This window comes from Phocaeicola coprocola (assembly GCF_041333015.1).
Classification (GTDB): Bacteria; Bacteroidota; Bacteroidia; order Bacteroidales; family Bacteroidaceae; genus Phocaeicola; species Phocaeicola coprocola.
Window position 1 is genome coordinate 1 of sequence record NZ_JBGKGM010000002.1, and the last position, 57671, is coordinate 57671.

The 57671-nt window shown below is 44.5% G+C and carries 62 protein-coding genes (1 of these 62 running past the window's edge); 31 read left to right on the top strand and 31 right to left on the bottom strand.

From position 1 onward, the window contains the following. Positions 1–229: 229 nt before the first annotated feature. Positions 230–523: a helix-turn-helix domain-containing protein gene (locus ACDG22_RS09070; protein WP_009127019.1), complete on the bottom strand. Its 294-nt coding sequence runs from the start codon at positions 521–523 to the stop codon at positions 230–232. Beyond that, positions 520–801, bottom strand: a complete 282-nt coding sequence (locus tag ACDG22_RS09075) for a helix-turn-helix domain-containing protein (protein WP_009127020.1) — start codon at positions 799–801, stop codon at positions 520–522. Before ACDG22_RS09075 ends, ACDG22_RS09070 begins: the two co-directional genes overlap by 4 nt. A gap of 318 nt (positions 802–1119) precedes the next feature. Between ACDG22_RS09075 and ACDG22_RS09080 the strand changes: the two genes are divergently transcribed. Then, positions 1120–1413, top strand: coding sequence for a helix-turn-helix domain-containing protein (locus ACDG22_RS09080; protein ID WP_009127021.1), 294 nt, complete (start codon positions 1120–1122; stop codon positions 1411–1413). 91 nt (positions 1414–1504) lie between these two features. Here the strand turns inward: ACDG22_RS09080 and ACDG22_RS09085 are convergent, their stop codons facing one another. The 20 genes from ACDG22_RS09085 to ACDG22_RS09180 form a co-directional block, all read right to left on the bottom strand. Beyond that, entirely contained in the window at positions 1505–2290 is a 786-nt protein-coding gene (locus tag ACDG22_RS09085; protein WP_009127022.1) for a PRTRC system ThiF family protein, read from the bottom strand. After that, a complete protein-coding gene (locus ACDG22_RS09090; RefSeq protein WP_009127023.1) occupies positions 2287–2988 on the bottom strand; it encodes a prokaryotic E2 ligase family D protein in 702 nt (233 codons plus the stop codon). Before ACDG22_RS09090 ends, ACDG22_RS09085 begins: the two co-directional genes overlap by 4 nt. Before the next feature lie 3 nt (positions 2989–2991). Then, entirely contained in the window at positions 2992–4104 is a 1113-nt protein-coding gene (locus tag ACDG22_RS09095; RefSeq protein WP_009127024.1) for a hypothetical protein, read from the bottom strand. A 35-nt stretch (positions 4105–4139) separates the two neighbouring features. Next, the gene (locus ACDG22_RS09100) at positions 4140–4361 is read right to left on the bottom strand and encodes a PRTRC system protein C (protein WP_009127025.1); all 222 of its coding nucleotides are present in this window, start codon (positions 4359–4361) and stop codon (positions 4140–4142) included. Positions 4362–4391: 30 nt separating this feature from the next. Further along, the gene (locus ACDG22_RS09105) at positions 4392–5408 is read right to left on the bottom strand and encodes a PRTRC system protein E (protein WP_009127026.1); all 1017 of its coding nucleotides are present in this window, start codon (positions 5406–5408) and stop codon (positions 4392–4394) included. Between the two features lie 20 nt (positions 5409–5428). Next, positions 5429–5638 (bottom strand): hypothetical protein, encoded by a 210-nt coding sequence (locus tag ACDG22_RS09110; RefSeq protein WP_009127027.1) that lies wholly within the window; start codon positions 5636–5638, stop codon positions 5429–5431. An 18-nt stretch (positions 5639–5656) separates the two neighbouring features. Then, complete coding sequence (locus ACDG22_RS09115; protein ID WP_039969919.1) at positions 5657–5872, bottom strand: hypothetical protein; 216 nt, start codon at positions 5870–5872, stop codon at positions 5657–5659. 280 nt (positions 5873–6152) lie between these two features. Next, positions 6153–7919: a DNA topoisomerase gene (locus tag ACDG22_RS09120; RefSeq protein ID WP_039969953.1), complete on the bottom strand. Its 1767-nt coding sequence runs from the start codon at positions 7917–7919 to the stop codon at positions 6153–6155. Positions 7920–7992: 73 nt separating this feature from the next. Further along, positions 7993–8259 (bottom strand): DUF4099 domain-containing protein, encoded by a 267-nt coding sequence (locus tag ACDG22_RS09125; RefSeq protein WP_117747435.1) that lies wholly within the window; start codon positions 8257–8259, stop codon positions 7993–7995. 45 nt (positions 8260–8304) lie between these two features. Further along, the gene (locus tag ACDG22_RS09130) at positions 8305–10116 is read right to left on the bottom strand and encodes a DUF3945 domain-containing protein (RefSeq protein ID WP_009127031.1); all 1812 of its coding nucleotides are present in this window, start codon (positions 10114–10116) and stop codon (positions 8305–8307) included. Between the two features lie 760 nt (positions 10117–10876). Then, entirely contained in the window at positions 10877–11602 is a 726-nt protein-coding gene (locus tag ACDG22_RS09135) for a hypothetical protein (protein WP_009127034.1), read from the bottom strand. Positions 11603–11633: 31 nt separating this feature from the next. Next, on the bottom strand, positions 11634–14117 hold the full coding sequence (tssR, locus tag ACDG22_RS09140; protein ID WP_009127035.1) for a type VI secretion system protein TssR domain-containing protein: 2484 nt from the start codon (positions 14115–14117) through the stop codon (positions 11634–11636). An 8-nt stretch (positions 14118–14125) separates the two neighbouring features. Continuing rightward, positions 14126–15025 carry a PKD domain-containing protein gene (locus ACDG22_RS09145; protein ID WP_009127036.1) on the bottom strand — a complete coding sequence of 300 codons (900 nt, stop codon included), beginning with the start codon at positions 15023–15025 and terminating at the stop codon, positions 14126–14128. A gap of 6 nt (positions 15026–15031) precedes the next feature. Continuing rightward, positions 15032–15559, bottom strand: a complete 528-nt coding sequence (locus tag ACDG22_RS09150; protein WP_009127037.1) for a type VI secretion system transmembrane protein TssO — start codon at positions 15557–15559, stop codon at positions 15032–15034. Continuing rightward, positions 15546–16052: a type VI secretion system TssO gene (gene tssO / locus ACDG22_RS09155; RefSeq protein WP_039969920.1), complete on the bottom strand. Its 507-nt coding sequence runs from the start codon at positions 16050–16052 to the stop codon at positions 15546–15548. Before tssO ends, ACDG22_RS09150 begins: the two co-directional genes overlap by 14 nt. 29 nt (positions 16053–16081) lie before the next feature. After that, positions 16082–17233: a hypothetical protein gene (locus ACDG22_RS09160; protein WP_009127039.1), complete on the bottom strand. Its 1152-nt coding sequence runs from the start codon at positions 17231–17233 to the stop codon at positions 16082–16084. A gap of 23 nt (positions 17234–17256) precedes the next feature. Then, entirely contained in the window at positions 17257–18123 is an 867-nt protein-coding gene (locus ACDG22_RS09165) for a TssN family type VI secretion system protein (protein WP_009127040.1), read from the bottom strand. Between the two features lie 21 nt (positions 18124–18144). After that, positions 18145–18582, bottom strand: a complete 438-nt coding sequence (locus tag ACDG22_RS09170) for a GPW/gp25 family protein (RefSeq protein ID WP_009127041.1) — start codon at positions 18580–18582, stop codon at positions 18145–18147. 171 nt (positions 18583–18753) lie between these two features. Beyond that, positions 18754–18927 (bottom strand): hypothetical protein, encoded by a 174-nt coding sequence (locus ACDG22_RS09175; RefSeq protein WP_158639696.1) that lies wholly within the window; start codon positions 18925–18927, stop codon positions 18754–18756. A gap of 5 nt (positions 18928–18932) precedes the next feature. Beyond that, a complete protein-coding gene (locus tag ACDG22_RS09180) occupies positions 18933–21425 on the bottom strand; it encodes an ATP-dependent Clp protease ATP-binding subunit (protein WP_009127042.1) in 2493 nt (830 codons plus the stop codon). Between the two features lie 317 nt (positions 21426–21742). Here ACDG22_RS09180 and tssD point away from each other — a divergent pair, with 317 nt between their 5' ends. The 16 genes from tssD to ACDG22_RS09260 all read left to right on the top strand — a co-directional run bounded on the left by tssD (position 21743) and on the right by ACDG22_RS09260 (position 39333). Beyond that, a complete protein-coding gene (gene tssD, locus ACDG22_RS09185) occupies positions 21743–22135 on the top strand; it encodes a type VI secretion system tube protein TssD (protein ID WP_009127043.1) in 393 nt (130 codons plus the stop codon). A gap of 138 nt (positions 22136–22273) precedes the next feature. Beyond that, positions 22274–22726: a hypothetical protein gene (locus ACDG22_RS09190; protein ID WP_009127044.1), complete on the top strand. Its 453-nt coding sequence runs from the start codon at positions 22274–22276 to the stop codon at positions 22724–22726. 28 nt (positions 22727–22754) lie between these two features. Continuing rightward, positions 22755–24140 carry a DUF5458 family protein gene (locus ACDG22_RS09195; protein WP_009127045.1) on the top strand — a complete coding sequence of 462 codons (1386 nt, stop codon included), beginning with the start codon at positions 22755–22757 and terminating at the stop codon, positions 24138–24140. Between the two features lie 23 nt (positions 24141–24163). Beyond that, positions 24164–25957 (top strand): phage baseplate assembly protein V, encoded by a 1794-nt coding sequence (locus tag ACDG22_RS09200; RefSeq protein WP_143722911.1) that lies wholly within the window; start codon positions 24164–24166, stop codon positions 25955–25957. Between the two features lie 5 nt (positions 25958–25962). Then, the gene (locus ACDG22_RS09205) at positions 25963–26889 is read left to right on the top strand and encodes a hypothetical protein (protein ID WP_009127048.1); all 927 of its coding nucleotides are present in this window, start codon (positions 25963–25965) and stop codon (positions 26887–26889) included. A gap of 5 nt (positions 26890–26894) precedes the next feature. Continuing rightward, positions 26895–27380, top strand: coding sequence for a PAAR-like protein (locus tag ACDG22_RS09210; protein WP_087943599.1), 486 nt, complete (start codon positions 26895–26897; stop codon positions 27378–27380). An 11-nt stretch (positions 27381–27391) separates the two neighbouring features. After that, entirely contained in the window at positions 27392–29659 is a 2268-nt protein-coding gene (locus ACDG22_RS09215) for a hypothetical protein (protein ID WP_009127050.1), read from the top strand. A gap of 92 nt (positions 29660–29751) precedes the next feature. Continuing rightward, a complete protein-coding gene (locus ACDG22_RS09220) occupies positions 29752–30600 on the top strand; it encodes a hypothetical protein (RefSeq protein ID WP_009127051.1) in 849 nt (282 codons plus the stop codon). 1 nt (position 30601) lies between these two features. Beyond that, positions 30602–32437 (top strand): type VI secretion system baseplate subunit TssF, encoded by a 1836-nt coding sequence (locus ACDG22_RS09225; protein WP_009127052.1) that lies wholly within the window; start codon positions 30602–30604, stop codon positions 32435–32437. Between the two features lie 2 nt (positions 32438–32439). Next, positions 32440–33390: a hypothetical protein gene (locus ACDG22_RS09230; protein ID WP_009127053.1), complete on the top strand. Its 951-nt coding sequence runs from the start codon at positions 32440–32442 to the stop codon at positions 33388–33390. 24 nt (positions 33391–33414) lie between these two features. Beyond that, positions 33415–33879 (top strand): hypothetical protein, encoded by a 465-nt coding sequence (locus ACDG22_RS09235; protein ID WP_143722912.1) that lies wholly within the window; start codon positions 33415–33417, stop codon positions 33877–33879. Then, complete coding sequence (locus ACDG22_RS09240) at positions 33880–34530, top strand: hypothetical protein (protein WP_370858857.1); 651 nt, start codon at positions 33880–33882, stop codon at positions 34528–34530. It begins immediately after the preceding gene. Continuing rightward, positions 34508–35236, top strand: coding sequence for a phage baseplate assembly protein V (locus ACDG22_RS09245; RefSeq protein WP_370858858.1), 729 nt, complete (start codon positions 34508–34510; stop codon positions 35234–35236). The genes ACDG22_RS09240 and ACDG22_RS09245 overlap by 23 nt, the downstream gene beginning before the upstream one ends. A gap of 19 nt (positions 35237–35255) precedes the next feature. Continuing rightward, positions 35256–35702 carry a hypothetical protein gene (locus tag ACDG22_RS09250; RefSeq protein ID WP_039969925.1) on the top strand — a complete coding sequence of 149 codons (447 nt, stop codon included), beginning with the start codon at positions 35256–35258 and terminating at the stop codon, positions 35700–35702. 36 nt (positions 35703–35738) lie between these two features. Beyond that, on the top strand, positions 35739–38072 hold the full coding sequence (locus ACDG22_RS09255) for a hybrid sensor histidine kinase/response regulator (RefSeq protein WP_009127058.1): 2334 nt from the start codon (positions 35739–35741) through the stop codon (positions 38070–38072). Beyond that, on the top strand, positions 38047–39333 hold the full coding sequence (locus ACDG22_RS09260; protein WP_009127059.1) for a sigma-54-dependent transcriptional regulator: 1287 nt from the start codon (positions 38047–38049) through the stop codon (positions 39331–39333). The genes ACDG22_RS09255 and ACDG22_RS09260 overlap by 26 nt, the downstream gene beginning before the upstream one ends. Positions 39334–39352: 19 nt before the next feature. On the opposite strand, the gene ACDG22_RS09265 is transcribed toward ACDG22_RS09260, so the two are convergent. The 4 genes from ACDG22_RS09265 to ACDG22_RS09280 form a co-directional block, all read right to left on the bottom strand. Next, positions 39353–39643, bottom strand: coding sequence for a hypothetical protein (locus ACDG22_RS09265; protein WP_370858859.1), 291 nt, complete (start codon positions 39641–39643; stop codon positions 39353–39355). 53 nt (positions 39644–39696) lie between these two features. Continuing rightward, on the bottom strand, positions 39697–40428 hold the full coding sequence (gene istB, locus ACDG22_RS09270) for an IS21-like element helper ATPase IstB (protein ID WP_370858860.1): 732 nt from the start codon (positions 40426–40428) through the stop codon (positions 39697–39699). 12 nt (positions 40429–40440) lie between these two features. Next, positions 40441–42006 carry an IS21 family transposase gene (gene istA, locus ACDG22_RS09275; protein ID WP_370858861.1) on the bottom strand — a complete coding sequence of 522 codons (1566 nt, stop codon included), beginning with the start codon at positions 42004–42006 and terminating at the stop codon, positions 40441–40443. Positions 42007–42174: 168 nt separating this feature from the next. After that, positions 42175–42393 carry a hypothetical protein gene (locus ACDG22_RS09280; RefSeq protein ID WP_370858862.1) on the bottom strand — a complete coding sequence of 73 codons (219 nt, stop codon included), beginning with the start codon at positions 42391–42393 and terminating at the stop codon, positions 42175–42177. A gap of 401 nt (positions 42394–42794) precedes the next feature. Here ACDG22_RS09280 and ACDG22_RS09285 point away from each other — a divergent pair, with 401 nt between their 5' ends. Further along, complete coding sequence (locus ACDG22_RS09285) at positions 42795–43793, top strand: IS110 family RNA-guided transposase (protein WP_368332155.1); 999 nt, start codon at positions 42795–42797, stop codon at positions 43791–43793. Positions 43794–43917: 124 nt separating this feature from the next. Here ACDG22_RS09285 and mobC read toward each other — a convergent pair whose 3' ends face one another. From mobC to ACDG22_RS09310, 5 genes are read right to left on the bottom strand one after another with little or no spacing between them, the layout of a single operon-like run. After that, on the bottom strand, positions 43918–45957 hold the full coding sequence (gene mobC, locus ACDG22_RS09290) for a conjugal transfer protein MobC (protein WP_009127061.1): 2040 nt from the start codon (positions 45955–45957) through the stop codon (positions 43918–43920). A 52-nt stretch (positions 45958–46009) separates the two neighbouring features. Next, a complete protein-coding gene (gene mobB / locus ACDG22_RS09295; protein WP_279165957.1) occupies positions 46010–47272 on the bottom strand; it encodes a conjugal transfer protein MobB in 1263 nt (420 codons plus the stop codon). Further along, positions 47257–47679 carry a conjugal transfer protein MobA gene (gene mobA / locus ACDG22_RS09300; protein WP_039969959.1) on the bottom strand — a complete coding sequence of 141 codons (423 nt, stop codon included), beginning with the start codon at positions 47677–47679 and terminating at the stop codon, positions 47257–47259. Before mobA ends, mobB begins: the two co-directional genes overlap by 16 nt. 34 nt (positions 47680–47713) lie before the next feature. After that, complete coding sequence (locus tag ACDG22_RS09305; protein WP_270244628.1) at positions 47714–48004, bottom strand: hypothetical protein; 291 nt, start codon at positions 48002–48004, stop codon at positions 47714–47716. A gap of 53 nt (positions 48005–48057) precedes the next feature. Beyond that, positions 48058–48288: a hypothetical protein gene (locus ACDG22_RS09310; protein ID WP_370858863.1), complete on the bottom strand. Its 231-nt coding sequence runs from the start codon at positions 48286–48288 to the stop codon at positions 48058–48060. Positions 48289–48486: 198 nt separating this feature from the next. Between ACDG22_RS09310 and ACDG22_RS09315 the strand changes: the two genes are divergently transcribed. The 13 genes from ACDG22_RS09315 to traM all read left to right on the top strand — a co-directional run. Next, positions 48487–49239 (top strand): ParA family protein, encoded by a 753-nt coding sequence (locus ACDG22_RS09315; protein WP_009127066.1) that lies wholly within the window; start codon positions 48487–48489, stop codon positions 49237–49239. A gap of 5 nt (positions 49240–49244) precedes the next feature. Then, entirely contained in the window at positions 49245–49679 is a 435-nt protein-coding gene (locus ACDG22_RS09320) for a DUF3408 domain-containing protein (protein WP_009127067.1), read from the top strand. Between the two features lies 1 nt (position 49680). Further along, on the top strand, positions 49681–50340 hold the full coding sequence (locus ACDG22_RS09325; protein WP_009127068.1) for a DUF4122 family protein: 660 nt from the start codon (positions 49681–49683) through the stop codon (positions 50338–50340). A gap of 93 nt (positions 50341–50433) precedes the next feature. Next, a complete protein-coding gene (locus ACDG22_RS09330; protein ID WP_229089538.1) occupies positions 50434–50757 on the top strand; it encodes a DUF4134 domain-containing protein in 324 nt (107 codons plus the stop codon). Between the two features lie 3 nt (positions 50758–50760). Next, positions 50761–51087 carry a DUF4133 domain-containing protein gene (locus ACDG22_RS09335; protein ID WP_009127070.1) on the top strand — a complete coding sequence of 109 codons (327 nt, stop codon included), beginning with the start codon at positions 50761–50763 and terminating at the stop codon, positions 51085–51087. After that, on the top strand, positions 51084–53618 hold the full coding sequence (locus ACDG22_RS09340) for a TraG family conjugative transposon ATPase (RefSeq protein ID WP_039969931.1): 2535 nt from the start codon (positions 51084–51086) through the stop codon (positions 53616–53618). The genes ACDG22_RS09335 and ACDG22_RS09340 overlap by 4 nt, the downstream gene beginning before the upstream one ends. Further along, on the top strand, positions 53611–54207 hold the full coding sequence (locus ACDG22_RS09345) for a hypothetical protein (RefSeq protein ID WP_370858864.1): 597 nt from the start codon (positions 53611–53613) through the stop codon (positions 54205–54207). The genes ACDG22_RS09340 and ACDG22_RS09345 overlap by 8 nt, the downstream gene beginning before the upstream one ends. 41 nt (positions 54208–54248) lie before the next feature. Continuing rightward, the gene (locus tag ACDG22_RS09350) at positions 54249–54602 is read left to right on the top strand and encodes a DUF3876 domain-containing protein (protein ID WP_039969960.1); all 354 of its coding nucleotides are present in this window, start codon (positions 54249–54251) and stop codon (positions 54600–54602) included. Then, on the top strand, positions 54599–55228 hold the full coding sequence (locus tag ACDG22_RS09355; RefSeq protein ID WP_009127076.1) for a DUF4141 domain-containing protein: 630 nt from the start codon (positions 54599–54601) through the stop codon (positions 55226–55228). The genes ACDG22_RS09350 and ACDG22_RS09355 overlap by 4 nt, the downstream gene beginning before the upstream one ends. Positions 55229–55231: 3 nt before the next feature. Beyond that, positions 55232–56245: a conjugative transposon protein TraJ gene (gene traJ / locus ACDG22_RS09360; protein ID WP_370858865.1), complete on the top strand. Its 1014-nt coding sequence runs from the start codon at positions 55232–55234 to the stop codon at positions 56243–56245. 21 nt (positions 56246–56266) lie between these two features. Further along, positions 56267–56890, top strand: coding sequence for a conjugative transposon protein TraK (gene traK / locus ACDG22_RS09365; protein ID WP_009127078.1), 624 nt, complete (start codon positions 56267–56269; stop codon positions 56888–56890). Further along, entirely contained in the window at positions 56887–57204 is a 318-nt protein-coding gene (locus ACDG22_RS09370; RefSeq protein WP_143722933.1) for a hypothetical protein, read from the top strand. The genes traK and ACDG22_RS09370 overlap by 4 nt, the downstream gene beginning before the upstream one ends. Beyond that, positions 57116–57671, top strand: the 5' end (the start) of a protein-coding gene (traM, locus tag ACDG22_RS09375; protein WP_346970852.1) for a conjugative transposon protein TraM. Its footprint extends 764 nt past the window's final position; the window shows 556 of its 1320 coding nt (coding positions 1–556); it begins with the start codon at positions 57116–57118; its stop codon lies off the right edge, out of view. Before ACDG22_RS09370 ends, traM begins: the two co-directional genes overlap by 89 nt.

A 57671-nucleotide genomic window follows, 5' to 3' on the forward strand; every position in this document is an offset into this window, starting at 1 on the left:
CCGCCTGGGCTCGAACTATAAGTTTTATCCAGCTAATAATCAATCATTTATCAAATAGTCCTAATCTTAGTCCACCTATTTCGTCTGAATTTGGCTTCTATGTTTTACACAAATAGAACTCTTGTTTTTATATGCCAAAGATACGATTTTTCTTTGGAACTTCAACCATGATGAACCGGAAAAATCGTATCCTTGAATCTTTCTTTCACTTCGTATTGCAACGGATTTTCTATTTAAAAGCTTCTTGTCTGTTTCTTTCCAGAAGCTCCTCTATATCGGATTCCCGGTACAGAATCTTGCCTCCTATCTGATAGTAAGGCACAAGTCCATTGTTCCTGTACTCCTGTAAGGTTCTTCTTGACAGTTTCAGATATTGGCTTAATTCTGCATCAGTCATATACCGTTGTCCGTTCAACAGGGGGCGTTTCTCTTTAAGGGCTGATTCCAGTGCAATTAAAGTTTCCTTTAGCCTTTGGTAGAACTGAACGATGCGTTCATTGTCTCCGGTAATTAACTTGCTCATCTTTTTACGCTGTGTTTATTTATATACTTTTGGATATCTTCTCGCTTGTAATAGACTTTCCGTTCCAGCTGGGTATATGCGATTTGTCCGGTGTCTCTCAGATTTTGCAGTGTCCGGAGAGATACGTTCAATATCAGACATGCCTCTTGGTTGTCAATCCATTCACCGATGGCTTTTGGGGACGTACTTTCCAGCAGACGGTCAATCCTGTCCAGAAATTGATTCAATTCCCGGATACTCTTCTCGTAAGCATTTGCTTCCATACCTATGATTTCCATATAAATCGATTTTTGGGGTTTGATACAAATGTAACAATTCATTGCAGCTGATTCAAACCTGCGTCGTCAGATGGCATCAGGTGTCTTCAGATGTCAGGCAGGCTGTAAACCGGTTTACAGAAAGGGTTTACAAGGTTTACACTTTTCCTTTACACCCGGATTCCTGTTCTAAATTATATTTCATTGATTTTCAGTAATATGGTTTTAAAAGCGGATAATATCGTCCGTATTGGCACGAGATTTTCACATATAAGGGTATATACTCTTCAAGTGCGCACAACGAGGGTATCGATTTATTCACTTTAAAACGCATGGATTATGTCATACATTGATAATGAGATACTCGAAAGACTGATCGGGACAATGGTGGAAGGCTTTGCCCGTATTGAGAAAAAACTGGATCAGATGAACCGTCTGAAGGAATGCATGAACGGTGACAGACTGCTGGACAACGTGGATCTGGCTGAACTGCTGGGTGTGTCGCAGCGTACACTGGCCCGTTACCGGAAGGAGGGCAAGATCAAATATTATTCCGTGGAGAAGAACGGAAAATCCTTCTATCTGGCCTCTGAAATACAGGAATTCCTGCTCCTTCGCGGCAAGAGGACATAACTGAAGCAGCCGAAACTTTCAGACAGTTGCCCCGGACCAGGATGACTGACCATTCAACTTTTTCAAGGGAAAGCCAGTCCGGTATGGGGCTTCATACCGGAATTCCTGTTGTCTTCATCGAGTCCAGGTTCACATAGGCACCCCGATAGGCAGTTTTCCCTTCCTTGAACATTTTCCATAACAGATTGCAGCCGATGTGTGCCAGTGTAGAATTGATGAACAGGTCCTGCTTGCCGAGTGCTTCCGCCAGAGAACAGCTTGGACCGGAATCCACCTCACGTACCTGTGAATAGTCCACCTCTTCCGTAATGACATTCATTCTGGGAACGGGTATGTATTCCTGTGAAGAAGGCTGGACAATCTTCTCCCGCAGTGTGCCTACAAGCACCTGTCCCTTTGTCTGGCTGTTTCCGAAGTCCATCCAGTACAGGGGAGTCCGGTGATCAACAGGTCCCTTTCCGCTGAGGCCTTTCAGGAACTTCCACAGGGCCAGCCGGGAGCGTACATTGTCGGTGCAGGTGATGAACAGGTTGGCCGTTTCCATTTCCTCCTTCTGCCGGACATCCGGATAGCGTTTTGCTTCTGCCGACCAGCTATAGCCGAAGAAATGGTTGATGCGGGTGACCAGGGCCGTTGCCTTGTTCAGTCCCAGTTCCGTCTCGCTGAAAAGCTGGCGCCCGATGTTGGCTGTACTCACTGTATCCGGATCGAATACAGTCACATGCAGTCCCGGATGCCCCAATGCCCGGAGCGCCATGCTCATGCGTGCCAGGTTGGTGATGACCTGCGAGCCGGTCCCTCCCGCTCCGATGACGAAGACGGTGACCGGATGGTGGGGATTCAGCAGGTAGTTTTCGGTAAAATGTACTTTTTTCATGGCAGGATATCTTTTAGCTGTTTGTTGAACGGTCTCAGCTCGTTCATGTCAAAAGGTTGGTTTCTCGCATTTTCTGTCACCGTGACCAGATTCAACACGGTAGGATTTTGTCTGCCGCCCAGATGGACGAATTCCGTCAGCCAGAATCGCTTCTCCCAATATTCCATCAGGGAAAGAAAGGACGGGTTCTGCGGCTTTTCCAACGAACAGGAACCCAGACATACGCTGGAACCCGTCACATTGAAGAAAGGGGCCAGGTACAGAGGTGTCTTTCCGGTCGGCTTCTTTCCCTTGAAGGCATAGACGTCCATCCGCTCGCTGCGGATGTGGTAGATGATGCCCGGCACATGGAACACACCGTCCGGGATGTTCAGCTGCTTGTGGAAGAACATCTGTCTTTTGCCCGGCGGGTTGTACCAGATATATTCCTCCTGTCCTTTTCTCGGATTGCAGGCCAGCAGGTTCTCGGGAAGGACGCCTGCCGGTATTCCGCTCATTTCTTCCGTATAGGATTCCATCAGGGCGTTCATGAACTCATAGGTCACCGGCATCCCGGCCCCCATCTGTCCGTTTTTGTGGATGGGGCGGAGTTCCAGGAAATATTCCGTACTGTTTGTTCTACATTCGTCACACCGATAGGCAATGAGAGCCGCTTTCGGTGTGAGGATGCGCTGTATCTTTTGAGTCAGTTCATTCATGATTCAGTCATTTAGTCGGTTGGCAATATAATCCATGAAACGGGAAAGCCACTTTGCGAAGCGTTCCGGAAAATCGTCCGGTGGAAGCGGCTTTTCAGTTTGGGGTGTGATCAGCAGACCGGATACCGGAGTGAGACAGTAGGTCTCCTGGCTGTCCGAGGTGAAATGGCTTTCCAGCTCATCTATCAGTTCGTCCTCATTGGAATAGGTCAGCAGAATCTGGTATTCCATCGGAATCGGCATGAAGTCCGGCTCTTCCTCGCTGTGCCAGTCGTATTCATAGTCCATGATGCACGGACTGGAAGCTGCGATGAAAGGCAGGCCTTCCCGGATCAGTTCCAGCAACCCGCCCTCTGCTTTCGTGGCCGGGACATACTGCCGTACCTGTTCTTCGAGGTTGCGGCAGAAAGCACGGGACCGCATCCGCTTCAGGCACCGGCTGATCTTCCCTTCGCTGTAGGAACGGAAAATCCGGCTCTTTTCCCGCTGTCGTTTCAGTTCGTCCCGGTCCATTATCTCTTCCAGGTAGCAGTCCAGACCGCATTCGGCCATTTCAAAATAGGGTGTATCCGTAATGTCCTGCATCCGGTGGTGACGGATGAAGCGTCTGATGAATTCCAGCACAATCCTTTTCAATGTCCCGTGCAGCTTTTCCGTAAAGTTCACCGGCAGCCAGAACAGGGTATAGTCCGGCCAGGAATGGTACCGGTAGATGCAGAACTGAAGCTGTCCCTTCCGTACCTCCAGATTGACATGGTCGGTCAGGGAAGCATCCAGCACCTGGTACAGCCGGCAGATTTTTTCCCTCGGGGAAGCTTTCGACGGCGGAGTGTATGGCAGCTCCATTTCCAGGAGCTGCACATAGTTCAATGCTGAACGGTAGAGATAGTCAAAGCTCTCTTCCGTGGTCAGGTTTACTCTTCCGCGATAGGTTTCCGTATACAGGTCCGGAGCGATGGGCTGCAGTGTCCTGTTCAGAAAACCGTAAGGCTTCCGGCGGGCGGGAGCTTTCTGCGTCCGGACTGTCTGATGCCCCGGCTTATGTCCGCCTTTCCCAGTTCCGACAGGATAAGGGAAGCGAGATTCTGCATGGCCTGCGCTGTAGGTGGTGTACATGGTCGTCTGTTTTTGGATGGTTTCGTTTTCATGGCTTATCCCTTTACTCCGATGGTGGTCTTGAATTCATAGACCGCCCGGTCGTCCTCAATTTCCGGTCCGTGTACCGATGCGGTGGTCAGTTCCGGATAGTTCATGGAATAGAAATCCATCACTTCTGCCGGTGACAGGTTGCTGTCCGGGTCATCCAGCAGCAGTTCGTTGCCATTCTTTTTCATCTTGAATACTCTGTTCATTCCTTTAATTTCAAGTGCCATATCCTTTATCGTTTTATGTTAGACATTTGTTCAGCAATACACCATTTCAGCCTGCTGCGCCTGGTCTCTCATCCTGTATTCTTCCGGAAAATCCAGGTATTCCGCATAGGGGTCTTCCCTGAGCAGTTCCCGGTCATCCTCCTCTTCGGGGTCAAAACCGAAACTGTCAAAAGACTGCTGCCCGTTGGGATACGGGTAATTCTCTCCGGCGAAACCCGTTTCAGGCGTAACCGGTTGCAGACCGTTTGTACGGGGCTGGCCGGTCATGCCCGGCTGCCGGTTCACGCCATGCTGTCCCGCTGCCGGATGATGCTGTTGGGGAGGAAAGATTGCGGGCTGAACCGTCGGTTGTCTGAAACCGCTTCTGTCTGTTGTCCGTACAGCCGGCTGGGATGGTTCCGGCTGGTTATAGACTGTAGAGGAAACAGCCTGTTGGGGAGCCGACTGTGGAACAGATTGTGGAGCAGCTGGTTGTATTCCATTTTCCGGCTGGCTAGTCCGGGTTGCCGTCGGTTGCGCTTCCGGTGACATTCCCGCAAACAGGCTGCCTTCATCCGCCTTTTTCTGTACTTCTTTCATCCGGCTGTCGATTTCGCCCTGCTTCTCACCGGGAGCCAATGCCCGGGCCTGCCGGAGCCAGGTAAGCGTTTCCTGGTATTTGGCGTTCTTGAAGGCATCGTCCGCCTTGGTCAGCAGCTTCTCCATCTTCTCCCGCTTTTCACGGGCTTCCTTGCTTTCCGCAGGCGCACTGCCCTTGCCGTTTTTACCGCTTGCCGCAGCCTGGGTTGCTTGCTTCTCAAAATTCTCTGCATTGACCAGCAGCCCCTGCACCTTCTGCAAGGGCTGCATGATGGCCTGCAGGAAAGCGCTGTCCAGCTCGTACGGATTCCCGCTCAGCACCAGCGGTACCATTTTCTGCTGGACCTCTTCTTTCAGGCTGTTCCGTCTCGGCATGACTGCCACACTCAGTTTATCCTCCACTTTGCGGATGTGGATGCTCAGGTCTATACCCGGAGTCATCATCTGGTAAATCGTTTGAAAAAACATACTGTGAAATTGTTTAGAAATTATACATAGGTTTCCTTGAAGAACTCTCTCAGAACGGCTTCCCGGTCCGGACGGCTGGCGATGCCGCGCAGTCCTTCCAGGTAATAGCCGATGCTTTTGGGTTCATCCACTGAACGTGGAACACGTCTTTTGACCGGTCTGCTGCTGTCATTTTGGGGCCAGAGAGCCGGAGCGGCCGGAGCCTGCGGGGTGAATCGGATCGTTTCCATACTTGCATAGATTGAATGTTAATGAAAAAGCAGCCCGAGCACAGCCAGGACTGCCATGATTTTAACCACCAGGAACAGGAGGCTGAACAGCAGGTCCATGAGACCTCCCGTCAGCAATAGCAGGGCGATCAGTCCGATAGGGACAATCCCCTTGTTGGCCAGCAGGCAGATTCCGGTTATCAGGAACAGCGTCACGGCCTGTTTGCCTGTCTTTTCGATACGTGCTACTTTCATCGTTTTTCTTTTTAAATGAATAATCCCATCGGGATGTGTTTTCCCGATTTTATAGGCCCCTGCCTTTTGGATTGCCGTTTTGCGCAAGGCCCGGACGGAAAAAATACCGGAGCAGAGCGAGGATGATTTTTTCCGTCCGGCCAGCCCGCAGGGCCGCCTTGCAGCAAAAGATCCGGCAATCCAATACCTTTGCCGCCTAAAAGCGGAAAAACAGCGCTGCTTTCAGACACAAAAAAATGCAGACCCTTTCAGGCCTGCATTCCCGTTCCTTTTCGGAGCTTTATTCTCCGGAAGGCGCATAGGTTTGGAAGATGTCGTCCACCAGCAGGGTGGCCAGGCTTCTTACCCGTTCCAGGAAGCCGGATTTTTCCTCCTGCCCCGTTTCCACTCCTGCCAGCAGGGCTTCCCAGTCCCTTGTCAGTTCCGTATCCGCAATCTTCTTGCCGCGGATGGTCTCGTAGGTGAACATGCCCTTTGGGGTCGGTACAATGTATTTCCCCGCATAGCGGATGTAGTTGCGGTTCAGCAAGGTCCGGATGATGGAAGTACGGGATGCCACCGTGCCCAGTCCCTTGTTTTCCATGTACTCCACCAGTTCGGCATCGGTGAACGGATGGACCGGAAGGTCTCTTTTCCGGATCAGGTTGCAGCTGCAGACATCCGGTGTCTCACCTTCTTCCAGCATCGGCAGTCCATCGGGGGTTTCCGGTACGGGCAGGACACCGGGGCGCTGGAATAGGGCATGCCAGCCTTCTTCCAGGATACGGACACCGGTGGTCTGGAAGACCTGTGCGGCACATACTGCCTTGACAAAGGTTGTCTCTGTCCGGCAGGAAGGCAGGAAAGCCTCCAGCATTCGGCCTGCAATCAGCCGGTACACCTCCTGTTCCTTGGGAGTGAGACCTTCCGGACGGATGCCGGTAACGGTGATGGCCGGATGGATGTGGACCTGCTTCTCATCGACCACGCTTCGTGACAGACCGGAAAGCATCCCTTCCGACAGGTCGGTTTCCAGTTCGAACAGGTTCCACGAAACCAGTCTCCGGAGGATGGCAGGAAGCGTGCGGTACACATCCTCCGTAAGGTATCTGCTGGACGTGCGCGGATAGGAAATCAGCTTTTTTTCATAGAGCGTCTGCGCGATGTCGTACACTTCCGACAGGGTAAGCCCCAGGTACCGGCTTGCTTCTTTCTGCAGCTGTGTCAGGTTGAACAGGGCGGGCGGCTGGATTTCCTGCACGCTGCGGCTCACTTCCGTAATCTGTGCCTTGGAAGCCAGCTTGCAGTCCTGGTAGAACAGTTCGGCCGATTCCGAGTCGGTGAGCGTATCCCTGCGTTTCAGCTTGAAGATCTGTCCGTTCTTGTGCAGGCTGATGTAGATCGGCCATGAATCCGTCGGGATATGGTTCTCCTTCTCGCGGTACCGTCTGGCGATGGCCGCCAGGATGGGTGTCTGCACCCTGCCCAGGGAATTGTTGCCGAGCCCCATGGCCATGCACATGGCATAGCTGGCATTGATGCCCAGAATCCAGTCCGCCTTGTTCCGGCAATCCGCCGAAGCGAAGAGACTGTCGTAGCAGCTGTCCGGTTTCAGGTTTTCCATCCCTTTGCGGATGGCTTCATCCGTCAGGGAGGCTGTCCAGAGGCGGAGGCAGGGCTGTGTACATTTCAGGTAGGCGTACACATAGCGGAAGGTCATTTCCCCCTCACGGCTGGCATCCGTGGCCGCAATGATGGTGTCACAGCTGCGGAGCACCTTTTCCACGACCTTCAGCTGCAGGACCGCCTGGATGTCCGGAATCCATCCGTTTTCGGTGCGGACATGCTGTACCGTCAGCTGGAAGTCCGAAGGGATGAAGGGAAAGTCCTCGCGGCTCAGCTTCCGGACTCCGTAATCCTTGGGCATGGCCAGCGAAAGCATGTTACCGAATGTCCAGGTGACGAGATATCCGTTTCCTTCCAGGTATCCGTTTCTTGTTCGGGTGGCACCTACCACTTTTCCTATTACTTTTCCTACGTTGGGTTTGTCTGTCAATATGGCAATCATGATCTGTTGAGTTTTATAGCTGTCCATACGGCTTTTTAGCGTATGGACAGCCGGTGATACATTGTAATAAAGGTTATTCTTCCGTCGGTCGGATGCCGTTGATGCCGATGACCGGTCGGCCGTCCGGTTCCACCTCCAGCTTGAGGGTGGCATCCATGGTGAGTGAGAAGACCGGGGTCTTCAGGTTCAGCGTGGTCACTCCGGTCTCTGCCCCTTGGAGAAGCAGGTCCAGGTTGCCGTCCTTTTCGAGTTCCTTCCGGCGGATGCCGACAGCTTCCAGCTTTTCCCAGTCAAGCTGTTCGGCCTTGAAAATGATGGGTTTGTTCGGATTCATATACATATCGGTTGAGGTGAGTAAGATTTCTTTGTACATTCACGGACAGTCTCAGACAGCCTGGCGGGCATTTCTTTTCTGCTCCTGCTGCTGGCCGTTGTCCGTCTGTGCGGCTTGGCGGGCCGTGTTTCTCCGGATATCGGGATTCTCCTGGAAATACTGGAGCTGGCCGGTATTGGCGTTCACTTTCAGGTAGGAATCGAATGGTTTGCCGTTCGGACCCTTCATGCCGGTGACCAGAATGGCTTTTCCGTCCTGCAGGTTGGCCCTTTCCTGTGCCGAAAGCAGGTGTCCGTATACTTCAGCCGGAATGGCCGGGGCCTGCCGTTCGTTGAAGCCGTCCGGTGTCCGCGAGTATAGCGGTCTTCCGCTGGCCATGTCCAGCCTGACGAAGGAGGAGAATTCCTCCCCTTTGCGGTTGATCATGTTTTCCAGAAAGACAGGCTGTCCCTTGCGGAGCGCCTCCTTGTCTTCCGGTGTCAGCTGGACCGAGCAGATTTCCTTCGGAATGTAGATTTCGCCCGTTTCCGGGTTGTGGCGGGTGTACTGCAGGCCGCCCGTCACCTTGTCCATGGTGACAAAGGAAGAGAACACCTCACCGTTCTTGCGTTTCATGTCCTCCACCAGGATGGTATGCCCTTCGTTCAGTGCCTTGAGCTGCATGGGGGAAAGCGGCACGCCGCCCAGCGTCTGCTGGTTGAAGGCCTGGTCCTTGGAAAAGATGAACTCGATGCCCCTTCTTTCCGCGCTGTACTGCAGATGGGCGTTGAATTCCTTTCCCTGGTTGGACTTCATGCCATCCACGAAAATCTGTTCGCCGTTTTTCAGCTTCTGGATTTCATCCGGAGTCAGGGTCACTCCCTTGATTTCATTCGGGATGTAGACATGTTCCTGTCGGACGGCCACCAGTTCGTTGGTGTTCTTGTCGATGGAAATGAGGCACGGCTCGATCGAGTTGCCGCGCAGGTTCAGATCTGCCACCCGACCCATGTTTCCGCTTTCGCGCAGGTTCTTCTTGTCCTCTTCGGTAAAGATGTGCCCGAAGTACGGACGGTCCAGTTCCGGCTCCTTTCTTACTCCGTGGATGCCCAGCATCACCTGTCCGCCGTTGGACATGAACGACAGCCTTGCATCCAGTTTGGCGGTCAGTACGCCGGGAATGTTGAGCGTCAGCGGGATGGTCTTGTTGGTCTTGTAGCCTTTCAGCATACTGTCCAGCTGTCCGGACTGCTCCAGCATTTCCTTGGATACTCCGAACTTGCCCAGTTCTTCCCAGTTGATCATGTTCTCGTTGTACCGGTAGGTTGGAGTCTGCTGCTGGGGAACCTGCTGTTCTCGTCCCTGCGCAGCCGCTTCCACCTGTGTCACCTGTTCCGGTTGCACCTGAGGTGCCTGTTCTTGTTTTTTTGCCATTGCTTTTTCCTCCTCTTTGGTTTGGACATTGCTTTGTTGGTTGTTCTTCGGCACGATTTCGTACCGTTTCAGGAACTCTTTCACCGCATCGGTTTCTTTTCCCGAAGCCAGGTCCTTGAGAGCCTGCCTGTTCTGCTTGTAGTCATGGAAAGTCATGCGGATCAGCCGGAAATGGGTAGGTTCCTTCAGCTGGCTCCAGAAGTTTTTGATGAAGTTTTCGAGGATGCTCGAATTCTTGTCGAACTTCAGAAACGAGTTTTCGTTCTTTTCCTCCGGTGGAACTGTCCGATAGTTGCCTTTCTCGTCCGCCTGGCTGACCACACCGATTCCCTCTTTCGGGTCGTTCTTGTTGTGGACCAGCAGCAGCTCGTCAATCTGTTCCACATAAGGCTTTTCCGGTTTCTTGTTCCGGCTTTGCTTTCCTTTGTCTGGACGGTTGTTCTGTGCCATAATTTTCTGTTTTGAGTGACTGTTTGATTGGTTTCACAGTCCAAATGTAAGGGCTTTCTGTTTACAATCCGCTGATTTTCAAAAAGCTGGCATCAGATGTCGTCAGATGGCATCAGATGGCAATCTATAGATGGTCTGGCACGAAGAAAAGAGGAATTGGAAGTATAATGTGTGAGAGAGGTGAAGGGGAAAATAGAGAAGGCAAAGACGCAGACAGCAGGATGTGCAGAACACATGAAGCAGCGGAACTATGCAGAACAGAGGGAGCTGAAATCCCTGTCTTATCTCGGGATAGGATGAAATAGGCACAGCTTACTGGTGGGGAACGGATGCTTTCACGGTTCTTTTGAGGTATCGGGAAATATAAGGACAGCCGCCTGTACTGAAACGGCTATGCGTCACGTCGGTCGCAGTTTATCCCTGTAATCAGACAACAATCCCTCCGGACGTTTGACGCCGCATTCTTTTTCGGAAGAATTTTCATGGCGAAGCCATAAGAGAAAAATCTCCCGAAAAAAAGTACAAATGCGGCTGGCAAACGAGGGAGGGATTACCTTTGATAAAGGGAAAACTGTAAAAAAACTTTTCTCTTCTCTTTATACGATGTTTATCGCATAAAGAGAAGTGTCATTATTAATAATAATGATTTTTAGTCACTAGTATCTTTAATTTTAATGACATCTGTTCCATTTTTTTATTTACAGTTTGAAAAATCAGCTATATGTTGTGTCACAAAAGTATATTTTTATTTAACCTATGGCTATTGCTTACCATTATAAATTTTATTAGCCTTATTAAGAGAAGTGTGTAAAATCTGACTTATACCTGTTCCTTCATTCATTTGTTCCATCAATATGTCAAAACCTGTCAGTATTTCTTCTTTGCCTATTGTTAGATTGAATTTAATTTTCTTATCTTTCATCACGCCTGAAAAGATAGCTCTTCTGGCATCGGCTTCACTTGGACAATAGATGATGCTATGCCGTTCAAAAAATCTACCATCTGTAATATTGGTGGCTATGGTAAAATATCCGGTAGTTGCATCATATTGCACATCAGAAAAAATACTGTTATTTATAGCATCTGCCGCTATACTTGCCATTTTCTTTCTTTTTTTAATCAGACTTATTTTTATATCATTACCTACAATTTTTATGCGAAAAACTCCGTTCATCCGGCTTTCCAGAAATGAAGCATACATATTGATATTATCAATGAACTGCCATAGATAAATATCCTGATTCTGTTTGCACTTACTTTCCAGACAATTTTTGTATAAGAAAATAGGCTTACTGACAGCATATTGGAAATTTAGAATATCCCTACTTAGTTTACCAATCATTTTCTCCAGATTGGATTTGCATTCTTTTATTATTTGCTGTTCCTGTGTTATATTATGCAGAATATCTTGATAAGCTTTTTGTATAACTACTTTATCTTCAATTCCATATTTCTGCATAATGGAGATAAAAAAGTCTTCTTTCATATCGTTTTGTATTAGGTTTATATATCTATATTTATGGCAGCATATCTTTGCTGATCCAGTAATATGTTTGTCCGTTGGAAGTGAATCCCTTTCCGGCAGCCTCTTCCCATGCAGACTTTTTAGATTTAAAATATTCCACAAGCATATCTAGTGTTTCATCCACCAAGTGCTTCTTTCTTTTCAGGTCGTTTACCGTAAAGGCTTTTAAAAATGGGTTGTCCGTTGGACAAGTAGTAATAAGCCTTTGCGCTTCGGCCATACTCATATTCTTTAGTTTCTTATACTTGATTCTACACAGTTTACCATTGTTTATATACGTATAATAAAGAGCAAAGAGATTGGCTCTTACTTTTTTTGTAGAAGCATACTCGTGACTATCTTTCATCTCGGTAACAGATAACCTTGTATCTTTAAGCACTACCTCGTCTTCCAAACAGTCGCAAATTTTTCTCTTTTTCTCTTTTTCTTTTTTCTGTGCTTCATATTTATAATCCACTTCATATTGAGAGAGGGCATTTATAAAATTGCGTATTCTCTTAAATTCAGCTTCCGTCACAAGTAATCGGTATTCCAGCAAGTGTGATACTGAATCATGTAACACGACCGGTTGTGCGGGCAGATACCATTCCGGTTCAGCGTTTCTTAATGCTTCTGGCAAAGATTTAATCCCTGATGGTTGCATTTGGAAATAGTCAACTAATGTCGAATCCTCTCTGTTGCGGAAGTTGCCTATTTCGTTAAATGCCTTATACAAACTTTGCGTTAGCAATCTGTTATCTTCCTTTACTTGTTGTAACAGGGTATCTACTGATGACGCCAGCCCTTCAAGAGGTAAATTCTCCTGTTTTTGAGGAAAGACCACCCATCCTTGTGTCATGCTTCTGTTGGGAAAGTCCAAACAATAAACATTTTTATTGACTTCTCTGTATTCATGATATTTACGCAGTTGATCTGCATATACGATGATTTCTCTTTTCTGGCGACTGATTTTAACCGCATAGTTATCAATCATATTTTCTACTTGCAGAACGAAGTTATTGAATTTGTCCGGATTTCCACCAAAAAGTTGAAATCCCAATATTCTGCAATTATATTCGGCCATACGGTTAACCAGAGTTGAATCAGCCCATTCACTATTGTTTCCGGTTTCACCGATAAGGATAATTAGGTTACTTTCTTTTTTGTGGTCTTTAAATAGATTGACAGCAGTTCTCAGAGTACTCCAGCTTCTCCCGCCAGTGGCAACCAGTTGTTTTGCATTATTGCTTTTGGCAGACAAAAAGTTCAGCACTTGCATATAGTCTTTTGTCAGATGTACTTTCGGATTTTCATTATTCCCTTTCTCGTTGAAAGCCAGTACGGAACCGAATTTATAATCGAAACCGTCATCAGGGTTGGCAAATAAGGGTTGTAATCCCTGAATAATATTGACTACTTCCGGGAATTGTTTTACAGCCAATTCATTACCCTCTACAACAAATACGATATTGATTTTTTGCAGATCTTTTTCTATTTCCTTGAACTGATTGTAATAGATACGATTACCGTTTACGTTCACTACAAAATTCTCTTGTTTGTCTATCACCGGCATGAATGCTCCTGTTTTAAAACGGATAACAGTATCCATTTGGCAATAGGATGTTACCGGACTATATGCCAGTGGACGTGCTATCCGTGCCAGCTCTCGGCTAGGGACCAGTTGTGCTCGTCTGAAATTTAACGTATCTGTTTCGGCCTTATTCTTGAACCATAACGTACTGTCCGGCAGACTTCGTACATCAATATGCAGTTGTTGTCCAATATTCTTTATTACAGCATTACTTACCCAGCCACATATCTCAGTATCCAGACTATCTGGCGAAATAAAAGACTTTTTGGCAACCAGTGTTTTGCTTCTATCTTCTGATTGTTTTAGTGGGAAAACAAGCTGGTGCATGGGTATTTGAGTATATGGCTTGCTGAGATCCGTATTCTTAAATGTCAGTAGGGAATCATTTATCAAGTATTTCTCTGGAACTTTCAGCGGAACAGTATCGGAGAATACGGTAATTTGTTTATTTTTCAATCCCGTAGCAAGATCCGTTACGGAACTTCTGGTTAGCAGCAGGTCTGATTTATGAACCCATCCATAATAGATTGCTGATTTATGGTTGCCCAGCCTTCGCCCGTGGCTTTTTATTTGTGTCGGGTCGTATTTGATGACTTTCAACCAGTTTCCCTTTTTCCCCACCACTAAAAAGGCATCCATAAATTGTAGTTCTTTCATTTCATTTTTCCCTGTGGCGGTTTGGTAGCTCATATTTCCCAACTGGTCGGAAAAAACAATCCACGGGTTATTTTTTATCTGTAGGGAACTTGGAGCTTTTATTTCACCGCCACAGTAGTTCATGATATATTCACGGGGCACTTGCTTTATTCTTGTGAATCGGTTTATCGGAGCACAGGAAGTCATGATAGCCATTCCGGTGCAAAGTAGTGTAAATGTTCCGTTCCACATCCTTTTAGTTGTCTTCATGATACAGGTTATTTTGAAATATATTTTTCAGATTGCGTGACTAGCAGTTTTTTGATACATTCATCTGTATTGCTGTTCCCGATATCCACAACAACCTCTTCAATAATCAGTTTTTTTCTTCCAATAATTTTTAAGCCTTGGCAATAGGAGTAAAAATCATTATGTTTGTCACCATTGACCGTTACGACAACATCCGGGTTGTCGCACAGATAAGTATTGAGTACATAATTATAGTTAAGGTTAAATGGTTTCCCATCTACGATAGCCTGTAATCTTTCCCTGATATCGTTTCCTACGAGAGTAAGTACATCGGTAGAATCATTCTTTTGATAATTCGGCTCGATTTGTATGGTATGTCGTATCGGGTAATGGGTCTCTTCTGTTGTCAGCAGAATTTCATAAACACCGGGTTCCATATAGGCATATAGTGGGTTTTTCTCCCGTGAATCCACCATTCCTGTTTCTCCGAACTGCCATCTCCATTCCTTAGAATCACCGATACCGTGAAAGGAGATAATTTCATCCTGCAAGGCAAAGTCCGGAGCTTCGATTTTAATCAATTCCTCGTCTGTCTTATCATTGTTTTTCTCCCGTACATTGACTATGAATTTCTTTTCATATTTTCTGTCTACAGTCAACCGTACTTGATATTTCCCGCTTTGAGTGAACCGGTAGCTGCCAGTTCGTTCTTCCGAAGCATCTCCGTTTCCAAATTCCCATAGCCACATATCCGCCCGCTTGGTACTGTCGGTATATTGAATCGCATCTCCCACCTCTATATCTGAGGGAGTGATATAGGCAATTACCGTCTTTTCTCTCAGAGAAAGGCTGATTAAGTATGCTATGACAATACATAGTACGACGGCTCCTATTATAATAAAGGATTTCCTGTTATTAATTTTTCCCATGACAAATTATTTTTTTAATACTGAACGCCAATCTTGTTTTTTGCTTTCCAGACCGATTTCACACTCTTCCAGATTTTTTTTGAAAGTACTGATATTCTCTCGTTTACTCCACAACTCCTTTCTGTCCGTCAGCCACATTTGATAAAAATCGGCTACGTGCATGAACACTTTATACCGGTTGTCCCAGCCATTGTTTTGGTATGTGTTCTTCAGATCGTTTAGCAGATACTTGATATCTTCCTCTTCATATTGTGCGTTGATACCTGGTGTGAGCTTGGATATTCTATTGTATAGGGAATCCACTATAGGTTTGTTTTCCTTTTGCAACTCCTGGAATTTCCTGATTTTCTCAACTTTTACCAGTACCATATCTTTTTGCCGGGTAGTGTCAAAATCTGAATTTGTCCAGAAGATAATCATACAGCAGCAGATGGACACAGCAAGGAATAATAGCAGAACATACGCAAATCCGATTGTTTTTTCACGTTGGTTTATTGTAGCCCTGTTCTGTGAAAGTTGTTCATTTTCTCTCATAAGTAATTCCTCCAACTTTTAGTTTTCTTGATATCTCCCTGTTCTCTTTTACGCATCTCATCAAATCCTCCCGTACTATACTTTCCTCTTTTTCTGCCAGCCGGATAGAATCCTTCACGCCTAGAAAAACATTGATATTTCCTGCCAGCTTTTTGTATAGCAGAAAATCCTTTTCGTCTAACGCATTGATTTGGTTCTGCAACTGCATCTTCCGGTTGCTGACCACACTTTGCAGCAGAAGGTCATTGATTTTCGGAGAACTGTTCATGAGTGACATGTATTGGTAGATAGAATCCACTGCTACAACCATATTTAGTTCGGCGGAATAAATATTGTCGTATTCTACTGTTTTGGCCATAATCATTTTGACCTCCGTTGAAGCGGTTTTCATATAGGAATAGAAACAGAATACCGAGACAGCCACACAGATAATCAGAAAACCGGAGAATCTCAAGTATCCTTTCCTTACTGTATTATTATTTAGAGGTTTCATACTATTTCGTTTAAATGATTATTATATGGTCAGTCTAATAAATTCCAGTCTGACCGGGTCGCACTCTCATGGCGTTGTATTCGTTCACCGACTACAATATTTTCTTTATGCTTACCGATATATTCCAAAGAACTTAGCATCATCCACAATTCAGAGAAATTGCTTAGGAATCCCTCAATTATAAGCATCATACTGCGTATTTCATCATGTTCATATTTGATTTCAATCGCTTCGGAAAGTATGCTTTCAAATTGGGCAGGAGTAGTGTCGCTCCATTCGTAAAAATATTTGAGCACATCCTCTTTTTCAGTTTTCTCCATGAAATTAAGTGTATTGAAGCACAGGTGTGCAAGGTTTGAGAAACATCCGATTACCTGTATGGGAGCCCAATATGCCCCCGTATTTCTATAACCGAAATACGAAGTCGCTGAATATTGCAAGATATTCTTACAGATTTCAGCTATATTGAGGGCCATTGTCGATGAGTCGGAACGGTTTACAACCTTTGCTACAATGTCCTTAGAAGCTTTTTCTATATTGTTGAAGAAGACACCAAAGCGCCCGTAGTAGCGTGTCAGATCAGGGTCGCTTAACATTGTCATACATGGTGGAATATAGTTGTAATCTATTTCATAGCGGTCACCATCCTTACGTATGCGTCCCACTATCAGACTATAAGGATCAATTCCATTCTGCATTTGTTCTACTGGAAGTGTATACAATTTATATTCCGGGCGAACTTCCGGATATCGTGGGGGAAGAACTTCATTGTCCAGTTCACCTGTCGGAATACGGTTATAAGGATTTACCGAGAAAATGACATTCAAATAAGAAGTGCGGGATAAAGAACCATTTGTCAGTTCTCCAGCCGGAACCTTGTAGCTTAGGTATTCCATCGGGTTAGGTTCATAATTGATGATAAATCCGCCTGTTGTTATCCCGTGACAGCGTACCAGTCTGACTTCTATCGTATCTGTAACAGAATGACTTACTTCTATCTCACACATAGAATGATGATTGTTTCTCGATGGTTTGAGAAGACCATAATTAAAGTTTGTGATGTGTATCTCTTGTCCGAGGCACTGTCCGTTGATGAAATAATTCTCAGTCATTTTGAAAGAATTGGGAGTAAGACTCATGCCTTCTTCCCAGTTAACCAGGTTGAATGTTTTATTTTCCATAATATTATAATGTTTTTTTCTTTTTAGCTAAATACCTTTTCTTTTCTTACTCGTTTGGCAATTATGGTGTATCCTCCTCTTATTTTATTGTCTGTGAATGACAGGTCAGGATCAATATATTTTCTTGGCATGAAGAAAGATGGTTTGGTATAAAATATCCATCCGTATGGTATCTCATTATCATTATAATGAATTCTACTCATAGGATATTTCCGGCTGTGATCCTTTATGCATCGTTGGAACCAGTTTCCGAATATCATTGTATCGGAAGCCTGTACCGACAAATGGAACGGGATAGGGTCACCAATCTGCTTGAACAATTCGATATTCACCAATATTAGTTCCGATGCATCTATACTGCTATAATCTGCAACATTCCTGTCATCTGAGTATTCCCATATCTTATAAATTTCCAATGGTATATCCAGGTACGTACGGTATGTTTTCCTGAACAGGGAAATGAAGATGAATGGCACTACACAGGTCGAAGCCCACCAACCGTATTGAAGTTCACTGCATAAGTTGAATACCAAAGAGAAAAATGCCATTCCCATAATACAGAGCACTACAGTAAATATAATCTCATATTTGAAAGGTTTCTGCATAAAATCAGGCAAAAACAGGTCTATCGCTTTCAGATGATAATAACCCAGCAATAAATACAATAGCTGTAGGGCTATGTAGATGTACGGAATAAAATACTGTTGTAAAAATCCGGTCAAAGCCGGAAGGATAAGAATCAGGATAGTTACCAGAACATAAGTGATCAGCTTTCTGTTTCCCATCAGCTTATTCTTTTTTGCAATAAGGAATACTACGCCTCCGAGCAGGAAAGCGATAATAGGAAATAACAGATATGAAGTTAAGAATCTTCCAAAGATATTTTCCATAATATTAGTTTGAGTAGTTATTTATTCACTTGATAATGGGCCTAAAAATAGTCTGAACCGAAAACGACAATTCTCATGGGTACTGTTCAGTACAGCCTTGATTAGTACATCCGCCTTTTTCTTGATAGTCGTTGTGTCTGTTACATCGTCCGTATAGGTTATATCACTGACTGTTACCTGTACTTCTACTTCGCTTAATCTAGGTTCGTAGGTTGTGATTGATTCTGTCAGACAGGTCGTGAAATGGTCTTGCCAGCTTTTTTGTGAGGCCACTTTTTCAAAGTCCATGTCCCAGATACGGCAACCGAACCGGGGATCATACCGATGTTCGCCGGGACAGGTCGTGAACAGCAGTTCCAGGTGCTGGTCGATAGATTCTTTCTCACTGCATTTGGGCAGCGACTTGCTTCCGTCTTGCAGTAACAGACCTATCTTGAGTGGAAATTTGTAGTATTCCATAATTTCTTCATTTTTTAAGTTCCGTCAATTGGTTTCAAATTCTTCATCACTGACTTTCAGGTAACGGGAAGTTCACTTCAGTTATATTTTCGGAAGTCAGGCTTACCAGATGCTTGCGATAGCCTGTGCAACACGTATCTTTAAAGATTATATTGTGAATCTTTGACTGGCTTACCTTCCCATTCTGTTCACTGAATATGCGTACACTTCCCTGAAGTCGTATCCGTGTTTGTGCCAGCCTTCACATTCCAGTGATTCGTACAAATCCCTTCCATCTGCATAATAGAGGTATATCATAGTAGAATAATATACCATTGACAGATAATTGTGTCTGGCATCCATCATAGAATTTATTGGTTTGTATTTTCTATATCCCATATCAATTCCTCGCTTTCTCCTATACCCACTTTCAGTACATCGCCTTTGGATAATTTTCCACTGATAATCAACCGGGATATAGGTCTTCGGAGGTAATTGCGTATCACTCCCGCTACCTGCCTTGCACCATATTTAGGGTCAAATCCCTTATGTGCAAGATATTTCTTCACTTCTTCTGTCAGAAGAATGCTTATTCCCTGTTTTTCCAGCAGGTTTGAAACATTTCTGAACTGTATATCGAATATCATCAGTAATATATCTTCTCCGATAGGTGAGAACGGAACTATCTCTGACAGACGTGCTAGAAATTCCGGTCTGAAATACCTTCCCATTACTTCCATTAATTGTGTCGTAGTAGGATTTTTCCCCTCTGCCAGTTGATTGGCTAACCATTCGCTGCCCACATTGGAGGTGAACAGTACGATAGAATTTGAGAAATCACCTTCCTTGCCTAATCTGTCGTGTAATTTACCTTCATCCATGATTTGCAGGAAGATATCATAGACAGAAGGATGCGCTTTTTCAATTTCATCAAACAATACAACTGAATAGGGCTGTCTTCTTATTTTATTGACCAACAATCCGCCTTCTTCATAACCTACGTATCCCGGAGGGGCACCGTATAACAATGCAGCCGAATGCTCTTCCTTGAATTCCGACATATCAAACCGTATCATAGCTTTCTCGTCATTAAACAATGCTTCGGCAAGTGCCTTTGCTAGTTCGGTCTTTCCGGTTCCTGTAGGACCGAGGAAAAAGAAAGAGCCGATGGGCTGTCCGGCTTTGTTCAATCCGGATCTGGATTCCAAAATCGCATCCGTCAATGCTTTCAGGGCATTATCCTGTCCGACTACTCTTTTTCTGAGAATATTTTCCATATTGAGCAACCGCTCTTTCTCTTCTGATTGGAGTTTACCCAATGGTATGCCGGTTTTGTAGGATACTACTGCCGCAACCTCTTGAGATCCGACTTTCTCGATAGGTGCAGATAAAAAGGAGCGAAGTGTTTCTATCTTCTGTTTAAGATAGTCGGATAGTTCTTCCGATGTATCGTAATTTTCCGGTTGCGTATCTTCGGTTATCATTCCGAGTAGAACCGGACTTAGTCGGTTCTGCATGGAGCGATAAATACCTTTTAGTTCTTTCAGCTTGGTATCATCGTCTTCGCCTGCCTTCTTTTCCTGTTCGTTTAGCGCAGTCGACAGTTCTTCTATACATTCTTTGGATGTTTCGTTAATAAGTTTCACAGCGGACAGTGTACGGTCGAGTAGGTCTATAGCGGAGTCTGGTAATCTTCTGTCCTTGACATAACGTTTGGCCAGACGCACACATTCCGGTATCGCCTCTTCTGTTACTTCCAGTCCGTGGAAGTCTGTGTAAGTACTCAATACGGATTCAATCATTAAAACAGCCGATGGAATATCCGGTTCATTAATTTTTAGTTCTTCAAAACAACGGTTGAATGCATGATCCGGTTCTATAATTTTCCGATACTCTTCGGCAGTGGTTATACCGATAACGGTTAGTTCTCCTCTGTCCAGCTCCGGTTTTAGAATACTTGCTATTCCACTGTTCCCTTGTTTGGGATCGAGCAGGGTGTGGATTTCATCAATGAACAGGATAGCCTTATCTACTTTCCGCAGTTCCCTTATCAGATTTTTTAGTCTGTCTTCCGCTTCGCCTTTGTAACTTGCTCCGGCTATCAAAGCGCCCGTATCCAATTCCAGTACAACGGATCCTTTCAAATATGAAGGAACTTTGTCATTTACAATTGCTCTTGCCAGTCCCTCCACTATAGCAGTTTTTCCTACACCTGAATCACCGGTAATAAGTACATTGGGTTTACCTTTGCGTCCTAGCGTTTCTATCATCATGCGAGTTTCGTTTTCCCGACAGACGATTTCGTGCATCTCATTCTCTCTGAATTCAGAGGTCTTGTCTATACAATATTTATATAGGGCTGCTGTTGCCGTCTCGTTTTCTCCTTTAGATGTCGGCATACCGACTGCGATATCATGCGCAATATCCTGACAGTCCACTACAGATGATAAAATTTCTTCTTCTTTTATAGGAAAAGATTTCAGTTGAGTAATGGAATAGGCTGTACCCGGTTTTGTGAGAGCGGCCAGCACACAGATCGGGCTAATTTCCAGTAATCCTAATTTCAGTCGCACGATGTCAGCTTCTTCAAATACATTGGCTATTTGCTTGTCTGCCATAATTTCCGAAGTTTTCCCAGACCGGGGTGCTTCTTCAATGCGCACTTCTGCCCAGTCTTCAATATATCCGGTATCTTTCCCCAAACTTTGAATGAATCCTTGTAGTCCAACTTCTTTATGCATTAGCGCTTTTAGCAGATGTGAAGGTGTATAGCAATCATTGGCATATTCCCGTGCAATTGATTTTGCTATACGAATCGCAATCTTTACAGATTCGCTTAAATTGTTTATAAAATCGTTTTCCATGTTTCTATTTGATCAAGCATTATGATTTAATAGTTATGATATAAAGCAAATATAGGAAACCGTGTTTAATCTAGATGTCCTACTTGCAAAAATAGAACAAAATCGCTAAAAACAAGCAAACCTCTTGTTTTTTATTTCAAAATGAAAAAAAAATATATGAATTGTTTTTGCTTTATAAGGAAAAGTATCTATATTTAGGGCGTGACACAGGAGCGATTTGGCTTCTTATATTATAATTAATATGGTACAATAAGTTCAAAAGCAAAGGTTCACGCAAACGGGATAATTAACCAATTTATTCACTTAAAAATTATACTATGTTTAAATCAACATTGAAATTTCAGTCCAAAGAGTTCGACATCCGCTTTGTGAGTTACGAAATCAAGAGAGATGTTGATGCCAAAGGACGTCCGGCTTCCCATCTGTATGGCGGTATCATTAACATTACCATCGAATCAACAGAAGACACAACAATCATCGAAAACATGGTCAGTCAGTTCAAGCCTCACGAAGGTACTGTAGTGTACAAGAAAGGGGATGAAGAATCTGTAATGAAAGAGTTGAAATGGGAAAAGGGTTATATTACCCGTTTCCAGGAAGTAGCTGACGTTGAAGGCAAAAAGCCTATGGTTATCAAATTCGAGGTTTCGGCTCAGAAATTGACCATCGGTGGTGCTGTCTTTGAACAAGACTGGCCGGATGCTAAGTAAGCCGGACTTGAAAAATGTAAAAAGAGATTGTTCTATAAAGTTTTCCAGTAAGACGTGCAATATGGGCAATCTCTTTTTTAATAAGTACGGATAAATAAAAGTTTTCTCAAAACAGAAATTAAGTAACAAATCTGAATTATGATAGATGATTATATAGGTATTGGCGGTAATGCGGTAGAGCAGGAGGCCAATGAAGGTATTGCCGATATCCCTGGCAATCGTACATTGATGGTAAACCAAATGACTGCTGAAGAACCCGGTGTTCCGGAAATTGTAGATCATTTGTATACGATAGAAGATGTATTCAAGTATTTTGATCCGAATATTGATGTTAATTTCCTGGATAAGGAAGGACAGGATGTAACAGAAAACTTTCAGTTTAGCAATGTGGGGGACTTTTCTGTCAAAAGTATGACCCAGCGGAGTCCTTTTCTTAACAATCTGAGTATACGCAAGGAATTTTATGAAAAAGTGGTCAAACAGCTTCGCTCGAACAAGGTATTGCAGCGTGTTATTGCCAACAATGATACAAAGGCGGCTATGCTGATTATATTGAAAGAGTTGAAAAAGCAGGTGGAAGAGTCATTGTAATTACAGTATAATATAAAATGAAAGGAATATGGTAGAACAAGGAGCTAAAGCGACAGAAACACAGCAATTGGCACAAAAACATGAAGCTGTTCAGGAACATTTCTCACAGGATACGCTGAAAGAGAATTTGGGTAAACTGTCCCGGTTCGGCGGTTTCAGCTTTCTCGAATCAGCGATTGACAGGGTGCAGAACCTGAATCCGGATCGGAAGGCTAGAATGAGTATATATCTGAAAGACGAAGACAAAAAGGAAGACAGGCGTAATCTGTTGCGCACACTGGACCTATGGATTGATATGTTGGAAGAGAACAGCACGATTGATGATATGCTGTCCGCTTGTAGTTCAGAAGTAAACGAAGTTTCCAATTTGCTTGCCACAAACCAGTTGGTTGCTGCCGAAACAGTTAAGGACTTGGAACGTGCTTATAGAGAGGTAAAGTCGTTCTATGATAACACCGGACAGGATAAGATTACCAATATCTCAATTATGAACGCTTCACTGGAACAGGTTACCGATTTGGATAATCCGATTTTCATTGATGCTGTGGCAGAAGAATTGAAACAGTATTATGACAAACTCGACTTGAGGGATAACTACTCCCTTCTTGTTGTTCCGGGATTCCTTGGTTCCAACAAGGTTGTGGAGAAATGGGCGAAGATTGCTTATAGTAACAAAGTGTTCTTATTTTCTGATTTCGCTGACCTTGAAAAGCCGGACGATGTGATTGAAATGTTCTACGAGTCTAATATGTCTGGCGGTGACGGTTTTAAGAGTAATACATCATTGGTTTGTAACTGGCTGATCGGTCGTGCTAAGTATGCGGAATTGGGAGAAGAGGAAGATTTGCATATTTCTCCATCATCGGCATTGTCAGGCAAAGTGTATAGCTCTCTTATGTCGCAGATTACTGCCGGTAAGAAATATGGTGCACTTGATGGAGTGGATGCTGTTGTCTTTCCCTTGAAAAAGAGTGAAATATCCAAATTGGAAAAGATGGGGCTTATCCCGTTGGTCAACGAATACAAGAAGGTGATGGCGTTCTCCGGTAAATCCCTTTTCAACGGTGACAATTTGGGATTACAGACTTACTCTGTCGTTCGTGTATTCGATTACGTGGCAAAAGTGCTCGTTGACTTCCTGAACCGAAGGGCTTTTGAGAACTGGACAAGCAAATCGGAGAAAGATTTGCGCCAGCAGATGATCCGTTTCTTGGATAGCATCAAGGGACCGGATAGACTGATTGAGAAATATAGCATCGAGCGGTTTGAACGCGACCCGGTAAAGAAAGACCGTATATATTTGGATATAAATATGATACCGTTCTTCCCGGCAAAAGAATTCGTCGTTAAGTTGGATGGAACGAAGGGTGAAGATGGCACTTCCTGGAACTCTGAATACGAAATGTCGAAATAGAATTTATTAAAAAAAGGATTATCATGACAGACTGGAATCAAGTGGAAGCGACCGTTTCTATCGGTGGCAGTGAATGTAAGTTCACTACAATTTATCTCAAACAGGTGTTCAACGGGCACCATGTTTTTGATATTGGTGTATTGTGTCCCCCTCTGCCTGGAGAGAATATCTGGTACAACGAGCGTGAAAGCATGATTGCCATGCAGGGTCAGAGTGTGGTAATTCGCATGAAACATGTGATTAGCGGTGATGAAAGCATCTTCAAAGGCATCATCACCGAAATCGGAATGGATGGTGAGAGAGGGGTTTCAGGTACTATCCATTACAGGGGATGCAGTCCTACTATTCTGCTTGAATCCGGAAAGACAATGGACTCCTTTATGGATTATACCCTGTCGGCCATTGTCGGAGAGGTGGTGAAGAATTATGGCAATGGAGTGGAGATTGTCAACAAGCCCCTTTTCAATGAACAGATTCCTTATATTCAGATGCACGAAGAAACCGGATATGAGTTTCTTCGTAGAATAGCCTACCAATACGGCGAATGGTTCTATTATGACGGACAGAAATTACATTTCGGGAATCCACAAAAGGACAAGAATGAGACGGTTACGTATGATGTTGACTTGGAAAAGGTCAGCTTCGGTTCTTGTGTCACTCCTTTCCATTATTCACGTCACGACTATATGGCGGAGGATGACCGTCCTCTTTATGCAGACGACAGTGCCGGTGTGAACGGTATCAATACCTATCTGGCAAATGCAATTCGTACGTCCGAATCCATTTATCAATCTCCTACCACTTTATATAACAAAGCGGTAGTCGGTCATCCGGTTCACATGAACCGTCTTCTGGAGTTTGAGAAGGGACGTGATACGGCTTCCTTGGTATGGTTGAGAGGTAAGAGTAAGACTTGCCGTGTACGTATTGGCGAACCTATTGCGGTCAAGATTCCTGCTTCCATGTGTAACCGTCGGGATTTGGGACAATATAGAGTGATGTCTGTAATCCATGAGGTTGATAAGAATGGTGTTTATTCCAATACTTTTGAAGGCATTCCGGCTAGTATGGAACGAATCCCAGTGAATAACGTTGTTATTTCTGAAGCTCACCCGATGCTTGCAAAGGTAATCAGTAATGCTGACCCAGAGAGTCAAGGACGTGTTAAAGTTCAGTTTGTATGGCAAGAGGAACAAAATAAGACAACTAACTGGATACGGGTAAGGAGTCTTGATGCAGGAAGTAGTGAAGTTGTATCTAAAAATAGAGGTTTTGTTTTTATTCCAGAAGAAGGGGATCAAGTTTTAGTTGGTTTTGAACTAAATAATCCCTCACGTCCATTTGTTTCTGGAAGTCTGTTCCATCGCCAAAATGGTGAAGGTGGAAAAGTTAATAACAACATTAAAAGTATAATAACACGTAGTGGTCATACAATTATATTTGATGATAGCGAAAACGGAGAAAGTATAACTATTCGAGATAAAAATAGTAATAAAATTATTTTAGATACAGTAAATAAAACAATTTGTATTGAAGCTCAAGAAAAGATACAATTAACTTCTAAAGTTATATCATTTGATGCAGCAGAATTGATAAACAGCACTAGTACAAACATTGAATCCAGAGCATCTGAAACAATATTAAATGCTGCTAAGGACTTAAGTGCTATTATTGATAATAAGACCAAAATTGTATCTAAAGAACTTGATAGTACTTCTGATAAAGTCAATGTTAGAAGTGTAAAAGAAGATTTGGTGTTAATATCCAAGAAACAGGTTATAACACAAAGTGGTACGAAAAAAATAAAATTATCATAGTTGTTATGTCCAGATCTATCACTTTAAGATATAATCCACAGTTATTAACAGGTACATATGGTATTAATATCCATATTAAGAAACCTGAAGTAAGTTGCCGTATCCAATTTGAAGAGAAGGTGCAGTTTGCTGGAAATATTTCTAATGATTTACATGCTTTCCGAATAACGCGTGATAATCTATTGATTAATGGCATTGAACCAGATGAACATATCTTTGAACTGGCAAATGAATGCAGTAAGATAATATATCCTATCACTTTACTTACTAATAATAAAGGGTTGTGTCATATGGTTAGGAATGATGATATACGTCAGAGGTGGTTAGAGAAAAAGTATGATATTGAAAAGCGTTTTGTCGGTGAAGGAAGTGAGCTTTATATTTCTTTGTTAGAAGATAAAATTAATAACCCAGACTATATAAGCCTATTGGTTGAGAAAGATTTGTTCATTAGTCTTTTTTTCGGACTTATGTATGAAACAAGCATAGTACCAGAAAAAATGATAAAGCGATGTATCCCAGTATTACCATTTGATGATCCTGTAGAATTTGCATGTCAAAATTCAGTCATGGAATGTGAAAGGAATAAGGAACTTATTGTATGTGAAAATGGTTCGCTGTCTGATGAAGCATGCTTAGATAAATTGATTAAGAATGGGCTGAATAATATTTTAGCTCCGGAAGGTCGGACTTTATCAGGGACATGTGATATCAAATATACTTTAGATAATGAATACCATAATATTAAATCGATTGAAAGTACGTTTGTTTTGAAACTTGGAGAGTCAAATATAATGGATATTGTTGTTACTGCTTATTATCTTTCTGAAAAACCGATAGAATCGATACAGGATGAGTACATTAATCAGTTAAGGAATAGCCAAGGTGAAGCAAAAAAAACATGGTTTTATAAATTATTGACATTTAGCTAAGTCTTATGAGTGAGAAACATATTGTATGTAAAGGAGCAACAGTGTATTGTAGCCAATCAATGACTTGTAATAGTCTGGGTACAGCTATTCCCCTAATAGTTACCAGTCAAACGCTTGTGGAGGTTAATGGTGGAAAGACAGTCGCAACAGACAAAGACTGTACAGTTGCCAATATGAATTTCGGTATGTGTAATGATCCTAAATATACCGCTCCAGCTCCCAAACCTCCTTGCATGGCGAATGTAAAGTGGACTAAAGTACACGAATATATAGATGTTACTGAAGTAAATTTGAAAATGTTGACTGAAGAATCCGAAGGAATCTGCAACGTATGTTCTGTTCCCGGCAAAATACGTATAGCTTTCCATGGTCAAGTTGCTACTATAACAAAAGAGATGTTAGATGAAGCCCCAAAAGATATAATGGCAACTTTGTGCCCTTTGGGAAATATTCAAGAAGATAAGAGCAAGATTATACTGTCAGAAATCTAAATAGGAATTTTATGGAAAACGAAGATAACAGTAGAACAGCCCGCATCTTGTATGAACGAGGTAATTACAAGAATGTGCCGCCTTTTCAGGATATAAAATTACTATGTTCTGCAATAGGACCTATTGATAGAAAATATTCGTATCTGTGGAGAATTAATGGTGTAGTTAAAAAAACGCAGAAAAATATTGTTGAAGTTACATTGTCTAACGACTATTGTGGGAAGCAACAGACTTTAAATGTAGATTTACAGCCAATATCGATTAATGAAAATTTCAGTACTGTAAAACAAACAGTGAAAGAAGAAATTGGAGAAGGGGATATTAATGCTGTCCCTTTCAAATTTGTTCCTTTCTGTAGCAGTATTATGATTAGAGATTTTTATTTTTATGATGAACAGTCAAAAATAAAATTATCTTCCTCTTCTGTTATAAATGTCAATTATCCGGTTCTGGCAGTTGCTGAGATTGCGGGAAGCAATGGACATATCCTTAATGGATACTTTAAAGTCTATATTAATGGTCGTCCTAAAAAAACATTGGCGACAAATCTGCCACTGGTGGATAAAAACCGCATGGTTTTTAGCATTTGGTTTACACCTTATGAGATTCCAGTTGGCTCTGTTGCAAAGATTGAGGTAGAGTTATTCATTTTTTTGCCTTATCAAAGAATAACAAGGAAGTTACAACTTAATGTGAAGAATGATTTTACATATGATCCTAATGATATAAAAGGTGAAGTACAACCTGTGTTAGTCGGGAACAACAGCATTCGGGAAAGTAATTATAAACCTTGCAAATATACAGGAATTAATGTTAAATATCCATCAAAGGATAAGGATGGAAAGAAAGTAACTAAGGAACTGGAGGTTTTCAATGAAAGTAAAAATTGCCAATATTCAGGAATAGTAAATATTATTGGAGGGAAATGTCCGATTGTCATAATGTTAATAGGAAAAGAAACAGTATCTTGTATTTTATCTGAGAACATTAATCATGATAAACATTTAATGAGTATCATTGAATTTGACAGTGAAAAAACTTCTCAAAATGCACAATTAATTGGTAGTATCATCCAATGGAATTTGAAGTATAATTATGGAGATACAGTAATTTCATTAATAGGAAAAGTTTTTGATGGAAATATTTCTGAAATTGCGATGAATTCACTATATAGTTATATATGGCCTATACGAGATAGCCTTATTCAAAGTAATCAAATTCAGTTAGCAACTTGTCGTCATCTTAAAATTGTCAATATGAGATTATTCCCAGACATAATTTGGGAGTTGAAAATAGGACTTAAGTTTGCTAAATATGATGCTGTTGAAGGTAAAAATCAAGAAGGAAGAGCATATGAAGAATTAATAAAGAAAAAACAACAGGCAGGATATAGTAAGTGGTACACGATTAAATATGGAAAAACACAATCTGAATTTTTTTTAGAATTGACTTGTACTTATGATGATGATTCCCAGAAATTTGAAATCGGAAAAAAAATTGAAAAAAATATAAGGGATTATTTAGGAGTTATTTTAAAAGCTAAAAAGATGGCAGATGATATTTTATCATATGTCAAAGGTATTGATGCAAAAAAAGCCCCTATAGAATTTGATATACAGTTTCCGATTTTTGATGCATCCTTAAAATGGAATCTTGTAGAAAGACAAAACAATAAAATTGGTATAAATGGAGAATTTACAATTAAAGCAAATCCGTTAATAGGAGGGCTTTTTACCATTGATTTATTTCGTTGTGGTGCAAGAACAATACCTTTATTAGCATTTATTGATAAAATTGTTAACCAGTCATATAAATCTAAATACATTGATTATGAAGGAGAAATTCGTTTAGATTTGAAATTTGATGGATCTCTTATTCTTAATTTGACTAATGTGATTTTTAAAACGAATCCATTCGAAATCTCATTAAAAAAATCAAACATGAAAGGCAGGTTTGGTGTTTTGTTGATAGCTGAAATTGGAGTTGGATTAAAAGTGTATGTTATTAAAAGCAAAGCAACAACTAAGTTAGAAGCAAACGCAACAGCAGATGCTTACTTTTCTGGAACTATAACCCCAGGGGTAGATATGAAAGGGCTTTTTGTAACACCAGAAGTCGCTTTTACAGGTTTACATGCCACTGTTGAGCTATCTGCGGAATTTGGTTTAGAAACGGGAATGATTAATATGAATAAAAAGGAGAAGATTAAGCCCGATGAGTTTGAGATAATTCCTCCAAGTAAGCCTTTGAAATTTTCTCCTCAGTATATAATATCTTAATAATATAAGCAATTATGAAGTCTTTTCTTAGTATATTTTTTTTATGTATGTGTTGTACATATTGCATTGGACAAACTAAAAATAGTAATGATATGACCTATTACAAGAACAATGAACCAAGAGATTATAGTAAAATGATTTATTCATTATCTGTAAATAGTATGGATTGTGAATTTGTTGTTAAAGTTGATGATGTGCTGGCTTTTAAATGGGAACAAGATTCTGGAGGAAGCATCACATTTAAATTGAATCAATTAATTTTGAATAATGGTGAGCATACGGTGGAAGTTGAAATGTATCCATTGTATGGTAAACATACCTTGGGTGATGCACAGGTAATTCTTACCTTTCACCGTTATCCTAAAAATGATATGGCTAATAGCTATGATTCTTTTAAAACTGTAAAGTCATATATTTTGGATGAAGCTGGAGAAGTTGTTAATGACATATCAAATATGAAAAAATATTCTTTTTCTACAACTTTTCAAGCTACAGGACTACCTATTGGAAATATGGGATGGAAGAACTCTGTGACTTTACAAAGTGAAGATAAGGCTAAGTTGCATAAAGAATTGTATAATGAGTATCGCAAAATACATACTATCTTAAAAAATAAGGATTTGGACGCATTTTTAGAACTCACAAGAGCACGTGAAGAGTTGATAGATTTCATTAATTGTTTTAGAGATATCGATAGAAAGGCACGTTTGAATGGTATTAATAATATGATAAATGCAAAAGGAGCAATATTGAATGAATTGCCAGAAATACATGATACTCATATGCTTTTTGAAGCTAATGGAAAACTAGTTACTTTATTGGATAATAATAATTGTGCTATTATTCAGTTTGTTAGCGAACAAAATAATTCGATGAGAAATCAAATTCTATTTAAATTTCATAGAAAGGATAATAATGCAATGTTAGAAGTTATAAATTAATATGAGTACCCCAAATTACAGCAAAGAAGTCATCAAGAATCGTATGTATCGCCATGCAATGAATTATTGGGGAGTGAAGAAAGTAGAAAATCTTGATCCGTTAGTCAAGGTACTACTCGAAGCACTTTCCAGTGAAATCTTTGGCTTATCTCACGATATAGAAACCAGTCAGCACCGCATATTGGATAAAATAGCCAATATGTTGACTCCTGACATTTTGGTTAGCGTGCGTCCTGCTCACAGTGTCATCCATGCCTTTCCACGGGACATCCCGAAATACACAGTAGATACCGATTCCGGTTTCTTTGCGGATATTCCCAAAAATAAAGGACAGATAGTAGAAGAATATAGTTTCTATCCTTTACGTAGAACGGAAATATATGCCGGAGATGTCTGCCGTATGATATGCAACGGTGATATTTTCAATATGGATAGTACTATGACCAAAGAATTGATATATCATGCACCGTATGAGATGAGGGGTAAATTCACCCGTACTGCCTGGATCGGGCTACAACTTGCTCCGGAAATACATAAACTGGATGATTTGTCGTTCTATTTCGAGCTTCCTTACCGTGAGAAAAAACAGTCCCTTTATTCCATGTTGGCGTATGCCAAATGGAGTTTGAACGGACAACCACTTACTGCTATGCAAGGGTTTCCTCCGGAAGAAGAAACTGATGAGCCGGAAAGTCTGTTTTCTATCTGTGATATAGAAAAAGAGATTAACAGGGACATTCTTTCCATATACAATAACCAGTTTATTCGTATCACTACTCCAATCATTCTTTCTCAGGAAAAAGCGTCGCTTTTCCCCGAAGAATTGAAAGATTATTATATGGAAGATATGTTGTCTTCCGGTGAACTGAATCCTCTTTACTGGTTCCGGGTTGACTTTCCCTCTAACTTTACTCCGGACTGTTTGGAAGAACTGAAAGTCAGTATCAATGCCGTTGTTGTACAAAACAAACGGCTGAATGAGAAGATTGCAAGTGTCAATGACCTGACCGCTGTCGTACCATTGACAACAAGCGAACAGGAGTATTTTTTCTCCGTGGACTCTGTAATGGATGCACAGAACCGGTTATATACTGAAATTCCGTTCAATGGAGGCTCAGAGAAAAAAGGTGCAACCTATGCAGTTCGCTATGGTGGTTGCGAGCGTATGAACTCCCGTGATATAAAAGAGTATCTCTACCGGGTGCTTGACCTTTTACAAGGTCGGGGAGCTGTCATCGCATCATTGCAGAAAGATACTTTTTCAGATGAAATACAAGAAATGGACAGACTGTTGAATAGCATGGAGCGAATAATTAATAATATCCAGTCTGCTGTCGGTTCATTGTCATACCTACTTGCAGATTTACCGGAAAATGCCGATAAGTTATATATATCCTACTATACGACAATCTGTGAACGTGCCAACGGTTTGCCCGTAGGTATGGGATTGTTACCTCAAAATAGTTTCAGTATTGATAAACGACAGGTTTATTTCCTGACTACTACAAGAGGAGGGAAAAGCATTCCAGCATCTGCCAACCGGTTTGATATATATAAATATATTCTTACCACTCGTGACCGGATCTATACAAAGGCGGATATCATAAACTTCTGTTACAAGGAACTCTCCGGTCTGGTGATGTCTGTTGACATCAAGTCGGGAGTGATGGTCAGTGAAAAACCGGGTGAAGGGTTGATATCATCGATTGATGTTCACTTGTCTGTACGCACTGATTCGGAAAGGGAAATTCCGTTGCTTATCGACGAACTGAAAACTAAGCTCGTCACCCGTTCACCGGATCATTTCAACTATCGTATATTCACTCAAATTGTTTAGTAATGGGAAAGATCGGTTTGTCACATATTGAAAGTTCTCTTGCGTCAATCAATTCGCTGGATACGGATTATCTGGCAGAAATAATTGCAGCTACTTTAATTGAGGAAGGCGTCAGTCCTGACGACATACAGATTATCCGTTTGGGTGATTCCCGTATGAAAGTCGGGAAAGATATAGAAAGTATCAGAATGGAATATAGCCCTGATGACGAGATAAACGATTGTTTGCGTATCTATGTCAACCGGGAAGGACTTTATGATGTATTGCCAGAGGGAGTGTTTTTCTTGGGTATTGATTTGTTGGATTCCACGGACATAAAGAAGGTTGTCAATCAGGTCAGGCAGTATCGGAAAGAAGAGATGGAAATACGAAAATTCTTTTCCGTATTTGAGGATGAAATAGACCGGACGCTTGTACAGATGCAATTGCTCGAACGCCGGGTCGATAGAAAAAATGTTTATACGGATTTCACGAATGTGTTCACTGCTTACTGGCCGATAATCAGAAAACTTTCGTTGGAACAAGCCGCCTTGTTTATGAGAATCATTCCTATTATTCACAAGATTCGTGGGGACCAGCGTAAAATTACCAAAGTGCTCTCTTTGATACTTGGATTACCTGTCACCCTGTCTCATGTGTTGAGTCGTAAAAAGTGTGATAGTTTTCCGGCATTCAGACAGGCACGTTTGGGAGAGACACTTGTTATTGGTTCAGAGTTCAGGAGCGGCAGATACGATGCATGTGTCACTGTCCATGACATTCCTCGTAACCGTATACCGGAGTTTCTTGACAATGGAAAAAGCAGATGCATACTACTTGAATTGATTGATATGCTTTTTGCCGCAGATATGGAAGTAAGGATAAAACTGGATGTTGTGAGTTCCGGACATATATGTGTCATTTCCAACGAGCCATCTAAGGCATCCCATCTCGGTATAGATGCTTATTTATAAATTAAAACTTAAGAAAGGATTATCATGACAGACTGGAATCAAGTGGAAGCGACCGTTTCTATCGGTGGCAGTGAATGTAAGTTCACTACAATTTATCTCAAACAGGTGTTCAACGGGCACCATGTTTTTGATATTGGTGTGCTGTGTCCCCCTCTGCCTGGAGAGAATGTCTGGTACAACGAGCGTGAAAGCATGATTGCCATGCAGGGTCAGAGTGTGGTAATCCGCATGAAACATGTGATTAGCGGTGATGAAAGCATCTTCAAGGGCATCATCACCGAAATTGGAATGGATGGTGAGAGAGGGGTTTCCGGCACTATCCATTACAGGGGATGCAGTCCTACTGTTCTGCTTGAATCCGGAAAGACAATGGACTCCTTTATGGATTATACCTTGTCGGCCATTGTCGGAGAGGTGGTGAAGAATTATGGCAATGGAGTGGAGATTGTCAACAAGCCGCTTTTCAATGAACAGATTCCTTATGTCTAGATGCACGAAGAAACCGGATATGAGTTTCTTCGTAGAATTGCCTACCAATACGGCGAATGGTTCTATTATGACGGACAGAAATTACATTTCGGGAATCCGCAAAAGGACAAGAACGAAACGGTTACTTACGATGTTGAGTTGGAAAATGTAAGTTTTGGTTCTCGTATAGCTCCTTTCCATTATTCGCGTCATGACTATATGGCGGAGGATGACCGTCCTCTTTATGCAGACGACAGTGCCAGAGTGAACGGTATCAACACTTATCTGGCAAATGCAATCAGTACGTCCGAGTCCGTTTATCAATCTCCTACTACTTTATATAACAAAGCGGCAGTCGGTCATCCGGTTCACATGAACCGTCTTCTGGAGTTTGAGAAGGGACGTGATACGGCTTCCTTGGTATGGTTGAGAGGTAAGAGCAAAACTTGTCGTGTACGTATTGGCGAACCTATTGCGGTCAAAATACCTGCTTCCATGTGTAACCGTCGGGATCTGGGACAATACAGGGTGATGTCAGTAATCCATGAGGTTGATAAGAATGGTGTTTATTCCAATACTTTTGAAGGCATTCCGGCAAGTATGGAACGAATCCCGGTGAAGCAATGTTGTCATTCCTCAAGCTCACCCGATGCTTGCAAAGGTAATCAGTAATGCTGACCCAGAGAGTCAAGGACGTGTTAAAGTTCAGTTTGTATGGCAAGAGGAACAGAATAAGACAACTAACTGGATTCGGGTACGAAGTCTAGATTCGGGTAAAAGTGAAATAGTTCTCAAAAATAGAGGGTTTGTTTTTGTACCAGAAGAAAATGATCAAGTGATAGTTTGTTTTGAACTAGCCAATCCATCTCGCCCTTATGTCTCAGGTAGTATGTTTAATGAGAAAAACGGCTATGGGGGAGGACGAAACAATAGTATTAAAAGCATTATTACACGTAGTGGTCACACTCTTATTTTTGATGACACAGAAGGTGGTGAAAATATTATATTAAAAGATAAAAGTGGAAATGAATTAATGTTTAAAACCTCTGAGGAGAGTATTGAAATAACTGCCCAAGAGTCATTATTTCTAAATGCGAAAAAATTATTTATAAATATAGAAGATACTATTTCACAGTATTCAAAACAATTAAAAACGATTGTTGAAGAGAATGTAACTATGCAAATAGAAAATGAATTGAGAACCTCTATGAGTTGTTTAGATACTGCTATACAAAAAAATGCAAATATTCAAATCTGTGGAAAGTGTAGCCAAGTATCAGGGGATTTAGATATGATTTCATCAGGGGATGTTATAATTCAAGCTGATGGAAAATCTCTACTTAAAGGAGCGAGCGAGGCTCGAATATGTGAAGGTTAATAATTTGAAATATAGCAATATGTCAATATTAGATTATTTAGCTTATTCAGAAACAGTAAATAACATAAATGTATTACCACCAAGAGTATATGCCTTAGATTCATATATTGAGTCATTAGATAGAGGAGTTATTTATGTTCAAAGATGTGTGAAATATGTTCATGTCATATCATTAGGGAAAAATAAGTATCAATTCTATTTTACTGATATATTGTATATCAATAATGATAAACTAAAAAAACAGGAAGATTTATTAAGAAGGATAAGTTATAGATATAATGGTATTATTATATCTATAACAAAAGATAATGAGATACTATCAATACATAATATGGCAGATATTCGTTTTCAATGGGAAAGAATTAAAAGTATTTTAGAGTTGGATTATTCAGGAGGAGAAATTAGTTGGTTTCTAGAACAAATGACAAATCATATGAATAGTCCGGAATGTATAATGAGAGAATAGTTTCTATTCATCAACGGTTAACTAACTGACGAAATTATGAGTTTTAAAGTACCCGAAGTCAGTATACAACATAAAATTCTTGTAGGACACCTTATTCTGTTTGCTATAATAGCATGCATATTCGGAATTCTACAACATGAACGTATGCGTATATCGGATATTGAAAAAGAAGCCAGACACATTCAGCAGGTACAGCGCAAGGTCAATACGGCCCATCGTCATATCACACTTCTTGCCATGTTGGGTGAAACTGCCATTTCTTGGGAGAGAAAGGATTTTGCTGACTATCGTTCACTTCGGCAGTACGTGGATTCCACATTGCTGGATATACGAAAAGAGAATGAAATCCATGTTGCGCGAAGCCAAGTAGATTCACTGCGTTCCCTCTTGAAAATCAAGGAAGAGCACCTGGCTCAAATCATGTATCTGATTCAAAGCCGAGATGGTCATGGCGTTTTACAATTCAGCAAAATACCTTATAATGTCTTTCCGCAAACGATAACTCGCAAGAAAAAAGGATTGGCGGGCTTCTTCGGAGGCAAAGAGACAGTAGAAGTTACACCCAGCACTTCGGCTGCATTGCATGCATTGAATAAAGAATTGCTTTCCATGCAGAACGAACTCAATGACAACATAGATGTCTGTACTGATAGTTTACGCAGGCACAACAAGGTTATCAATGGAAAACTGCGCTCGCTGATGACAACCATGAATGATCAGGCCGAGCAAATACTTGAAGATAAGGAAAAACAATTGAATGCCTCTTATGACCGTTCAAAAAGCATCATCACGTGGCTGGTTATATCAGCTGTTATACTGCTGATTGTTTCTTATCTGATTATCCAGAAGGACCTGCGTGAGAAGCAGAAGACCAGCAAAATGTTGGAGGAAACCATAGAGCAGAATGCTGCATTGTTGCAAATTCGCAACAAAATCATTTTAACCATATCGCATGATATCCGCTCCCCTTTGAACGTGATTAGTGCAACAGTTGAATTGGCAAGGAGGGAAGTGGATAACCAACGGCGTGATACCTATTTGTCCAACATTGAATCAGTGTGTCTGCATGTAGTACATCTGCTGAATAATTTATTGGATGTATACCGGTTGAATCAATCCAAAGAAGAATGCAACTATGTTCCGTTCAGTCTGCATGAAATGCTTGATCGGATTGCTTCCCGTTTTTCCGGTCTGGTCAACGACAAGGGATTGCTGTTCAACACCTCGTTTGACAATACGGATGTCAGATTACGTGGAGATGTGGACCGTATAGAACAGATTGTCGGCAACCTGCTCAGCAATGCTATCAAGTTTACGGAATGCGGAGAAATCTCCTTTCATGCCGGTTATTCTCAAGGGAAATTGTATTTGGAAGTGACTGACTCCGGCATTGGCATGACGGAGGAAACACTTGCACGTATTTTCCGCCCATTTGAACGGCAGATGACAGCAAACAATACTGATGGCTTTGGTTTAGGTTTGTCCATTATACAGGGACTTGTCCATCTCTTCAACGGAGAAATTGACGTAAAAAGCAAGATTCATCAGGGAAGTACCTTCAAGGTAACTCTTCCTCTTGAAGAAACGGATGAACCGCTGGAATGTGAAAAGCCCGTATTGACCCATACCGGACATTTGCCTCATAATATACTTGTCATTGATGATGACAGTATGTTGCGTGCAGTCATCAAGGATTTGCTTGAACGTAACGGCATTAATTGTACGACCTGTGCTTCGGCCAAAGAACTGGTAAAGGAGATGAGAGAAAAGGACTATGATTTGTTGCTTACTGATATTCAGATGCCAGGTACCAACGGTTTTAATCTCCTGATTTTGCTACGACATTCAAATATAGGTAATTCTCGCACGATACCGGTCATAGCCATGACCGCACGTGGTGAGCAGACCAAGGAGTCCTTACAGGAAGCCGGATTTACGGATTGTATCTATAAACCGTTTTCTTATAATGAACTGCTCAATCTGCTTTCATCTATCAATCAATGTCATGTAGCAGCGTCTCCGCCAAGTGATTTGGATGCCTTGCTGTCAGAGGTTCAGGATAAGGAAAAACTGCTGTTTACCTTGATAGAGCAGTCCAGAAAAGACCAGGATGAATTGCTGGCTGCTTTATCGGCAAGCAACAGAAGACAGATGCGTGAAATAGTCCATCGGATGCAACCTGTCTGGGAACTTCTGCATATGGAGGATATTCTATTTGAATACCGTGATATTTTAAAGGATGACCAAGTGAGTGATGTGGTGCTGAAGAACCACACACGGCAGATTCTGAGTCATGTTTCAACATTGATGACGAAAGCAGAAAAAGAACTAACACGATTGAAAAATGAAAAGGAAAGTATTGATTGTTGAAGACAATATAAACCTGTCACAGATGCAGAAAGACTGGTTTGTACAGGCCGGGTATGACGCTATAACGGCCGTAGATGCAACGAAAGCCCGTTCGTTAATCCGCAAGGTACATTTTGACTTGATTCTTTCGGATGTGCGTTTGCCGGACGGAGACGGAATCTCATTGCTGGAGTGGCTGCGTAAGGAAAAGAATAATACTCCTTTTATTATTACCACTGAGTATGTGTCTGTACCTGATGTTGTCCGTACCATTAAATTGGGAGCTGTAGATTATCTGCCTAAACCCGTACGCAAAGAACACTTGCTGGAACTGACCAAGGATGTATTTGCTCCTTTGGTTACAGTAAGAAAACAGGAGCCGATGCTGCTTCAGCGTAAAAGCGCCAGAATGAGAGAGATCCTGAAGTATGCAGAAATGGTTGCTCCTACTGATATGTCAGTGCTTATTTACGGAGCCAGCGGAACAGGAAAAGAGTCTATAGCCCAAAGTATCCATCAAGGAAGTGATCGTTCCAATATGCTTTTTCTGGCAGTGAACTGTGCACTTCTCCCCAAAGATTTGGCTCCTTCCCTATTTTTTGGTCATGAAAAAGGTTCCTTTACGGGGGCAGATAACAACAAAGCAGGCTATTTTGATAAGGCCAAGGGGGGTACCTTGTTCTTGGATGAGATAGGTACCATGTCTTATGAAGTACAAGCGATGCTGCTGCGGGTGTTGCAAGAGAATACCTATATGCCGGTGGGAAGCAATCGGGAACATATTGCAGATGTACGTATAGTTGCAGCTACCAATGAAAACATTCAGCAGGCAATCCAGGAAGGCCGTTTCAGAGAAGACCTTTACCATCGTCTAAACGAGTTTGAAATTACAGTTCCCTCCCTGGCTGAATGCACTGAAGATATTCTCCCTTTTGCTGAATTTTTCCGCGAACGCTATTCTAAAGAATTCAAGAAGGATACTGTCGGTTTTACAGAAGAAGCTAAGTGTAAAATGTTGACTTATGCCTGGCCTGGCAATGTACGTGAACTGCAAAATATGGTGAGACGTTCTGTGGCTATTTCTGAATCTCCCGTATTGGATTGTTTTGGCATCGGACAAAGTACAGGAGAAATTAAAAGCCCGGAGCCGGACAAGGCTGCGAAGAAAGAATTAGAAAAAAAACGAATAATCAATGTGATAGAAGAATGTAATGGAAACATTTCCCATGCCTCACAAATTTTAGGAATAAGTCGTACTTCAATCTATAAAAAGATAAAGTAACAAATTGTGACACGGATTATTACATACGTCTTTTTTCGTACACCAAACGGGAAATGCCATTGGGGTACAGTTTGAAAGAGCGGAGTTGCCAATGATGTTTACCGATACTATCCATCAATGAAAATCCTTTCCCGTAGGATATCGGTAACGTATAAAGAACCATTTCGTCAACAAGATTATATTGGAAAAGACCATCGGCATAATCTGCACTATTTTTATCATGTATGATAGTCTGGCATATACAATCCGCGCTAAATCTGACGATAGCGCTGAATCGGTACCATTGTAGCGCTGCAATCGGTACCGTCATGACGCTGCAAACGGTACCGCATTCAGTTCTGTAAGATTCTTTGCAAATGTATATTATTTTTTCTTTCGCTGTCTCATAGACTCGCCTTTTAACTCAATTTTATTAGCGTTGGCCACGAGACGGTCCATAATGGCATCCGCCAAGGTTGGGTCTCCTATGTAATCATACCATTTTGAGATAGGAAGCTGTGATGCGATGATCATTGACTTTCGTTCATATCTCTCTTCCAGGATCTGAAGCAGAGCCAACCTGGTATTGGTGTCCATCGGCTGCAGCCCGAAGTCGTCCAATATAATCAGGTCATTCTTCTCCAAGGAAGTAATCATCTTGAGGAAGGTGTTGTCCAGTTTGGACAGTGTGATTTTCTCGATGAACCGGTTCATATTAAGATAGACGGTTCTGAAGCCCAAGGTGCAGGCTTGTCTGCCAATGGCGCATGCCAGGAAGGTCTTTCCACAGCCGCATTTACCTTGTATCAGCAGATTCTCATGTCTGCGTATGAAGGAACAGTCGGCCAGTGCAGCCAGCTGTTCAGTTGTAATGTTGCGTTCTACACCACAGGCAACATCTTCAATCATGGCACTGTAGCGGAGTTTGCTGGTTTTGAGGAACATTTCTGTTTTACGTTCCTTCCTTTCCAGTATTTCTGCCTCTACCATCTTGGCGATGGCAAAATCAAATGAGGGACGGCTTTGCACCGGAAGAGTCATCAGGGATTCCAGCGTATTCGCCATTCCCTTCAGTTTCAACTCCTTGAGTTGTATGATGGTTTCTTGTGTATTCATATAAATAAGAGTTTAAATGTTGGAAAACGCTTCTGCACCCCGTACATATTCATTGGTTGGGATACAGCATACATTGGGTCGGTTTTCAGCTTTATCCAGATTGTTCTGAAGGATATTCTTGAGCATGCTGTAAGTTACGGTTCCGCTTTCAGACACACGCTTGCAGGCATTCTCAAGCCTTTCCTTACCATATTTTTTACGCAAGGACAATATACCTTCGCAAGAGCGGTAGGCATGGCTTACGTACTTCGGTGAAGCCAATACCTTTTCTACGGCTTTCAGTGTATACATGCCGATAACCTCTGCCTCTTCCAGGTAAAAGGCGGCATTCCGTCCTTTGCTGTGCTGGTATTCCAGATGATTCTCAGGCATGTGCGCGTCCTCTGTAGAACGTCCGGCTATGAAGCTTCTTTTATGCAGGGCTATTCGTTGGGTGTTCAGATATACTTCCACGGTTTCTGTATCCCAGACCACGGTTACTCTTTGTCCTACATAAATGTATAGGACGCTGTAAAGATGCCGTTCTTCAAGCCGTCCTACGGTGACATGGTAATCACCGGTCAGTTTCACTTCCTTGCGGTAACGGAAGCGGAAAGGGGTGATGGGGAGCGGCCCAAGACAGCCTTGTTCTTCGGCTTCAAACACACTCCTGCGGCTTTTTCCGGTAGTTCTGGAAGGACGGTCATTAAACTTGTCTGTCAATTCAAAGATACGGCTGTTGAGTTCATCCAAAGAATGGAACACTTCATGCCGGATGGCAGCATATATAAACTGGTAGAACTTGTATACGATTCCTTCTACAGGACCTTTATCACGTGGCTTCCGTACACGGCAAGCCTCCAGGGTAGTATTGTAGTAGCTTGACCATTCCAGAGCAGCATTGTTGAATGTAGGCTCGTAACGGTCTGACTTTTTCACCCATTGGGTCATGTTGTCGCTCTTGCACACTTCAGGACATCCTCCAAAATAGGTTATGGCATCCGACAAGCCACTGAAAAAGTATTCCATGCTTGCATGATACATGGCTTTGGCATAGCCCATACCGCTGAACGGCAGCATACAGCAGAGGACAACTACAGGTATATGCTCCTGACTTTTCCGGTCTGTAACATAGAGCTTGTCACCAGCAAAATCAATCTGCATCTCACATCCCGGGATGTAAGTGTTGTGGTAAGACAGGTTGTTGGCATACTGATAATCACGGATATGCTTCTTGAACTGCGTGTACGCATAGCCGTTGGGATGCTCCTTGAGATATTCCTCGTGTAGCAACTGTATGGTCAGGTGGCGGTGTCTGGCAAGATCTTCCGCATAGTCTGGCAACAGCTCTTTCAACTCGTTTTTCTGTTCAGAAGGTTTGGGAGTTGGTGGAGACTGCAGCAGACTGTGGATTTGCTCTTCACTCATCCGGCCTATTGTGCCGTAATCAACTTTGGCTTCATCAGCCAACTTCTTGTAGCGGTTTAAGACTCCACGGCCTATGTGCAGTTGTGCACATATTTCCCGTTGAGGAGTGGAAGCCGACAGCATTTGAAATGCTCTTTTTAATTTTACCATATTCAACGTTCTGTTTGCCATATCTTAAAGGGTATTGATTGATCGGACCTTTAAGATATGAAGTTTATACTAAACTACAGAACTGAATTGTCAATCTTTTTGCTGGTACCGATTCATGCGCTACGTTGGTACCGATTGGAGCGCTGAGGTGGTACCGATTCCTCCGCTATAGCGGTACCGATTCATGCGCTATGATGGTACCGTTTCGCCGATACTATCACTAAATCTACGTATCATGTCAGACAGGTCTATTATGCCATATAATTCATTGATTTGAAATGAAGCTTTTTCTTTCCAATACGGAAAACCTTTTCGAGGTTCTTCCATAAGCCATTGCATGAATTTTTCCTCTTGCTTTGGAAGAAATCCATCCAATGTAATTGCCATAACGATTCGTATTCTTGCCATACCCTTATCTGAAAAAAGCATGAAGCCCATGCAGTTTCAGGTAGAGGCTCTGGTAATAGCCCAAACGATAACTTGCATGGGCTCATGCTATAAGGTATAGCATAAGCCTCACGCAATAGTCATCGTTTTTTTTGAAATTTACCAGATTTCTACCTGTGACATCTTGCGACTTACCTTAGATTTGCACTTTATACTAAAGATAAAGCAAAAATAATAACTTTGAATAAAGGAAGGATACAGGAAGTGAACCAATTGCGACTAAGGATATTTATAAGTCCCGTATACATAAAAGGACTTCCTGTTTGTTTGGACCCAGACCCAGATAGTAGGTTAACAATAAATTGTTAAGGTAATTAGGTTAAGTTCAGACTCTTCTTTTAAAATCATAAAAAGGAAAAAGTATGGAAGATTTTTATTTCATCGGTGTTGATGTTTCGAAAAAGAAACTGGATTTTTGTGTAATGTTTGAAGGAAAAGTTGTATGTGAAGAAAAAACAGCTAATCATCAAAGTGCAATAATGTCATTAATATATCATTTACAGGAAGATTATGAGATAGCTGGTAGCAGGATGCTTATCTGTGCGGAACATACCGGACAATACACATTTCCTCTTGCTTGTGCTTGTAAGGCAATGGAATGCAGACTTTGGCTTGAGAATCCTGCAGAGATTAAATATTCATCAGGTGTACAAAGAGGGAAAAATGACAAAGTGGATGCCAAACGTATAGCTATTTATGCTCGCCGCTTTCAAGACAAGGTACATTATTATGAACGCCCAACAGAAGATATTGAACGATTAAAACAACTTGAATCAGAGCGGACTCTATATGTATCTGATTTGGCAAAATATAAGGCACAATTAAAGGATCAAAAGGATTATATGCCCAAAACCTTGTTTGAACGTAAAATGAAACGCTTACAAGCTTTGATGGATGATTTGGTAGAAGCAATCAACGCTATTACTGATGAAATGGAAGAAGTTATCAGTGCATGTCCTGTTTTATCCCGCCAGATGGAACTGCTTATGTCTGTAGATGGTGTAGGTCGTGTAGTGGCAACCAACATGATAATTGCTACAGAAGCATTTACTCGTTTTGACGATTCAAGAAAATTCAACTGTTATGCAGGAGTAGCGCCTTTTTCATATTCTTCCGGAAGTTCTCAGCATTCGAAATCAAAAGTATCACATCGTGCCGATAAGACTATTAAACGTCTATTACATTTGGCGGCGGTAGCAATTACTCATAAAACTGGTGGTGAATTGAAAATGTATTATGAAAGGAAAGTTGCTGAAGGTAAAAATAGAATGTCTGTAATCAATGCACTGAGAGCAAAAATTGTTTCAAGGATGTTTGCCGTTATCAAAAGAAATGAAATTTATAGACCATTTTTATCATAAATTACTTGTAAAAATCATAGTAGTATGTATATAAGCAACGGAAAACATCCCGTAATCCGCCGTTATGTTCTATTTCAGGTTCAAAGATACGGAATGTTTCTTGAAAATCAAATCCGGCCATGATTTATTTGCCATCCTCTTTGTTTTCAGATTCTGTTTTTTCAATACCCAGCCGTTCACACAGTTCTGGGTCATTCATGATCCGTTCCATCTCGTCGTTGATGATGGCTTGGGCATCCGCCTTGATCTGGTCGTAATTGCGCTGAATCTGTTCAAGCATGATGTCATTCCCCTCTTTATCCTTGAAGGAGTTGATAACCGGTATTCTCTTGTATGCCTTTTCTTCGGCACTCACTCTGGCATGGTCCACAATAATTTCCGCATGGAAAATCTTCTGGTCAATTTTCTCACCGAAGTTGTCCGATACGGCACCTACAAAGGAACCTTGTGACAGGTTGGAAATCTTGGAAGCCGGAATTAGGGAATCCAACTGGGTATTGATGGAGGTGGAAACATCCTGACGGTTGATGGAAACGGACTGCCGTTTCTGAAGAATCTTTCCGAAACGTTCCGAAAGCGTCTTGGCCGTTTCGCCGACCACCTGTCCGCTGAAGATGTTGCCGACCGTATTTTGGATCACCTTACTCTCCTTTTCACCATAGTCTCGGTTCAATTGGGAGAAGTCCTGGAAACCCAGACAAACTGCTACTTTGTTGGATCGTGCCGTTGCAATCAGGTTGTCCAGTCCACGGAAATAGATGGTGGGCAGCTCGTCGATGATGACTGTACTTTTAAGCTGCCCCTTCTTGTTGATGAGTTTCACGATACGCGAATTGTAGAGACCCAATGCGGCGGAATAGATGTTCTGGCGGTCCGGATTATTGCCCACACACAAAATTTTAGGTTCTGCCGGATTGTTTATATCCAATGAAAAATCATTACCGGTCATCACCCAATAAAGCTGCGGGGAAATCATTCGGGTAAGTGGGATTTTCGCGGAAGCTATCTGGCCCTGCAACTGGTCTTGAGCTCCTGATTTCCAGGCATCCATGAAAGGAGAAAGATAGTTTTCCAGCTCCGGATAGGAGGTCAATATGGTAAACAAATCGGAATAAGGTTTGTTCAGCAGCTCCACGGCATGAGGGAAGCTGCAATAGATACCGTTCTTGTAAATTTTGAGATACCAGATGATGGCTGCCAACAGGATAATCGGCGATTCCACAAAGAAGTCTCCCTGTTTTTCAATCCAGGTTTTGTTCAAATTTAACATAATGGTATAGCTTGCTTCGTAGGCATCGGAGATGTCTGTCATGAACTCCGGATTGATGGGATTGCAGCGGTGTGAACGGTGCGGATCATCAAAATTGATGACGTAGAAATGAGGCTTCACCTTGTATTTGTCCATGTTGTGCAACAAGGTGTTGTAGGCAATGGTGGAGAGGTCATCGAATTTGTAATCATAGATATAGGTGCTATAACCTTTGGAAATCATCTGTTTGATATAGTTGTTCACCACTGCGTAGGATTTGCCGGACCCCGGCGTTCCCAATACGATGGTGGCACGGAACGGGTTCACCACATTGATCCATCCGTCATTGAATTTGCCGCCATACTGGAACCGGGTAGGCAGATTGACGGAATACTCATTCTCCATCAGCCTTGTCTCCTGCATGAAAGATTCGTTTTCCATGTTGAAAACATCCTCCATCAGGTTGTGCCGGTAAAGGCGGCTGATCCACAGACCGGCCATTAGCAGGCAGAGATAACCGGTTGCCAGTGTCATTATATACAGGGAGGTGACCGCCTCGTGCGGAAAAGGCAAATCCAGCAGCCACCAGTTCATGAAGAAGAGAACCGCCCCCGTTGTCAGGACCATCCAGATACGTTGCCAGGTAATCGTTTCCCCTTTCACGCCGATGGTGCCCACGCAGGAAATGGCCAGCAGAAGTACGGCCAGGAGCTTGGTCCAAAGAATGCAGCCGAATATACCGGTCGTCCGTTCAAAGTTCATGAGTATCCGGTCGATGACTTCCAGGTTCAGGTACCAGGCAGCCATGCTCGGGTAGCAGTACACATAGACGTGGACTACCAAAATGAAAATACTGACAGCCCTGCCGAATTCCATGATTTTGGCCAGGGCTCTCAAATCGTCTTCCTGTTGCATAGTAAAGTAGCATTTGAGGGGAACATGGTCCCCCGGGGTGATAATGGTTGTGTCAGATGCCGCGCGACTTGCGTTTCTGCGGTTTCTTTTTGCGTTTCATGCGACGGCGGAACGCTTCTTCCTCGTAATCGACGGCCGGATTGGTATCCATAGAGAAGATGCCTGCCGCCTGTTCAAGCGCACTGCCATCCTCCACAGAGTGACCGTACCGTTTCCAAAGCTCCGGTCCGCTGAATGACTCTTTTTCTTGCCGGGGAATACCGTCCCACCATTTGACCAGGTCGTTGAATACATTGGCTGAAAATTCTTTTCCCATCCGTGAGCCGTTGAACACTTCGCGCCTGTCATGGTCCATGAAAGTAACGCCATAGATGCGTCCTGAGTCGTTTTTCCGGAATACCACATCCAATTGTTCCTGCTTCAACAATTTCTTGAACTCCTGTTCAGACCTGGCATCCCGCATCGCACGGGCGACTTTGCCGGCTATGGCCGGTCTCCATTTGCCTTCCTTGAAATCCCGGACATGCCGCATCATCCGTTCGGACAAGCCGGCATCTCCGAACCGTTTGCCGAACCGGGCACTTTTTACAGGTGGGCTGACCACCTTTCCCCTGTCATCGGTTGCCGAATAGATGATTCCCGTGTACGCTGTCCCTTTATATTCGCCGCGCACCTGCCTCGCTTCTATATTCAGTGTGGAAAGCAAGGCTGCATATTCACCGAAAGTCTGGAAACGGTAACTTTCCAGAACCGCCTTTAAGGTGTTGCCAATCTGGTGACGTACATCCCCCTTGGAGACATCCACCTTTTTCAGTTCCGCTTTCGGATTCTGTCTTTCCGTATCCGCCCCGTTACGCAACCCGAATTCCTGTTCCAGTTCCCGGCAGGCAGCCATCGAGCGTCGGTGCTCATAGGAATCCTTGATTTTCCTGCCGTCATCATCAATGCAGACACTGACGATATGCACGTGTGTGTTGCAGGTATCGTTGTGCCTGTACACGATAAACGGCTGCTGTCCGTACCCCATCTTGTCCATGTATTTTTCGGCCAGTTCCATCAACCGGGCATTGTCCAGCCTGTCTTCCGGTGCCGGACTGAGCGAAACGTGCAGGACGGGCTTTTCGGTTCGGCGGTTTGCTATCAGATGGTTCTCGAATGAAAGGAGCACCAGCCGAAGGTCTTCGCTCGGCAGGCCTGGCCGGTCGGAAATCATCCGGTGTCCCGACAGGATTTCCGCCGAACCTTTGAGAACCTTTTCGTGATTGTAGGCCAGTGCCCCGTAAAGGCTGGCCCCATGACTTATCTTGGCAACCATTTCTCTTCGTATTCCCGGGTCAATGACATGATCTGCTTGCTGAGCAGGATGAGTTCCAGCGTTGCCTTTTCGAGCCTGTAGAGCAGGGACCGTGCCCTTTGCTCTCCGAAGTTCTTCTGTACGGCCCTTACAACCTGGTTGTAGTTGTTTCCTACAGCCTGAAACTGGCGGTGGAATTCCCCGAGTCGGATGTAATAGTCCATGGATACCTTGTCTACCTTGATCACCTTGAGTTGCCCTGAAAAGAGCGACTTCTTGATGAAGACCGTGCGGTCCCTGGCTCCTGATTCCAGAAACAGCCTCTCGAACCTTCCATTCTCTTCCGCGTTCAGACGGAAGCTGTACTTGTAATCCGCCGGATCCGTCTTCGGTTTCCGGCCTGTTCTTGTCCCTTGCTTTTTCTCCATGCTTTGCTTCATTTGGGTTGTTTTGCATTCTCTGTCAGATTTTCCGACTTTGGAGGAAAATCCCCCGACCGTGAGGGAGGGCAAGTTGGTCTTTGTCGGGCAGAATACTTTCTGTCGGACAAAGACACAACTTGCTCTGTTCGCTTGAACAGAGAATCCACCTCCGGCGGATTGCTGCGCGACGCTTGCGGCGTGCTGTGGTCCGTTGGAGCATCTTTCCTGCCGTTTCTCGGTTCTGACTTTGCAAAATTACACCGACATATCCATCTGTAAAACATGCTGTTGTGCGACATTTGATGACATCTGATGCTGTCTGATGCCACAAGGATGGAGTATCGCATCCAAACTGCTTGAAAGACCTTATTTTTGACGCAGATTTTAGATTGCAATAACATAATCATGCATCCATGCAATGACATCGTATTGCAACCTTATATCGATGCATCCATGCAATGACATCGTATTGCAATCGTATATCGATGCATCCATGCAATGACGTCGTATTGCAATCATATATTGATTCATCCATGCAATGACGTCGTATTGCAATCGTATATCGATGCATCCATGCAATGACATCGTATTGCAATCATATATTGATTCATCCATGCAATGACGTCGTATTGCAATCGTATATCGATGCATCCATGCAATGACACCGTATTGCAATCATATATTGATGCAACCATGCAATACATGGAGGATTTTGAATGTGTTTGCTTCATGGTTCTATACGAGATTACCGGGTAGTACATGTGGAGTAACAAAAAGAGAGAAAGTGAATATTAACCCCAAAAACGAAAAGGAATGAACAAACGTCCGATTCTTGTCGCCTTCAGTAACCAGAAAGGCGGTGTGGGCAAGTCCACGGTAACGATAGTACTTGCCAGTTATTTCAATTATGTAAAAGGGTTGAATGTTGCAGTTGTTGACTGTGACTATCCCCAGTTTAGCCTGGACAAACTACGGGGAAGGGATTTGAAGAACCTGGAAAAGAGCGAGTATCACCAGCGGCTTTTCTGCCGCCAGTTTGAGAACAGCACTCGCAAGGCCTATCCGATAGTCACTTCTACTCCGGAAGAGGCCGCAAAGATTCCCGGCAGGCTGGAAGGTGATTATGACCTGATATTCTTCGACCTTCCCGGTACGGTCAATTCCCGTGGAGTGTTCGAGTCCGTCATGAACATGGATTTTATTTTCACCCCCATCGTGAAAGACCGGATGGTCATGCAGAGCAGTCTTTCCTTTGTTTCGACCGTGCAGGATTTCATTGGCCAGCATCCGAATGCTCCCTTGAAAGACATACGTCTGTTCTGGAACCGCATGGACAGCCGTACGTCCAAGGAACTCTTTGTGATGTACAATACCATCATATCTCGTATGGGATTGAAGGTGTTCGATACCGTGCTTCCTGACCTTGAGCGATTTAACAAGGAGATGACTCCCTTGTCCAGACAGCATTTCCGCTGCACCTTGCTTCCTCCTTCTGAAATTCTCCTAAAAGACAGCAGACTGGAAGCATTTGCGCAGGAAATGGAACGTATCATTTTTCCCGGATAAAAACTATGGCAAAGAAAAGAGAAATATTCAAGGTGAATGAAGATGCCCTGAAGGACATGATGGCCAGTGAGTCCATCTCATGTGCCAAACCAGAGACAGGCAGCATTGAAAATCTACCTTCCAGAGAATCAGAAAATGAAGTGCAAGAGGCGGAAAAACGTGAGCAGAAGAAGTTACGCAAAGCGGTACACAGCGACCCGAATATGGATGAAAGGCTGGACCTGTATCGGACGCAGTTTTTGGAACGAAAAAAAACTGTCCAAAAGCGGCAGACCTATATCAGTTACGAAATCTATCAAAGATTGGCCCGTGCACTTCCCATTTTTAATGCAGATATGACTATACCCGCTTTTCTGGACAATGTGCTGACGCATCATCTGGATACTTATAGTGAAGAACTTGACGAGCTATTTCGTCGCAATACCCAAAAATCATTCTGATATGGAAGAACTGATATACCTGTGTGTCCGGATTGTATGCATCGTTTATCTGCTGTACAGCGTGTATTGCTGGCGGACACGTATCGAAACCGTCTGCACCTTGCTTTATGGAAAGCCACCCGTGAAAAAAGAAAAGCCGGAAGCCTCCGGAACGGGGGCTGTAGCTTCTGAGGATGAGGTGATGGGAAGCACCCGTTACGTCTACCTGGACGAGAATGCCGGCAAGACGGCTGCCCCTTTCATGAGCCAGCCCCTTGAAAAGAACTTCATCGGGGAAGAGGAGAATGTGGAACAGGAAGAGGTAGAATGCAATCTTGCCCTTGAAAAGATGAAACTCCTGCTGCAAGAGCAGGAAGAGCTGGATGCCGGGAACCCCGATGTGGAATCCGTTTCGCCGGTCCTTTCGAGCAGGGATATGGAAACGCTGGGGGAATACCTGGCCCGCAAGGGAGAGGTCGGTGAGGAAAAGGCCCTGCAGGCAGCCCGTATTGTATTCTCCATCCAGCAGAGCAACCTGATTGACATTTTCACGTCCAATGCGGAAAACGCAAAAATGGTGGACGAACTTCTGGACAGGTATCTGGATGAAGACGGAAATCCCAAGCCGCTTCCCCCGAAAGAAAACGAAAACCCTGCGGACGGATGGCGGAAATATATCTGACCATGCGCCATCTGATGCCATCCGGTGCCATCTAATGACACACCTGTCCAACCGCTTTCCTTTACTGATATATTTGTCACCGAAATCAAATTTATGTCAAACCTCAAAAACGATTCTACCATGAGAAAAAGAATCCTCTTATCCGTATTCAGCGTGCTGTTCACAGCCGGTCTTTTTGCACAGGGCCAGGGTCTGGCAGGCATCAACGAGGCCACCAGCCTCATGACTTCGTATTTCGACCCCGCCACCAAGCTCTGCTATGCCATCGGTGCCGTTCTCGGTCTGGTGGGCGGCATCAAGACCTACGGCAAGTTCAGCAGCGGTGATCCGGATACGTCCAAGACGGCGGCGAGCTGGTTCTTCGCCTGCATCTTCCTGATTGTGGCAGCCACCATTCTCCGCTCATTCTTCCTTTAATCCATGGAGTACCGCATCAACAAGGGCGCCGGACGCCCGATTGAGTTCAAGGGACTGAAGTCACAGTACCTGTTCATTTTTGCCGGCGGTCTTGTATCGGTCTTTCTGGTGGTGGTCATCCTCTATATGGCCGGTGTCAGCCAGTGGGTCTGCCTCACGTTCGGGGCCTTCTCCGGTTCGCTGACCGTATGGATGACCTTCCGCCTGAATGCCCGGTACGGGGAACACGGACTGATGAAGGCGCTGGCCGAAAAAAGCCATCCCCGCTACCTGACTGTCCGCCGCCGGATAAGAAGCCTATTAACCCCCAAGAAGAAAAAGAAGAAATGAGAAGCGTATTGAAAATCGCTGAGTTGGAAAGCCGCTTTCCGATCCTGGCCGTGGAGAACAACTGCATCGTCAGCAAGGATGGCGACATTACGGTGGCCTATGAAGTGGAGCTGCCCGAACTCTATACCGTGACATCCGCCGAGTACGAGGCCATGCACGGCACCTGGGTGAAGGCCATCAAGGTGCTTCCCGCCTTTTCGGTCGTGTACAAGCAGGACTGGTTCACCCGGGAAAGCTACTCTGCGGAGGGAGACGTTGCAGAAAGCTTCCTGTCCCGGAGCTATGCCGGCCATTTCAACGAGCGCCCCTATCTGCAGCACCGCTGTTTCCTGTACCTGACCAAGACCACGCGTGAGCGGACCCGCCGCCGGAGCGACTTCAGCACCCTGTGCCGGGGATACATCCTCCCCAAGGAAATCACGGACTGGGATGCCGTGGTGAAGTTCCTCGAAGCCGTGGAGCAGTTCGAACGTATCATGAACGATTCCGGCCATGTTCGGATGAAACGGTTGAGGACGGAAGAACTGGTCGGTACGGAAGACGCTCCCGGGCTGTTCGAAAGGTACCTGGCCCTGGAAATGGAAGACAGACCTCCCGTATTGCAAGACATCTGCCTCGATCCCGGGCGGATGAGGGTCGGTGACAAACGCCTCTGCCTGCATGTCCTTTCCGATACGGAGGACCTGCCCGCAAGCGTGGCTACGGACAGACGCTATGAGCGTCTGTCCACCGACCGCAGTGACTGCATGCTTTCGTTCGCCGCTCCTGTCGGGCTGCTGCTTTCGTGTAACCACATCTATTCTCAGTATGTGTTCATTGACGATGCCCAGGAAATCCTGCAACGCATGGAAAAGACTTCACGCAACATGCTGTCCCTGTCCAGGTACAGCCGGAGCAATGCCGTCAACCATGAATGGACGGAAATGTTTCTGGACGAAGCCCATACCCAAGGACTGCTTCCCGTACGCTGCCACTGCAACGTGCTGGCCTGGGCGGATGACGGCGAGGAACTCCGGCGCATCAAGAACGATACCGGAAGCCAGCTTGCCCTGATGGGCTGCGTCCCCCGTCACAACACGGTTGACACCCCCGTACTCTACTGGTCGGGCATTCCCGGAAATGCCGGTGACTTTCCGGCCGAGGAAAGTTTCCATACCTTCCTGGAGCAGGCCGTCTGCCTGTTTGCCTCGGAGACGAACTACCGCAGCTCTCCCAGTCCGTTCGGCATCCGCATGGCAGACCGCCGGAGCGGTGTTCCGGTCCACCTGGACATCAGCGACCTGCCCATGCGGAAGGGAATCATCACCAACCGCAACAAGTTCATACTCGGACCTTCGGGAAGCGGCAAGTCCTTCTTCACGAACCACCTTGTCCGGCAATATTACGAACAAGGATCCCATATCCTGCTGGTGGATACCGGAAACAGCTACCAGGGACTCTGTAACCTGATCCACAACCGGACCCGTGGGGAGGACGGCATCTACCTGACCTATGAGGAAGACAAGCCCATCGCCTTCAATCCGTTCTATTCGGAAACCCGGCAGTATGACGTAGAAAAGCGTGAGAGCATCCAGACCCTGATACTTACGCTCTGGAAGCGTGAGGATGAAACCCCGAAACGTTCGGAAGAGGTGGCGCTCTCGGGTGCGGTCAATGCCTATATCCGCAGGATTGCCGAAGACCGGACGCTGAAACCCGATTTCAACGGCTTCTACGAGTTCGTGCGGGACGATTATCGCCGGGTGGTTGAGGAAAAGAAAGTGCGTGAAAAGGATTTTGACATAGACGGTTTCCTGAACGTACTGGAACCCTTCTACCGGGGCGGTGACTACGATTTCCTGCTGAATTCGGAAGAGGAACTGGACCTGACCGAAAAGCGCTTCATCGTATTCGAGTTGGACAACATCAGCAGCCACAAGGTCCTTTTGCCTGTGGTCACACTCATCATCATGGAAACCTTCATCGCCAAGATGCGCCGTCTGAAAGGCATCCGTAAGATGATATTGATTGAAGAGTGTTGGAAGGCGCTGATGTCCGCCAATATGAGTGGGTATATCAAGTATTTGTTCAAGACCGTCAGAAAGTATTTCGGTGAGGCAGTGGTGGTCACGCAGGAAGTGGACGATATCATCAGTTCGCCCGTCGTGAAGGAAGCCATCATCAACAACAGCGACTGCAAGATCCTGCTGGACCAGCGGAAATACATGAACAAGTTCGATCATATCCAGAAACTCCTGGGGCTGACCGACAAGGAACGGGGGCAGATCCTGTCCATCAACCAGGCCAACCACCCCGGACGTATCTACCGTGAAGTATGGATCGGACTGGGAGGTACCCATTCGGCCGTATATGCCACCGAGGTCAGCGAGGAGGAATACGCCATCTATACGACGGAAGAATCGGAAAAGCTGGAACTTCAGAAGCTGACGGAAGAACTGGACGGCAATCTGCAGCTGGCTGTCAGGCAGCTGGCCAACCGTAGGAAAGCCGCCAGAAACAGTAACCTGTTAAACCAAGACAACCATGAATGACCCTTTTGAAACCGACCCGCAGAAACGCAGCGAAATCGTGGAGTGCTTCTACTGGTCCCTGATGAACGGCTGGGATATTCCGCGGGATATCCGTGAACACTACGGCTTTTCCAAAGACTACGAACTGTACCGGCAGCTGGAGGACATGGATCCGGAGGAATACAGGCAGCAGAGGCGGAAAGGTTCCGTGCCCGATATCCTTGAAGTGGATGCCAGGCTGACCCGGGCCGTAGAGCAGGTCTTCGAACGCCTCTGTACCCGCCCGCCCGCTGCGTATCTGGACCGGCTGCATGAAGAATGGCTGAAACTGAAGACACTGGAAGCCGATCCCGAACATGTGGAAAACCCGTTTGTGACACCTTCTTTTCTGGTCAGGTACGCTATAGACCGGAGTGCTTCCGACACCGTCAGACAAAAGCAGGCGCAGACAGCCTGCAGGAAACTGGAGGAATGGATGGCGGGGATGACCGGCAAAAGGCAAACCCGGGAAACGGAGCCGGCTTCACGTCCGTTACGCAATCGGCAGCCTTGCCGGAAAGCCCATATACCGGTTGTCGCCAAACCGAAAGGACGCGGGAAGGGACTCTGAACAGATGGCAAAATAAGAACAACATCATGAAAAGACAAGACATGAAAAACAGACAGTTGTACAGACTGGCCGCCTGCCTGGTCGGGGCGGCAACGCTGCTGCTCCAGAGCTGCAGCGGAAACAGAAACTGTGACCGCCTTTGCGGTTCATGGAGCAGTGTGGAAGGCAAGCCGGACGTCCTTATCTATAAGGAAGGGGATGCCTACAAGGTGACGGTGTTTTCCAGAAGCGGCAGGACGAGAAAACTGAAGCCGGAAACCTACCTGCTGGTGGAAGAGGACGGGAACCTGTTCATCAACACCGGCTACCGCATCGATGTCGCCTACAACGAGGCGGCCGACATACTGACCTTCTCCCCGAACGGGGATTATGTAAGGAAGGAGGTGAAGCCATGAGAAGAGCGGTTCTCCTGCTGGGCATGGGAGCCCTGCTGCTGGCCGGAGAAGTCCGGGCACAATGGGTGGTGACCGATCCGGGCAACCTGGCCCAGAGCATCATCAACATGTCGGACAATATCGTGCACACTTCCGCAACGGCCACCAATACCGCACAGAACTTTGCGGAAACAGTGAAGATCTACCAGCAGTACAAGAAATACTACGATGCGCTGAAATCCGTGAACAACCTGGTGAAGGATGCCCGCAAGGTCAGTGAAATCATCCTGATGGTCGGCGATGTTTCGGAAATCTATGTGACGAACTTCCGGAAGATGCTGGGCGACAAGAATTTTTCCCCGCAGGAACTGGACGCCATCGCTTTCGGGTACACCCGGCTGCTGGAAGAGAGCAACGGCGTGCTGCAGGACCTGAGACAGGTCATCAATGTCAGCACCCTCTCGATGACGGACAAGGACCGGATGGATGTGGTGGACGGCTGTCATGTCAGCATGCGCCGCTACCGCAACCTGGTGAACTATTATACGAACCGGAACATTGCCGTGAGTATCCTCCGTGCCCGGAAGAAGAACGATCTGGACCGCGTACTGGCGCTCTACGGAAGTGAAACCTCCAAATACTGGTAGCCTATGGTTTTGTTATCCGTTGATTTTTCCAATCTCCATACCATACTGGAAAGCCTGTATCAGGAGATGAGGCCCTTGTGCGGGGACATGATGGCGGTAGGTAAAGGTCTGGCCGGACTCGGTGCCCTGTTCTATGTGGCCGTGCGGGTCTGGCAGTCACTCGCCCGTGCCGAACCCGTGGATGTCTATCCGCTGCTGCGTCCGTTTGCCATCGGCATCTGCATCATGCTCTTCCCGACGCTGGTGCTCGGAACGATGAATACGGTACTGAGTCCGATCGTGCAGGGAACCCACAGGATGCTGGAGGGGCAGACGATGGACATGCAGCAGTACCGGGAACAGAAGGACCGGCTGGAACGGGAAGCCATGCTGCGGAATCCGGAAACGGCCTACCTGGTGAGCGATGAGGAGTTCGACCGTCAGATAGACGAACTCGGCTGGTCTCCCGATGCCATGGCCACCCGGATGGGCATGTACATGGAAGTGGGCATGTACAGTCTGGAAAAGAGCATCCGCGACGGCTTCCGCAGCCTGCTTGAGCTGCTGTTTGCAGCCGCTTCCCTGCTGATAGACACGATCCGTACCTTCTTTCTGGTGGTTCTCTCCATCCTCGGTCCGGTGGCTTTCGCCTTCAGCGTGTGGGACGGCTTCCAATCCACGCTCAGCCAGTGGTTCACCCGTTACATATCCGTCTATCTGTGGCTCCCGGTGAGTGACCTGTTCAGCTGCATGCTGGCCAAGATACAGGTGCTGATGCTTCAGAACGACATCCTGGAGCTCCAGAACAATCCCAACTATTCGCTGGACAACTCCAATTCCGTGTATGTGATCTTCATGCTCATCGGTATCATCGGCTACTTTACCGTACCGACCGTGGCCGGCTGGATTGTACAGGCCGGTGGAGCGGGCAACTACAGCCGCAACATCAACCGTACCGCAACCAAGGCCGGAGGATTTGCCGCGGGCGCAGCCGGCTCAGCATTGGGCAACATCGGAGGACGCCTGCGTGGAAAATAACCGAAAAACAATCATGAACAGATGGAATTCAAGTCATTGACCAATATCGAAAGCAGTTTCAGACGGATACGTCTGATGCTGGCAGCCTTTGTGGCATGTTGCACGCTCGTGACCGTCTTCGCCCTGTGGCACTCCTACCGCTTTGCGGAGAAGCAGCGCGAGAAGATCTATGTGCTGGACGGCGGCAAGTCGCTCATGCTGGCCCTCTCGCAGGATCTGGCGCAGAACCGTCCGGCCGAAGCCCGGGAGCATGTGCGCAGGTTCCATGAACTCTTCTTCGGCCTGTCACCGCAGAAAGACGCCATCGAGCACAACATCAACCGTGCGCTCCAACTGGCCGACAAGAGTGCCTACCACTATTATGTGGATTTTGCCGAAAAGGGGTATTACAACCGTCTTATATCCGGCAACATCAACCAGGCGGTGCGGGTGGACAGCGTCCTCTGCGACTTTTCCGCCTACCCCTACAAGGCCCGTACCTATGCCCGGCAGATGATCATCCGGCAGAGCAACGTGACGGAGCGTTCGCTGGTCACCGAATGCCAGCTCCAGAACACTTCCCGTTCGGATGACAACCCCAACGGATTCATCATCGAACACCTGACCATTCTTGAGAACAAGGACCTGAGGAGTGTGGAGCGATGAGAAGGAATCCGATCAGGCAGGCAGACCTGGCACTCAGGCTGTTCTGCCGCCGGCTGGGTCGGAAACAGCGAAAGATTGTCCTGGGCATCCTGTTCGTCCCGTTTGCCCTTTCCTGTATCTGTACGGCCGTTGTCCCTCTGACAGACGGCAGGAACCGTGATACGGAATATCTGTGGATGAGACAGGACACACTCCGGAAACATTTTATTCAAACGATAACCGAAGATGCAGAAAGAAGAAATCAAGAAACAGCTGGAACGGCTGCTCAAGCCGTTCAGGATTCCGTTCCGCAGGGACGGGGAACCGCTGACTGAGGAACAGAAGCGCCGTCGTGCCCGCTTCGTGGTATATCCGCTCATGGGCCTGCTGTGTCTGGGCAGCCTTTACCTGATATTTTCTCCTTCGAAGGAGGAAGAGACCAGACAGAACCGGGGGAAAGGGTTCAATACCGAAATCCCTTCCCCCGAGGACAAGGAACTGGAAGGCAACAAGAAGGATGCTTATGAGAAGGCATTGCTGGAACAAGAAAGCCGGAAACGGAAAACCTTCTTTGATACGGCCGAATCCATGTTCCGGAACGAACAGCCGAAGGACAGTGTCCGTTTGCCGGATACCTTTCCCAAGGAACCGGATGCAGACCCGGAAAGGATGGAAGGTCCTGCCGGAGCGGTCACTTCCTCCGCCGGAGCATACCGGCAGATGAACCGTACCCTCGGGAGCATCTATGAACCGGCGGCGGATCCAGAAAAGGAGAAGCTGCTGGAAAGAATCGAAGAGCTGG

Coding starts and splice junctions, on each gene's coding strand:
- ACDG22_RS09070 (WP_009127019.1), bottom strand. CDS start 523: ATGAGCAAGTTAATTACCGGAGACAATGAACGCATCGTTCAGTTCTAC.
- ACDG22_RS09075 (WP_009127020.1), bottom strand. CDS start 801: ATGGAAATCATAGGTATGGAAGCAAATGCTTACGAGAAGAGTATCCGG.
- ACDG22_RS09080 (WP_009127021.1), top strand. CDS start 1,120: ATGTCATACATTGATAATGAGATACTCGAAAGACTGATCGGGACAATG.
- ACDG22_RS09085 (WP_009127022.1), bottom strand. CDS start 2,290: ATGAAAAAAGTACATTTTACCGAAAACTACCTGCTGAATCCCCACCAT.
- ACDG22_RS09090 (WP_009127023.1), bottom strand. CDS start 2,988: ATGAATGAACTGACTCAAAAGATACAGCGCATCCTCACACCGAAAGCG.
- ACDG22_RS09095 (WP_009127024.1), bottom strand. CDS start 4,104: ATGTACACCACCTACAGCGCAGGCCATGCAGAATCTCGCTTCCCTTAT.
- ACDG22_RS09100 (WP_009127025.1), bottom strand. CDS start 4,361: ATGGCACTTGAAATTAAAGGAATGAACAGAGTATTCAAGATGAAAAAG.
- ACDG22_RS09105 (WP_009127026.1), bottom strand. CDS start 5,408: ATGTTTTTTCAAACGATTTACCAGATGATGACTCCGGGTATAGACCTG.
- ACDG22_RS09110 (WP_009127027.1), bottom strand. CDS start 5,638: ATGGAAACGATCCGATTCACCCCGCAGGCTCCGGCCGCTCCGGCTCTC.
- ACDG22_RS09115 (WP_039969919.1), bottom strand. CDS start 5,872: ATGAAAGTAGCACGTATCGAAAAGACAGGCAAACAGGCCGTGACGCTG.
- ACDG22_RS09120 (WP_039969953.1), bottom strand. CDS start 7,919: ATGATTGCCATATTGACAGACAAACCCAACGTAGGAAAAGTAATAGGA.
- ACDG22_RS09125 (WP_117747435.1), bottom strand. CDS start 8,259: ATGTATATGAATCCGAACAAACCCATCATTTTCAAGGCCGAACAGCTT.
- ACDG22_RS09130 (WP_009127031.1), bottom strand. CDS start 10,116: ATGGCACAGAACAACCGTCCAGACAAAGGAAAGCAAAGCCGGAACAAG.
- ACDG22_RS09135 (WP_009127034.1), bottom strand. CDS start 11,602: ATGAAAGAAGACTTTTTTATCTCCATTATGCAGAAATATGGAATTGAA.
- tssR (WP_009127035.1), bottom strand. CDS start 14,117: ATGAAGACAACTAAAAGGATGTGGAACGGAACATTTACACTACTTTGC.
- ACDG22_RS09145 (WP_009127036.1), bottom strand. CDS start 15,025: ATGGGAAAAATTAATAACAGGAAATCCTTTATTATAATAGGAGCCGTC.
- ACDG22_RS09150 (WP_009127037.1), bottom strand. CDS start 15,559: ATGAGAGAAAATGAACAACTTTCACAGAACAGGGCTACAATAAACCAA.
- tssO (WP_039969920.1), bottom strand. CDS start 16,052: ATGAAACCTCTAAATAATAATACAGTAAGGAAAGGATACTTGAGATTC.
- ACDG22_RS09160 (WP_009127039.1), bottom strand. CDS start 17,233: ATGGAAAATAAAACATTCAACCTGGTTAACTGGGAAGAAGGCATGAGT.
- ACDG22_RS09165 (WP_009127040.1), bottom strand. CDS start 18,123: ATGGAAAATATCTTTGGAAGATTCTTAACTTCATATCTGTTATTTCCT.
- ACDG22_RS09170 (WP_009127041.1), bottom strand. CDS start 18,582: ATGGAATACTACAAATTTCCACTCAAGATAGGTCTGTTACTGCAAGAC.
- ACDG22_RS09175 (WP_158639696.1), bottom strand. CDS start 18,927: ATGATGGATGCCAGACACAATTATCTGTCAATGGTATATTATTCTACT.
- ACDG22_RS09180 (WP_009127042.1), bottom strand. CDS start 21,425: ATGGAAAACGATTTTATAAACAATTTAAGCGAATCTGTAAAGATTGCG.
- tssD (WP_009127043.1), top strand. CDS start 21,743: ATGTTTAAATCAACATTGAAATTTCAGTCCAAAGAGTTCGACATCCGC.
- ACDG22_RS09190 (WP_009127044.1), top strand. CDS start 22,274: ATGATAGATGATTATATAGGTATTGGCGGTAATGCGGTAGAGCAGGAG.
- ACDG22_RS09195 (WP_009127045.1), top strand. CDS start 22,755: ATGGTAGAACAAGGAGCTAAAGCGACAGAAACACAGCAATTGGCACAA.
- ACDG22_RS09200 (WP_143722911.1), top strand. CDS start 24,164: ATGACAGACTGGAATCAAGTGGAAGCGACCGTTTCTATCGGTGGCAGT.
- ACDG22_RS09205 (WP_009127048.1), top strand. CDS start 25,963: ATGTCCAGATCTATCACTTTAAGATATAATCCACAGTTATTAACAGGT.
- ACDG22_RS09210 (WP_087943599.1), top strand. CDS start 26,895: ATGAGTGAGAAACATATTGTATGTAAAGGAGCAACAGTGTATTGTAGC.
- ACDG22_RS09215 (WP_009127050.1), top strand. CDS start 27,392: ATGGAAAACGAAGATAACAGTAGAACAGCCCGCATCTTGTATGAACGA.
- ACDG22_RS09220 (WP_009127051.1), top strand. CDS start 29,752: ATGACCTATTACAAGAACAATGAACCAAGAGATTATAGTAAAATGATT.
- ACDG22_RS09225 (WP_009127052.1), top strand. CDS start 30,602: ATGAGTACCCCAAATTACAGCAAAGAAGTCATCAAGAATCGTATGTAT.
- ACDG22_RS09230 (WP_009127053.1), top strand. CDS start 32,440: ATGGGAAAGATCGGTTTGTCACATATTGAAAGTTCTCTTGCGTCAATC.
- ACDG22_RS09235 (WP_143722912.1), top strand. CDS start 33,415: ATGACAGACTGGAATCAAGTGGAAGCGACCGTTTCTATCGGTGGCAGT.
- ACDG22_RS09240 (WP_370858857.1), top strand. CDS start 33,880: ATGCACGAAGAAACCGGATATGAGTTTCTTCGTAGAATTGCCTACCAA.
- ACDG22_RS09245 (WP_370858858.1), top strand. CDS start 34,508: ATGCTTGCAAAGGTAATCAGTAATGCTGACCCAGAGAGTCAAGGACGT.
- ACDG22_RS09250 (WP_039969925.1), top strand. CDS start 35,256: ATGTCAATATTAGATTATTTAGCTTATTCAGAAACAGTAAATAACATA.
- ACDG22_RS09255 (WP_009127058.1), top strand. CDS start 35,739: ATGAGTTTTAAAGTACCCGAAGTCAGTATACAACATAAAATTCTTGTA.
- ACDG22_RS09260 (WP_009127059.1), top strand. CDS start 38,047: ATGAAAAGGAAAGTATTGATTGTTGAAGACAATATAAACCTGTCACAG.
- ACDG22_RS09265 (WP_370858859.1), bottom strand. CDS start 39,643: ATGACGGTACCGATTGCAGCGCTACAATGGTACCGATTCAGCGCTATC.
- istB (WP_370858860.1), bottom strand. CDS start 40,428: ATGAATACACAAGAAACCATCATACAACTCAAGGAGTTGAAACTGAAG.
- istA (WP_370858861.1), bottom strand. CDS start 42,006: ATGGCAAACAGAACGTTGAATATGGTAAAATTAAAAAGAGCATTTCAA.
- ACDG22_RS09280 (WP_370858862.1), bottom strand. CDS start 42,393: ATGGCAAGAATACGAATCGTTATGGCAATTACATTGGATGGATTTCTT.
- ACDG22_RS09285 (WP_368332155.1), top strand. CDS start 42,795: ATGGAAGATTTTTATTTCATCGGTGTTGATGTTTCGAAAAAGAAACTG.
- mobC (WP_009127061.1), bottom strand. CDS start 45,957: ATGCAACAGGAAGACGATTTGAGAGCCCTGGCCAAAATCATGGAATTC.
- mobB (WP_279165957.1), bottom strand. CDS start 47,272: ATGGTTGCCAAGATAAGTCATGGGGCCAGCCTTTACGGGGCACTGGCC.
- mobA (WP_039969959.1), bottom strand. CDS start 47,679: ATGGAGAAAAAGCAAGGGACAAGAACAGGCCGGAAACCGAAGACGGAT.
- ACDG22_RS09310 (WP_370858863.1), bottom strand. CDS start 48,288: ATGGATGAATCAATATATGATTGCAATACGATGTCATTGCATGGATGC.
- ACDG22_RS09315 (WP_009127066.1), top strand. CDS start 48,487: ATGAACAAACGTCCGATTCTTGTCGCCTTCAGTAACCAGAAAGGCGGT.
- ACDG22_RS09320 (WP_009127067.1), top strand. CDS start 49,245: ATGGCAAAGAAAAGAGAAATATTCAAGGTGAATGAAGATGCCCTGAAG.
- ACDG22_RS09325 (WP_009127068.1), top strand. CDS start 49,681: ATGGAAGAACTGATATACCTGTGTGTCCGGATTGTATGCATCGTTTAT.
- ACDG22_RS09330 (WP_229089538.1), top strand. CDS start 50,434: ATGTCAAACCTCAAAAACGATTCTACCATGAGAAAAAGAATCCTCTTA.
- ACDG22_RS09335 (WP_009127070.1), top strand. CDS start 50,761: ATGGAGTACCGCATCAACAAGGGCGCCGGACGCCCGATTGAGTTCAAG.
- ACDG22_RS09340 (WP_039969931.1), top strand. CDS start 51,084: ATGAGAAGCGTATTGAAAATCGCTGAGTTGGAAAGCCGCTTTCCGATC.
- ACDG22_RS09345 (WP_370858864.1), top strand. CDS start 53,611: ATGAATGACCCTTTTGAAACCGACCCGCAGAAACGCAGCGAAATCGTG.
- ACDG22_RS09350 (WP_039969960.1), top strand. CDS start 54,249: ATGAAAAACAGACAGTTGTACAGACTGGCCGCCTGCCTGGTCGGGGCG.
- ACDG22_RS09355 (WP_009127076.1), top strand. CDS start 54,599: ATGAGAAGAGCGGTTCTCCTGCTGGGCATGGGAGCCCTGCTGCTGGCC.
- traJ (WP_370858865.1), top strand. CDS start 55,232: ATGGTTTTGTTATCCGTTGATTTTTCCAATCTCCATACCATACTGGAA.
- traK (WP_009127078.1), top strand. CDS start 56,267: ATGGAATTCAAGTCATTGACCAATATCGAAAGCAGTTTCAGACGGATA.
- ACDG22_RS09370 (WP_143722933.1), top strand. CDS start 56,887: ATGAGAAGGAATCCGATCAGGCAGGCAGACCTGGCACTCAGGCTGTTC.